The organism is Silanimonas sp. (assembly GCF_027530345.1).
In the GTDB taxonomy this organism is placed as follows: domain Bacteria; phylum Pseudomonadota; class Gammaproteobacteria; order Xanthomonadales; family Xanthomonadaceae; genus Silanimonas.
The window spans coordinates 1-52329 of sequence record NZ_JAPZQK010000029.1; the positions used below are offsets into that span (position 1 = coordinate 1).

The window sequence follows — 52329 nt, forward strand, 5'->3', positions numbered from 1 at the left end:
TTTTCAGGCCGCCAAGCGCAAGGCGCGTGGGTACGGCCGATTCGAAACCATGCGCACCGTGCTGTTCCTGATCGCCGGGAAGCTCGACTTCCGAGGCATCAATCCCCATGCCGCATAACCCACTCGGATTTCAAAAGAGCCAAAATCCGAGGGCGTGCTTGGGTCGCTTTCAACCGCGCGTTTGAAACCGGCCGAATTTTTGGGCACGGATTGGGCACGGGATGGGCACGGAGCTCAACACATCGATCCGCTCAGCCGACCTTCGGGCACAAAAAACCCCGCAGAATCGCGGGGTTAGGTGTGGTGGCTATGGGTGGACTCGAACCACCGACCCCAGCATTATGAGTGCTGTGCTCTAACCGGCTGAGCTACATAGCCACGGGGGCGGGCATTGTCCACGCCGACCGCCGTCGCGTCAACCGGACGACTGAACGGACACCGTCAGACCCGGTCGCGACGCGGGATCGCCGATAATCGTAGGCCTCGCCTGCGCTTCGAGCCGACGCCCGCCATGAACTCCGCCCACCGCAAGCCGCTGCCCGGCACCCGCCTCGACTATTTCGACGCCCGCGAGGCCGTCGATGCCATCCGTCCCGGGGCCTGGGCCACGCTGCCGTACACCGCGCGCGTGCACGCCGAAAACATTGTTCGCCGGGCGGACGCGGTGTGCGTTCCGGACTACCTGCGCCAATTCATCGAGCGCAAGCGCGACCTCGACTTCCCCTGGTTCCCGGCCCGCGTGGTCTGCCACGACATCCTCGGCCAGACGGCGCTCGTCGACCTCGCCGGCCTGCGCGATGCCATCGCCGATTTCGGCGGCGATCCGGCGCAGGTGAATCCGGTGGTGCCGGTGCAGCTGATCGTCGACCACTCACTGGCCGTCGAATGCGGCGGCTTCGATCCGAATGCCTTCGAGAAGAACCGCGCCATCGAGGACCGCCGCAACGAGGACCGCTTCCACTTCATCGACTGGACGAAGCGCGCGTTCAAGAACGTCGACGTGATACCGCCGGGCAACGGGATCATGCATCAGATCAACCTGGAGAAGATGTCGCCGGTGATCGGTGTCGAGCAGGGCGTCGCGTATCCCGACACCTGCGTCGGCACCGACTCGCACACGCCGCACGTCGATGCGCTCGGCGTCATCGCCATCGGTGTCGGCGGCCTCGAGGCCGAGAACGTGATGCTGGGCCGCGCCTCGTGGATGCGCCTGCCGGACATCGTCGCCGTCGAGCTGACCGGCAAGCCGCAGCCGGGCATCACCGCCACCGACATCGTGCTCTCGCTCACCGAGTTCCTGCGCAAGTCGAAGGTGGTCGGCGCCTACCTCGAGTTCCGCGGCGAAGGTGCGGCGGCGCTGACGCTGGGCGACCGCGCGACGATCTCGAACATGGCGCCGGAGTACGGCGCGACGGCGGCGATGTTCTTCATCGACGGCAACACACTCGATTACTTGCGCCTCACCGGCCGCTCGGACGAGCAGGTGGCGCTGGTCGAGACCTATGCGAAGACGCTCGGCCTGTGGGCGGATGATCTGAAGACCGCCGAATACGAGCGCACGCTGCACTTCGATCTCAGCACCGTCGTTCGCACCATGGCCGGCCCGTCGAACCCGCATGCGCGCGTCGCGACGAGTGAGCTGGCCGCCAAAGGCATCGCGGGGAATCTCGCTGCCGCACGCGAGCAGGAGGCGCAGGGCCTGATGCCGGACGGCGCGGTGATCATCGCCGCGATCACCTCCTGCACCAACACATCGAACCCGCGCAACGTCATCGCCGCCGGCCTGCTGGCGAAGAAGGCGAACGCGCTGGGCCTCGTGCGCAAGCCCTGGGTGAAGACCTCGCTGGCGCCGGGCTCGAAGGCCGTGCAGCTCTATCTCGAAGAGGCCGGCCTGAAGACCGAACTCGAGGCGCTGGGCTTCGGCATCGTCGCCTTCGCCTGCACCACCTGCAACGGCATGAGCGGCGCGCTCGATCCGGCCATCCAGAAGGAAGTCATCGGACGCGACCTGTATGCGACGGCGGTGCTCTCCGGCAACCGCAACTTCGACGGCCGCATCCATCCCTACGCGAAGCAGGCCTTCCTCGCTTCGCCGCCGCTGGTGGTGGCCTATGCCATCGCCGGCACCGTGCGCTTCGACATCGAGAAGGACGCGCTGGGCCATCGCGCTGACGGCACGCCGATCCTGCTCAAGGACCTCTGGCCGACGGATGCCGAGATCGACGCCGTGGTGAAGCAGTCGGTGAAGCCGGAGCAGTACCGCAAGGTGTACGACCCGATGTTCCGCGTGGTGGTCGAGCACGGCGAGGCGGTGAGGCCGCTGTACGACTGGCGCGAGATGAGCACCTATATCCGCCGCCCGCCGTATTGGGAAGGCGCATTGGCCAAGCCGCGCACGCTCTCGGGCCTGCGCCCGCTGGCGATCCTCGGTGACAACATCACCACCGACCATCTCTCGCCGTCGAACGCCATCCTGCTGAACAGCGCGGCCGGCGAGTACCTCGCGAAGATGGGCCTGCCGGAAGAGGACTTCAATTCCTACGCCACACACCGCGGCGATCATTTGACGGCTCAGCGCGCGACCTTCGCGAATCCGACCCTGCAGAACGAGATGGTCCGCGATGCCGAGGGCAAGGTGCGCAAGGGCTCGCTGGCCCGCGTCGAGCCGGAGGGCAAGACGCTGCGCATGTGGGAAGCCATCGAGACCTACATGGAGCGCGGCCAGCCGCTGATCATCATCGCCGGTGCCGACTACGGCCAGGGCAGCTCGCGCGACTGGGCGGCCAAGGGCGTGCGCCTCGCCGGCGTGGAGGCGATCGTGGCCGAAGGCTTCGAGCGGATTCACCGAACCAACCTGATCGGCATGGGCGTGCTGCCCTGCGAGTTCCTGCCCGGCACCACGCGCCTCACGCTGGGCCTCGACGGCACCGAGACGTATGACGTCACCGGCGCCCGCACGCCGGGCGCGACGCTCACGCTGGTCGTGCATCGCAAGGACGGCAGCCGCGTGGAATGCCCGGTGCGCTGCCGCCTCGACACTGCCGAGGAAGTGGCGATCTACGAGGCGGGCGGTGTGCTGCAGCGCTTCGCGCAGGACTTCCTCGAAGCGACGAAGGCGGCCTGAGCGGAGTGCGTCTCAGTCGGAGAGACGCCGGGCGGAATACTGGACGGACGCGGCAACGAATCGGAGCTGAGGAATGCCCACGCTGAACTGGATTGGCAAAGACGCCGTTGTCAAGCACCACAAGGACGTCCCGTTCCGCTTGCTGGAACCCGTGTCAGCGCTGTCGGTGGGCGATGTCGACAGCGGCAACCTGATCGTGCAGGGCGACAACCTGCTGGCGCTGAAGGCGCTGCTGCCGCGCTATGCGGGGCAGGTGAAGTGCATCTACATCGACCCGCCGTACAACACAGGCAACGAAGGCTGGGTCTACAACGACAACGTCAACAGCCCGGAGATCCGCCGCTGGCTGGGCGAGGTGGTGGGCAAGGAGGGCGAGACGCTGGATCGCCACGACCGCTGGTTGTGCATGATGTACCCGCGGCTGATGCTGCTGAAGCAGTTCCTGCGGGAGGATGGGGCCATCTTCGTGTCGATTGACGACAACGAGGCGCCCAATCTCCGACTGCTAATGGATGAGGTGTTTGGCGCACGAAACTTCGTGACGGCGTTGATTTGGCGGAAAGTCGATAGCCCGAACGACAACAAGGTCTCCTTGACGCCCGACCACGAGTACGTACTCGCTTATGCGGCGAACAAGCCGAAGCTGTCGCTCTCGCAGATGTCGGCACCCGGAATCGTCGAAGCCTATGGTCAAGTCGATGACGCCGGACGCCGATACCGCGATCGTTTGCTCAAAAAGAACGGGCGAAACAGTCTCCGTCGTGACCGGCCGACGATGTACTTTCCGTTGACCGCACCGGATGGTTCGACGGTCTATCCGACGCACGACAACGGCGAAGATGCCCGCTGGGCGATGGGGCAGGACGGCGTAGCGAGGCACATTGAGGCGAACACGTTGATATGGAAGCAGCGGCAGCGCCAGGGGTCGCCTGTGTGGGAGCCGTACACCCGCGAATTCGCGCCCGATGATCCGCGTCGACCGTATCCCAGCCTTTGGGCCGACCTCCCCACCATGCGTCAAGCGAAAGCTTTCTTGAGGGGGGTGTTCAACACGACGGATCTCTTCGACACGCCCAAGCCCGTTGAACTGATCGAGCGCATTTTGAGGATGATGAACGATCGCAATGCGATCGTTCTCGACAGCTTTGCTGGATCAGGCACTACCGGTCACGCCGTTCTCAAGCTCAACGCAGAAGACGGGGGCAGTCGGCGATTTCTCATGGTGGAAATGGATGATTCGATCGCTCGCGACGTAACGGCGGCACGAGTCAGCAAAGTCGCTTCAGGTTATTCGCCGAACGAAGGCGAGGCCGTGTCCGGCCTCGGTGGCGGCTTTCAGTTCTGCACGCTCGGCAAGCCCCTGTTCGACGCGCGCGGCCACATCAGCAACGAGGTCCGCTTTGCGGAGCTGGCCCGCTTCGTCTGGTTCATGGAAACCGGCATGGGTTTGCCCGCGACCCGTGCCAGCCGCAAGGGCGCCGACACCACCAGCCCGCTGCTGGGCGTGCACGAAGGCGGCGCGGTGTACCTGCTGTACAACGGCATCCTGAAAGACCGCAGCATCGACGGCGGCAATGTGCTGACCACGCCGCTGCTGGAGCATCTGCCGGCGCACGAGGGTCCGCGTGTGGTCTACGGTGCCCGCTGCGCCATCGGCGCGGAGCGCCTGCGGGCCTTGGGCATCGTGTTCAAGCAGTTGCCCTACCACCTCCGGGTGGCCCCATGAGCGACGACACCCCGCCCCCCTCCGAGCTCCTGCTTTATCGGGGCCAGGATGAGCGCACCCGGCTGGAGGTGCGCCTCAGCGGCGATTCCGTGTGGTTGTCGCAGCGGCAGATCGCGGCGCTGTACGACGTGTCTGTGCCCACGGTGAACGAGCACCTGGCCGCCGCGTTCGAGGATGGCGAGCTTGAACCTGAACGAACTATTCGGAAATTCCGAATCGTTCAAGTGGAGGGCGGCCGCGAAGTGCGTCGGCTGGTGGACCACTACGCGCTGCCGGCCATTCTGGCCGTGGGTTACCGCGTCCGTTCGGCACGCGGCACGCAGTTCCGTCAGTGGGCCACCGAGCGGCTGTCCGAGTATCTCGTCAAGGGCTTCGCCATGGACGACGAGCGGCTGAAGCGCGGTCCGGACGACGGCTATTTCGAAGAGTTGCTGGCGCGCATCCGCGACATCCGTTCGTCCGAGCGGATGTTCTGGCGGAAAGTGCTGGACATCTATGCCACCAGCATCGACTACGACCCGTCGGCGGAAGCCAGCCAGCGCTTCTTCCAGACGGTGCAGAACAAGATGCACTTCGCGGCCCACGGCCAGACCGCGGCCGAAGTGGTGAAGGCGCGCGCCGATGCGTCCCGCCCGCACATGGGCCTCACCGGCTGGAGCGGAGGCGCGCCACGCAAGCAGGACGTTGGTATTGCCAAGAACTATCTGGACGCCGACGAACTGGACACGCTGAACCGCATCGTGACCGCCTACCTCGAGTTCGCCGAGCTTCAGGCCCTGAACCGCCGAGCGATGACGATGGCGGACTGGATCGCCAAGTTGGACGATTTCCTCCGGCTGGGTGGGCGTGAAGTGCTGACGCACGCGGGGACGGTGAGCCACGACACCGCGCAGGCGCATGCCGAGCAGCAGTACGCCCTGCTTCTTCAGCAGCGTTCGGCGTTGCCGTCGCTAGCGGAGAAGGCGTTCGAGACCTTGGCGAAGGCGTTGCCCAACGCCAAGGGCCGATCATCCGCATCCGGCAAGCGCCGAACGAGTGCCAAGGACAAGGACGCATGAAACTCAAGACGTATCAGGGAGAGGTTCTCGATCGCTTCGAGGACTTTCTGCGCCGCTGGCGGCACGAGGCGGAAGCCCAGCCGGGCACTCGTGAGGCCAGTCGTCGCGCCTTCGAAGCCTGCACGCTGGAGACCTTCAAGGTCCGGGTGCCTTATCACGCGCCCGTACCGCTGGCCGAGGACGACGTGCCCGTCGTGTGTTTGCGCGTCCCCACCGGGGGCGGCAAGACGCTGATCGGTGGCCACGCCATCGAGCGGCTGAAACGCAGTTTCCTGGGGTCGGTCAACACCCTCACGGTCTGGCTGGTGCCGACCGACCCGATCCGTGCGCAGACGCTGAAGGCACTGCGTACGCCCGGCGAATTGCTTCATGACGAGTTGCGCATCCTGCTGGGTGAGGTCGCGGTGCTTGACCTCGACGAGGCCCTTTCCGTGTCGCCCGCCGTTCTCGACAGTCACGACACGATCATCGTGGCGACGATGCAGGCCTTCAAGCAAGCCGATACGGAGCGGCTTTCGGTCTACAAGCCGAACGGGGCGCTGATGGACCACTTCCGCGGCATCGAAGGCAGCGGCTGGTCGCTGGTCGAGGCGCTTGCGCTTCGACGCCCGTTCATCGTCGTGGACGAGGCGCACAACCAGGGCACCGCGCTGGCGTTCGATACCTTGGCGCGCCTCAAGCCCTGCGCCGTCCTCGAGATGACGGCCACGCCTGACCGCCTTCACCAGCCCTCGAACGTGTTGGTGTCGATCTCGGCCTCGACCCTGCAAGGCGAGGACATGATCAAGCTGCCCATCGAGATGGCCGTGCACGCGGACTGGCGCATTGCGCTGCGTGAAGCGATTGCCAAGCTCGATGCCCTTCAGGCTGATGCCGACCAAGAGCGCGCGACGACCGGTGAAGTGCTCCGCCCGATCATGCTGCTGCAGGCCGAACGCCAGCAGCAGGACAACCCGGACGCCATGACCGTTGATCGCGTTCGCTCGGCACTGATCGAGCAATTCGGTGTTCCCGAGGCGCAGATCGCGCGTTCGGCCAGCGGCATTGACGAATTGAGTACTGTGGATCCCGCGGTTCTTCGCTTCGTGATCACCGCCGACAAGCTGCGCGAAGGCTGGGACTGGCCTGCGGCTTATGTGCTTTTGAGCTTCCGCGGGAGCAGCACTCAGGTGGCGCTGGAGCAGATTCTGGGTCGCGTCCTTCGGATGCCGCAGGTCACGAAGAAGTCTCGCCCGGCATTGAACCAAGCCTATGCGTTCGCGGTATCGGACAACCTCGCGCATGTTGCGGCCACCCTGCGCGATGGCCTCGTCCAGTCCGGATTCGAGCGGCAGGATGTGAACGATCTTGTCCGTACGGGCGCCTTGATGGCGCCGGCCGAAGATCTGTTCCGCCAGAACGCCAGCGTCACCGTGCCGTTGCCCATCGACGAGGGTCGAGTGGTGCTGCCGGATTTCTCCACGCTGCCGGAGGCGACGCGGAAGCGGTTCGAGAGTCGGATCGAGCTGTCCCCTGAAACCGGCAGCTTCACGATCCGTGGCGAATGGAGCCCGCGTGACCAGCAGGCCCTCAAGAGCGTTGCCCCGAGCGACTCGGCTCGAGAGGCGATCGAGCATGCGTTCGCCAGGCTTGCCGCCCCCGTTGAGGTTCCGGCGCTGACGCCCGCGGAGCGTGGCGAAACGTTTGCCGTGCCGCTGTTGGCGTGGCAACAGGGCGATTGGCTGTGCGACCTCGGGAGCGCACCCCCACTGGAGGGAACCCTCGCGCTCGCGGAGGTTGACGCCAAGTTGGACGGCTCGGCATTTCCGCTTAAGGTCGAGACGCTGCAGCGGGCGCGGCTGGGCCTTGGCGAGGCGGGCAGGCTGCGCCTTGATCCCTTGGAGCGGCTGGATGTCCAGCTGGGGCTGTTCAACCTGAGGGAGTCCGCGAGCCTCGAGGACTTGCTGTGGACCTTGGAGCGACGGCTTTCCGCCCCCGACATTGATCCGGAAGAGTTGGCCGCGTGGTTGTCGACCGCGCTTCGATTCCTGACCGAAGACCGGAAGCTGTCCATCGAAGAGCTGGTTTATCGGAAGTCCCGGTTGTCGGACGCGCTTGCGGAGCGCATCGCTAGTTCACGCGCCGGCGGACACCGTCAGCGCTTCTTGTCGCTGCTGGAAGATGAGGCAAGGCTGTCGGCAACTGAGCGCCTCCAGTGTGTTTTCCAAGCGGGGCGCTATGCGTGGGATTGGCAGTACAACGGCTTCGTGACGTTGCCCAAGCACTTCTTCCCCCAGATTGGCAATCTGAAGTCGACCGGCGAGGAGTTCGACTGCGCCAACTTCATTGCCAACACCTTGGAGGGTGTGCAGGACTGGGTGCGCAACGTCGAGCGCAAACCCGGTGCCTTTTCTTTGCCGACGTCGAAGCATCGCTTCTACCCCGACTTCCTCGTGCGGATGACGGACGGTCGCATCCTTGTCATCGAGTACAAGGGTGCTGATCGCTATGACCAGCCAGAGCAGGCCGAAAAGCGCCGTATCGGCCAACTCTGGGCGAGGCGAGCCGGCGATCGCTACCGTTTTGTCATGCCCCAATCGCGCGACTGGGCCATGATCCGTGCCGCTCTTGATGGATAAACTGCAATGACCCTTCGACCCCAGCTTCGCATCCCCGCCACCTACATGCGTGGCGGCACGTCGAAGGGCGTGTTCTTCCGCTTGGCCGATCTTCCCGAGTCCGCGCGCGTGCCCGGCCCGTCGCGCGATGCGCTGTTGCTGCGCGTGATCGGTTCGCCGGATCCCTACGCCAAGCACACCGATGGCATGGGTGGTGCGACGTCGAGCACCAGCAAGTGCGTGATCATCGGCCCGGCCACGCAGGCTGGCCACGACGTCGACTACCTCTACGGCCAGGTCAGCATCGACAGCGCCTTCGTCGACTGGAGTGGCAACTGCGGCAACCTCAGCAGCGCCGTCGGGCCCTTCGCGATCGCGAATGGCTTCATCCCCGCCGACCGCATTCCGCGCGACGGCGTGTGCACGGTGCGCATCTGGCAGAAGAACATCGGCAAGACGATTGTTGCTCACGTCCCGATCCATCAGGGCGAGGTGCAGGAAGACGGTGATTTCGAGCTGGATGGCGTCACCTTCCCCAGCGCCGAGATCCCGCTGGAGTTCCTTGATCCGGTGGACGAAGGCGATGAGGGCGGCGCGATGTTCCCCACCGGGAATGTCGTCGACACGCTCGACGTGCCGGGCGTGGGCACGCTGCAGGCCACGATGATCACCGCGGGCATCCCGACGGTGTTCGTGCGCGCGGCCGACATCGGCCTCAACGGCACCGAGCTGCAGCCGGCGATCAACGAAAGCCGCGAGCGTCTTGCGATGTTCGAGGCCATTCGCACCGCCGGTGCCCTGCGCATGGGCCTGATCAAGAGCCCGGAAGAGGCCGCCAAGCGCCAGCACACGCCGAAGGTCGCCTTCGTCGCGGCGCCGGCCGACTACGTCGCGTCCAGTGGCAAGGCGGTGAAAGCGGGCGACATCGATCTCGTTGCCCGTGCGCTGTCGATGGGCAAGCTGCACCACGCGATGATGGGCACGGCCTCGGTGGCCATCGCCACGGCGGCGGCCATCCCGGGCACGCTGGTGAACGAGGCCGCCGGTGGCGGGGCCCGCGAGGCGGTCAACTTCGGCCACCCCAGCGGCACGATGCGCGTCGGCGCCGCGGCCGAGCAGGTCGACGGCCAGTGGGTCGTGCGCCGCGCGCTGATGAGCCGCAGCGCCCGCGTGCTGATGGAAGGCCACGTGCGCGTTCCCGCCGACGTCGTGGGCGACTGAGGATGCTGGAAGCCCTCGGCATCGGCGCGGCGCTGCTGTTCGGCCTGGTGGCCCGCGCCGTCGGCCTTCCGCCGCTGGTGGGCTTCCTCGCCGCGGGCTTCGCCCTCCATGCCGTCGATGCGCGTTGGGACGTCATCAGCGAGGCCGGCGTGGCCACGGTCGAGAACATCGCGCACCTCGGCGTACTGCTGCTGTTGTTCACCGTTGGCCTGAAACTGAAGCCTGGGCAGATCGCCCAGCCTGCGGTGCTCCTCGGCGGGCTGGCACACGGCGCGGTGGTGGTGGCGGTGTTCGCGCCGCTGCTCGTGCTGTGGGCGGGCGTAGGAGGCAAGGAGGCGCTGCTGGTCGCTATCGCGCTGTCGTTCTCCAGCACGGTGCTCGCGGCGAAGATGCTTGAGGGCAAGCGCGAACTCTCTGCGTTCTATGCACGGATCGCGATTGGCATCCTGATCGTCCAGGACCTCATCGCGCTCGCCGCGCTCGCCCTGTGGGGCGGAAAGACGCCGTCGGCCTGGGCCCTGCTGCTGCTTGGACTGCCGTTGCTTCGCCCGCTGCTGTACCGGTTGCTCGACCGCTGTGGCCACGACGAGCTGCTCGTGCTCGCTGGCCTCGGGCTCGCCGTGGTGTTCGGTGGCATGGGTTTCGCTGCGCTGGGCCTTTCGGGTGAGCTCGGTGCGCTGGTGGTGGGCGTGCTGGTCGGCGGCCACGCGCGGGCGCGCGAGCTCGGCCACGACCTGTGGGCGATGAAGGAGGTTTTCCTCGTTGCCTTCTTCCTGTGGATTGGTCTCGCGGGCTTGCCGACCGGCCGCGACTGGCTCATCGCCGCGCTGCTGTTGCTCGCGCTGCCGCTGAAATCCATGCTGTTCTTCGCCCTGCTGCTGGCCTTCCGCCTGCGCGCACGCAATGCCTTTCTCGCTGCGCTGTCGCTCTCGGCGTACAGCGAGTTCGGCCTCATCGTTGCGGCGGGCGTCGCCGGCCTGGAAGACTGGCTGACGCCATTGGCCCTCGCCGTGGCCCTGTCCTTCGCGGTCGCCGCGCCCTTGAATCGCCACGCGCAGCGCCTGTACGACCGTCTGGAACCCTGTTTGGTGCGCTTCCAGCGCCACACGCGCCATCCCGACGAGATCGCCCCGGGCCTCGGGCACGCCGAAGCCTTGGTGTTCGGCATGGGCCGCACTGGCACGGCGGCCTACGACCGTCTGCGCGATGCGATGGGCGGGGTGGTCGGGCTGGACGCCGACCCGTTCCGCATCCGCGAGCACCAGGAGGCCGGGCGCGACGTGGTGATGGTGGATGCCGAGGACGCCGACGTCTGGCGCATCGCCGACCTCGCCTCGCTGCGCGTCGCGGTGCTGGCGATGGATGCCATCGACGCCAAGCGCGCGGCCGCGCGGCACCTGCGCGCGCGCGGCTTCCGCGGCCCGATCGTCGCCCATGCGCTGTACGCCGACCACGTGGCCCTGCTGCGTGCCGATGGCGCGGACGAGGCGCACCTCACCCTGCACGAGGCCGGTCGCCATCTCGGCGAACAGGCCTTGCATCGCCTCGGTGGACACACCGAGGCTTGAGGCTTCTCTCGCCGCTGTGGCATGGTGAGCCCATTGAATTTGGAGCCCGTACGGTGATCGATCCGGACGGTTACCGCCCCAATGTCGGCATCATCCTGATGCGCGACGACGGCCGCCTGTTCTGGGCCCGTCGCGTGCATCGCGACGGCTGGCAGTTCCCGCAGGGCGGAATGAACAGCGACGAGACGCCGCTCGAGGCCATGTACCGCGAGCTGCAGGAAGAGACCGGCTTGCTCCCCGAGCACGTCGAGCTCCTGCATTCCACGCCCGGCTGGCTGCGCTACCGCCTGCCCTCGCGCTGCGTGCGTCAGGGCGAGAAGCCGCGCTGCATCGGCCAGAAGCAGGTGTGGTTCCTGCTGCGCCTCGTGGCCTGCGAATCCAACGTGCGCCTCGACGCCAACGAGAAGCCCGAGTTCGACCGCTTCCGTTGGGTCGACTACTGGTATCCGTTGGAGCACGTCGTGCACTTCAAGCGCGACGTCTATACGCGGGCGCTGTGCCATGTGGCCCCGGCCGCCCGCGTCTTGGCCGGCAATGAGGCGGTGCCCGAGCCGGCCTTCCCGGCGCCGTTGGGCGAGGCGCGGAGCCGTCGCCAAGCCTGAGCCTTCACGCCGTCGACCGGGCGCTGAATCCGGCAACTGCCGGGTGGCCCTGGCCCTTGACAGCCCGCCACTTGCGGCTTGTAATGCGAACTGTTCGTATTACTGGATGCAAGCCGTGTACGTCTGCGTCTGCAACGGAGTCACCGATCGCGATATCCAGCGGGCCGTCGACGAGGGCTGCGACAGCCTCGATGCGCTTGCCGCGCGCACGGGTTGCGGCAGCACCTGCGGCTGCTGCCGCGAGTACGCGGAAGAGGCCATCCTCCAGGCCAAGTCGATGAGCCTCGGCCTGCCCGTCGCCGCCTGAAGCGTCCTCGCGGCGCCACCCCGATCCGGTCTTCACTTCGCGTCCATATCGCGCAGCGATTCGCGTTTACGCGTGCGCTGAGGCGCGGCGCTAGGCTTCGCGCACCACGCGCCAAGGAGCAGCCGACATGAAGGGCGACCCGCAGGTCATCCAGCACCTCAACAAGGTGCTCTACAACGAACTCACCGCGATCAACCAGTATTTCCTGCATGCGCGCATGCTGAAGAACTGGGGCTTCAAGGAACTCGGCGAGCACGAGTACCACGAGTCGATCGACGAGATGAAGCACGCCGATTGGGTCATCGAGCGCGTCCTATTCCTCGAGGGCCTGCCGAACCTGCAGAACCTCGGCAAGATCATGATCGGCGAGACGCCGAAGGAAGTCTTCGAGTGCGACCTCAAGCTCGAGATGATCGCCATCCCGGACCTGAAGGCCGCCGTCGCGCATGCGGAATCGGTGGGTGACTACGTCAGCCGCGACCTGTTCGCGAAGATCCTCGCTTCCGAGGAGGAGCACGTCGACTGGCTGGAAACGCAGCTCGACTTGATCAAGCGCCTCGGCGAGGGCCCGTACCTGCAGACGACGATGTCGAAGGACTGATCGCCGCGATTCATCGCGACGCGACAGCAACGGCCGGGGAAACCCGGCCGTTCGCGTTTCAGGCCACCAGCCGGCGCAGCGCTTCGCTGGCGCGCTGGAATTCCGCTTCGAGCACGGCCACGGCCACGGCGGGGCGGGGCAGCACGCCTTCGCGGGCCCCCACCTCGATGCGCTTCGCGGCGTCCGAGACCGCCATCGCGCCGAGATTGGCGCTGGAGCACTTCAGCGTGTGCGCCGGAGCGATCATCTTCTCCAGGTCGCCGCCACCCGCGGCCTCTTCGAGCTGCTGGATGTACTTCGCCGCGTCGACGAGGAACATCTGCACGAGGTTGCCGAATTCGGAACCCATCACCTCGCGCAGTTCGGCGAGCACGTCGTCGTCCAGCACGTTCGGCGCTGGGGTCGCCGGCGCCGGGGAGGGCGGGGTGACGGCTGCGGGGGCGACGGCCGACGGCAGCGGCGCCTCGGGCCGCTGCATGCCGGGGATGGCGGGCAGGGTCGGTGCGGCCGGCGCAGGCGCCGGACGGGCGGCAGGCGCCGGTGCGGGAGCGGCCGGAGCAGCGCTGCGGCGCGCGAGTGCGCCGCGCTGCAGCCAGCGCTTCAGGGTGTCCTCGAGCTGCGAGCGATCGACCGGCTTCGACAGGTAGTCGTCCATTCCCGCGTCGAGGCAGCGCTGGCGGTCGCCGGCCATCGCGTTCGCGGTCATGGCGACGATCGGCAAGCGCGGCAGCCGTTGGGCGTTCTCGTACTCGCGCCATTCGCGGGTGGCGGTGTAGCCGTCCTTCACCGGCATCTGGCAGTCCATCAGCACGACATCGAGGTTGCCCGCGGCCATGCGCTCCAGTGCGCGCTCGCCGTCGCCGGCCGACTCGCAGATGAGGTCCATCTGGGCGATCAGCTTCTGCGCGACGAGCAGGTTGACGGGGTTGTCCTCGACCAGCAGCACGCGCGCGCGACGGCCGATGGCGGCTTCCGAGAACGCGCCGACGCTGCTGCCCTGCGGCAGGGCGGCGACGGCCGGCGAGGGCGCTGGTTCGGCGCCGAGGCCGAAGTCGTCCTCGGCGTCGGCCGCGCCGGGCAGGGGCACGGCCTGGTCGGGCACGAGCAGGTCGGCCAGCCCCGATTTCAGGTCGGCCGACGCGGCGTCGCGTCGCAGCACGGCGACGGTCGCTGCGGCGGTGGTCTCCGGCGGCAGAGGCTCGGCGCCGGTCAGGAGCAGCAGTTTCAGGCCCGCGACTTCCGGCGACCGCGAGAGCGCGCGCTGCAGCACCACGGCGGCAGAGGCGCCGTCGCGCAGGTCGGCCACCAGCGCCTCGAAGCCGCCACCCATGCCGCGGGACGCGGCCGAACGCAGCATCTGCAGGGCCTCGGGCGGCGTGCTCGAGTAGGACAGGCGCAGGCCCCAGTTCTGCATGGCCGTGGCGAGGCGTTCACGCTGCGCCGGGTCGGGCGTCATCAGCAGGACGCGGGCGCCGGAGAGGTCGGCGCGCGCCGCAGGCAGGTCGCCGACGGCCTTGGACAGCGGCACTTCGAACCAGAAGCGCGAGCCCTGGCCGGGGTCGCTGTCGACGCCGATGCGGCCGCCCATCAGGGTGATGATGCGCTTGCAGATCACCAGGCCGAGGCCGGTGCCGCCATACATGCGCGTGGTCGAGGCGTCGGCCTGCGAGAAGGCCACGAAGAGCTGCGAGAGCTTGTCCTTCGGGATGCCGATGCCGGTGTCGACCACTTCGAAGCGCAGCGGGTGGTGCAGGCGCTCCTCGCCATTCTTCTGGATGCGCAGGGTGACGCGGCCCCGGTCGGTGAACTTGATCGCGTTGCTGAGCAGGTTCGACAGCACCTGGCGCAGCCGGGTCGGATCGCCGCGCACCGGCAGGCGCACGCCGGGATCGATCTCGAGGTGCAGCAGCAGGCCCTTCGTCTCGGCTTGCTTGGTCATCAGCCGGACGACCGATTCGGCGAGCTCGCGCAGGTTGAAGCCGGTGGTTTCGAGGTCGACCTTGTTCGCTTCGAGCTTCGAGTAATCGAGGATGTCGTCGACGATCCGCAGCATCTGCTTGGCCGAACCATGCGCCGTCCGCAGCAGGCCGGCCTGGTCGGCGGTGAGGCGCGCGGCCAGCAGCATGTCGATCACTGGCAGGATGCCGTTGAGCGGCGTGCGGATCTCGTGGCTCATCGTAGCGAGGAACTCGCCCTTGGCCATCATCGCGGCTTCGGTCTGCTTCTTCGCGTCCTTCAGCTCGAGCTCGAGGCGGCGGTGGCGCTCCAGCTCCTGCTGCAGCGTTTCCACCATGCGCTGGTTCTCGCTAGTGAGGCGCTGGTGCTCGGCGAGCAGCTCGCGCGCCTGGCGCAGGCCGCCCGGCACGACCACGGTCGCGCCGATGGTGAAGGCCAACGCGGCGATGACGGTGGGCCAGAAGGCACCGAAGGGCAGCAGGGCGAAGACCACGGCCAGCAGCAGGCCGCCGGCCGCCGCCAGGAGCAGCCAGCCCGCGAGCAGTCGGTTCGGGAGGCGTGGCGGCAGCACGTCAGAGGATCGCCTGATTGAAGTCGAAGTCGAGGGCGTCGGCGGCCTGCTGGACGAGGTTGCCCTGCACGAAGTCGACGCCGCTCATCCACAGCGTGGCGGCGGCCTGCGGGTCTTCGACGCCGTGGCCGATCACCTCGAGGCTGCGCCGGTGCGCGCGGTCGATGATGACCTTCAACTCGTCGCGGACGGCCGACGACGGCGCGCCTGTGGAGTACTTGCCGGCGAGCTTGATCAGCGAGAGCGGCAGCTGCTCCATCGTCGATTCGACCTCCGGGCCCGGCTCGAACTGCGACAGGCAGAACTGCACGCCGTCCGCCACCATCGCCGAGCAGAACTCCCGCAGCGTGCCGGTGTGCACGCTGGCGTCGGAAAGCCGCATCTCGAGCACCAGCGAGCCGCCCGGCACGTCGAGCGCGCGCAATTCGTTGCGCAGCCATTCGGCGTGGCCGCCATGCGCGAGCGTGTAGGGCGACTGGGTGACGAACAGCGTCATCGCCGCGCCGCGCTCACGCGCCTTGGCGATCTTCGCGATCGATTCGCGCAGCACCCAGCGGTCGATCTCGACGATGAAGCCGGAACGCTCGGCGGCCGGGATCACCTCGGCGGCGGTCATGCGCTTGCCGCTGCTGGTGTCGAGGCGCAGCAGGGCCTGGTAGCGGCTGGCCTCGCCGCCAGCGACCGCGACGATCGGCTGGTAGAGCAGCGACAGACGGCCGTCGGACATGGCCTCGCGCATGTCGTCGATCAGGGCCTTCTGGCGCAGCGCCTCTTCGGCCGCCAGCGGTCGGTAGAGGTCGATGCGGTCGGGACGCTTGCGGGCGTTGTGCGCGGTCTTCTCGACGGCGTTGAGCAGGGCGCCCGCGTCGGTGAATTCTTCCGCCAGCGGTGCGACGCCGGCGACGGCCGGGGTGATGACGCTCTGGTCGCCGAGGCGGAACTCGTGCGCGACCAGCGCCTCGCGCAGCTGCACGCCGAGCATCAGCAGCTCGTCGGGGTCGAGGCTCGCGTCGAGCACCAGGAAGCCGCCGTCCGCGAAGCGGCACAGCATGCGTTCGCCGGCCAGCGGCTTGAGCAGGTCGAGGGCTTCGACGTGCAGGCGCTCGAACTGGCCGAGGCCCAGCCGCTCGCGCAGCTTGGCGATCGTCTCCATCTCGAGGAACACCACGCCGCCGCGCGCGCGGCCTTCGGTGATGAGCTGGTCGATGCGGGCCATCATGCGGCCGCGCTCGACGATGCCGCTGTCGACGCTGCTGGCCACCGCGGCGGCGCCATCGGATTCGCGGTCGCGGATCTGCTGCACGTCGCGGTAGCGGCGGATGCGGCCCTGGACGCTGGCGATCAGGTGCTTCGGGCGGATCGGCTTGGCCAGGAAGTCGTCGCCACCGGCATCGATCGCGTTGAAGCGCACCTCCTCGTCCTGCTCCCCGGTGAGGAAGACGATGGGCGTGTGCATGAAGGCTTCGCGCTCGCGGATCAGGGCGGTGAGCTCGATGCCGTTCGCCACCGGCATGTGGAAGTCCATCAGGATCAGGTCGGGCTCGAAGGTGTCGAGCGTCGGCAGCACGTCGAGCGCGTCGAGGACGATGCGCGTGTCCATGCCGGCGTTGCGCAGCACGCCTTCGGCGAACAGGGCCTGGGCGCGGTCGTCCTCGACGATCAGCACGCGGTAGACCGGCTCGCCCGTGCTGAACAGGTCGCGCAGGCGGTTGGCCACGTCGATGCCGCCGTGCGGGCGGACCAGCACCGCGTCCATGCCGGCGCGGCGGGCCGAGAGCCGTGCCATCACGTCGTCGGTGTCGGTGATCAGCGCCATGCGGATCGGCTGGTTGGCGCGCATGCGGATGGGCTTCATCGCGTTGCCGATGCGCTCGATCGAGGCCGCATGCATGCGGTCGACGAGCACCACGTCAGCGGGCAGCGCCCCCATGAGTTCGACGAGCTCGTCGATGTCCGACAGCACGTCGACCTCGAACTGGCGGGAGCGCAACTGCTCGGCCAGGGTCTCGGCCTCGCGGCTTTCGTCGGACAGGAGGTAAAGCCGCAGCGCGGTCATGGGCAGCGATCCATTGCCAAAACGAGGACTTTCGAGTGTAGACGCGTCAGCGGGGGGCGGGCGTGTACCAGAGGTGGGGATGGGGGGGCGATTCATGGGCATGGCCGGCACGCAACGAGGCGGCGCGGCATCGGCCACCCAGCGTCGCCAGAACCCCAGGGGAAGGGCTTCGCCGCGGGGCGGGTGCGGCAGCATCACCAGGGAGCGCTCGAGCTCGTCGTGGCCGCCGGCGGGCAGCTGGTCGATCAGGGTCTCGAGCAGGGCACTGAACCGGGCACCCAGGATCGGGTCCGGCAGGTCCTGTTTCTCCAGCGGGCGGGCCAGCGACTCGGCCAGCAGCAGCGCGGTGTCGACGGCGGGGCTGCGGCCGAGGGCGTGCAGGCCATGTACGAGTGGCCCCAGCTCTTCGCGGATCTGGGCGACGGCGTTGATGTCCCAGCCGGTGCGCCGCGCACGACGCACGCGGCGTTCCAGCAGCCGGCAGCGGTGGCGCAGCACGGGCGCGAGGTCTTCGGCCGCGATTTGGCCGGCTTCGAGGGCGGCGGCAACGGACACGGGCGGCGGGCTCCAAGGGGTCCCCGCATTGTTGGTCGCCCCCCGGAACGCGGCAATCCGCGTTCATCAAGATTCACACTTGTGACGCGGTTCGCGTTTTGTTTTCTTGTCTTTTGCTGAAGCCGCGGACCAGCCGCCAGCCCAGGTAGAGCCCGCCGGCCGTGAAAACGAGCAGCAGCGAGGCCGCCAGGACCGGCGCGAGCAGGGTCAGGGTCAGCCCGCCGACGGCCACGGCGTCCTCGGTGCCCGAGGCCACCCAGTTCGAGACCGGTTCGGGCGAGGCGTTGATGGCCACGCGGGTGCTGCTCTTCAGGGTGTGGGTGGACAGGGCGGCGGCACCGCCGAGGGCCGCGGCGGCAATGCTCCACTCGCCGTCTGGCGCGAACGCCGCCGAGGCCAGGAAGGCTCCGGCAGGGACGCGGGCGAGCGTGTTCACGAGGTCCCAAGCCGAATCGACGCCGGGGATCTTGTCGGCGAAGAACTCGACCACGGCGAGGGCGCCGGCGGTGCCGAGCACCCATGGGGAGGTGACGACCTCCATCCCGGCCGGCAGGGACACCCAGCCGAGCAGGGCGGCGATGCCGACGCCGAACACCGTGAGGTAGGCGCGGACACCCGCGAGGCAGGCGAGGGCGAGGCCAAGGGCGAACAGGGGAGCTTCGGGCACGGCGGCACTCCACGGGGCGGCGGGGGACGGCCGGAGTATGGAAGCGATGGCTTGACCCTGCCTGAAGGGGGCCGCTATACCGGTCGCCCCCGTGCCGGATCCGAGCCGTGAGCCACCAACGCGACGACGATTCCCGCTTCATCGTGGTGCCCCGCCGCACCTCCGACCGCGTGCGTCGCCTCGCCGTGTGGGTCGGCTGGCCCCTGTCGCTGGTGCTGCTCTGGGGCTGGATGGCATGGCGCGCCGAGCCGGCGCTCACGGACCTGCGGGCCGAGCACGGCGAGCTGCTGAAGCTGCACGCCGATGCGCGCGCCGAGCTGGAATCAGCCAAGCAGCAGGTCGCGACGCTGTCGCGCTCCGAGCAGATCAGCCGCGCCGCGAACCTCGAAGTGCAGGAGACCCTGGCCGAGCGCGACGAGGAGATCGCCGCCCTGCGCGCCGACGTGGCCTTCTATGAGCGACTGGTGGGCGCCACCGGGCAACGCCGCGGCCTTTCCGTGCATGCGGCCGAGTTCCAGCCCGAAGCCGGCGGCAGCTGGCGCTACACCCTGACCCTGACTCAGAACCTCAATCGCGGCGCGATCAGCGCCGGACGCCTGCGTTTCGCCGTGGAAGGCGTGGCCGACGGGGCCTTGAAGACCATCGACTGGGACACGTTGCGGCAGGCCGACAAGGCCCCGGGGCAGGCGTATTCTTTCCGCTACTTCCAGAAGCTCGAAGGCAGCATCGTGCTGCCGGCGGGCTTCACCCCGCAGCGCGTCCGCGTGACTTTGGACGGCGGCGGTGGCCCCATCGACGCCACCCTGCCCTGGCAGGGCGGCGCGGCCCCCTGATTCCCCCAAAGGATCGTCCCATGCTCGGTTTCGGTGATTCCAAGACCCGCGCGCCTCGCGCCGGCGGCAGTGTCGACACCCTCATCGGCCCGCAGGTGGTGCTGCGCGGCGACGTGCAGTTCGCCGGCGGCCTGTACCTCGAAGGCCAGCTGATCGGTCGCGCGCTGGCCGAGGCCGGCGCCGAAGCGACGATCACCGTGGCCGCTCGCGGACGCGTCGAGGGCGAGCTGCATGCGCCGGTGATCGTGATCAACGGGTTCGTGAAGGGCGACGTGCATGCCTTCGAGCGGCTCGAGCTGGGCCCGGAAGCCCGCGTCGAAGGCAACCTGCACTACGCCGTCATCGAGATGGCGGCCGGCGCCGCGGTGACGGGGCAGCTGGTGCATGTGCTGTCCTCGGCCGCACTGGCGTCCAGCAACGGTGCGGGCGGCAAGCCCGCCACGTCGCCCCGCACCACCGCCGAGCGCGAAGCGACGCCGGCCTGACGGGCGACGTGCTTGAATCCGATGTCGCCGAACGCCACCTCATGCCCATGACCACGCCCAGCTACCAGGATCTCGACGCCCCCTTGGGCTTCACGCCGGCCGCCGCGGCCAAGGTCGCCGCGCTGATCGCCGACGAGGGCAATGCCGAGCTGAAGCTGCGCGTGTACATCACCGGCGGCGGCTGCTCGGGCTTCCAGTACGGTTTCGAGTTCGATGAGGCCAGCAACGAGGATGACGTCGCGGTGCAGCGCGACGGCGTCACCCTCGTCGTCGATCCGCTCAGCCTGCAGTACCTGATGGGCGCCGAGGTCGACTACCGCGAGAGCCTCGCCGGCTCGCAGTTCGTCATCCGCAATCCGAACGCCAAGACCACCTGCGGCTGCGGCAGCAGCTTCTCGGTGTGAGCCTCTCGGGCTTCGCTTTCGTCGACGGCGGCTTCGACCGCGCCGCACACCTTCGCTCCTCCACCGAGGCCCTCGATGCCGCTTGGCCCGGGGCGCGCGTGCTGCGGCTCGATGCCGAATCGCGCAGCCTCGACGAGGGCGAGTTCGCCGATTGGCCCCACGGCGAAGCCTTGGCCAGCGAGCGCCCGGACGATGCGGCGTTCATCGGCCTCGTCGAGGGTGTGGCCTGTTTCGCCTGGGAGCGTCTGGCCGAAGGGGCCCCCACCGTCGACCTGCGCCGCGCCGGCCTGCAGTGGCCGGGCCGCGAGGCCGCGCTGTTCGCCGCCGCCGCAGGCCTGTTGAACTGGCAGCGCCGCGCGCGCTTCTGCGGCGTCTGCGGCACGGCCGTGGAACGTCGCCAGGCCGGCTGGGCTGCGCGCTGCCCGGGCTGCGGCCTCGAGGCCTACCCGCGCACCGACCCCGCCATCATCGTGGCCGTCAGCTCCGGCGATCGGCTGTTGCTCGGCCGCCAGCGCAGTTGGCCCCCGGGCCGCTGGTCGGTGGTGGCCGGCTTCGTCGAGCCCGGCGAATCGCTGGCCCAGGCCGTCCACCGCGAGGTGTTCGAGGAAACCCGCGTCGAGGTGGGCGCCGTGCGTTACGCCGGCGACCAGCCCTGGCCCTTTCCGATGGCGCTGATGCTCGGCTTCCATGCCGAAGCCGCGCCCGATGCCCCGGCGCCGGAAGTCGACGACGAGCTCGAAGCCGCACGCTGGTTCACCCGCGAGGAGGTGCTGGCCGGGTTGGCGGTCGGCGACACGCCGCGCGGTGCCGAGCCGCCGCCGCTGGCGTTCGCGCCTCGGCTCTCGATCGCCCGCGCCTTGATCGAAGCCTGGGCCGACGGCACCTCCTGAGGCCACCGCACGAGCCCTTCGCGCCCGCGCGCTAGACTCCCCTTCCGCACGCGCCGTCGCCTCCAGACCGGATGTCCATCACCCTCGTCGCCGTCATCGCCGCCCTGCTGCTCGGCCATTTCGCCAAGCCGTTGGCCGCGCTTCGCCACCACGATGGCTTCGTCGCGTGGCTGGGTGTGCTGGGCGCCGAGGGCGGCAGCCTGCGTCGCGCCGCGCTGTGGTTCGGCCTCGGCCTGCCGCTGGTTCTGCTCGCTGCACTGCAGTGGTGGCTCTCGGGCTGGGCCTACGGCCTCCCGAGCCTGCTGCTTGGCATCGCGGCAGTGTTCTACGCCTGGGGCCCGCGCGATCTCGACCTCGATGTCGAAGCGGTCATCGAAGCCGACGGCGCCGAGGCCCGGCGCGAGGCGGCCAAGCCGCTGTTTCCGCAGCGCGACGATGCCGTCATCGAGGGCGGCCCGCTGGTGGAAGCGGTGTTCCGCTGCGCGCTGTGGCGCTGGTTCGGGCCGCTGTTCTGGTTCCTCGTCCTCGGCCCGGTCGGCGCGGTCGGCTACCGGCTTGTCGCTCTCTCGGCGCAAGGCGCGGCGCAGCAGCGCCTGCCGGAAGCGCAGCGCAGCACCGCGACTGTTCTGCTCGGCGTGCTCGACTGGCCGGTGGCGCAGTTGATGACGCTGACGCTGGCCCTCGCCGCGGATTTCGACGCGGTGATCGGTGCCTGGCGTCGCTGGCATGCCGACGGGATCCGTCTCGGCCTCGGGCATCTCGAGGCTGCCGCGCGCGTGAGCGTGGCGGTCGAACTCGCCGAGGAAGAGGCCTACGCGGCCGATGGCCCGGCGCAGGCTCCCGCGCTGCTGGAACTGCGCGATGCGATGAGCCTGGTGTGGCGCATCCTGGTGATCTGGATGGGCGTGCTGGCGCTGTTCGTCGTCGCGGGGTTCGTCGGGTAGCGGCGGCGGGTAGACGCCGTGGCGAAGGCCGCCAACGAGGCTGGCCCGCCCCGTCACCTTGGTCGCGAAGTTCCCGGCGGTCGATCCGAAGGGGGCGTCCCTGCCCCTCGGATCGATGGCGCATCCTGCGCCACCCTTCGGGCTGCGCCTGGAGATCGCGCCGGGGCTCCTTAGTCGCCTCGCTGGCGGCCTTCGCCACGGCACGCGCCTCGCGCATCCTCCATCGGTGTCGGAAGATCGTGGAGCGCAGCTCCCGCGAGGCGGGCGTGACAGCGAGCTCTTCCGCTATGCCGCGTCACCCCGCAGCGCGCGCACTTTCTCCTCGAGCAGCGCCGCGGTGGCGGTCTCGCCCGGCACCGCCGTGGTGGCTTCGATGCCGATCGCCGCGCGGAAGCGGCGCGGGAGGCGCATGCGGCCCAGCGCCGAATCGCGGCGGCTGAACAGACTGCCCCAGAGGTTCTTCAGCGCCATCGGCACCACCGGCACCGCGCGGCGGCCGAGGATCTTCTCGACGCCGGGGCGGAACGTCGCGATCTCGCCGTCTTTCGTCAGTCCGCCCTCGGGGAAGATGCCGACGATCTCGCCGTTCGCCAGCGCCGCGTCGATGCGGTCGAAGGCGCGCTGCATCAGTTCGGGGTCCTCCTTGCTTCCTGCGATGGGGATCGCACCCGCCGCGCGGAACACCCAGTTCATGACCGGGATGCGGAAGATCTTGTAGTACATGACGAACTTCACCGGCCGCGGGATGGCGCCGGCCAGCAGCAGGGCGTCCATGTAGCCGACGTGGTTGCAGACTACGAGGGCCGCGCCTTCGTCCGGGATGTTCTCCTCGATGCCCTTGGTGTCGATGCGGTACATGGCGAGTGTCGCCAGCCACACCAGGAAGCGCATCAGGAACTCGGGAACGAGACTGAAGATGTAGATCGCCACGACGGCGTTCAGCGCCGCGGTGACGAGGAAGAGCTGCGGAATCGACAGGCCCGCAGGGCCAAGCAGCAGCACCGCGAGCCCCGCGGCGATCACGATGAAGAGGGCGTTGACGATGTTGTTGGCCGCGATGACGCGCGAGAGCTGCTCGCGCGGCGCGCGCTGCTGCACCAGCGCGAACAGCGGCACGATGAAGAAGCCGCCGAAGACGCCGATCAGCGCGAGGTCGATGGCGATGCGCACGCTGCCTTCGGCCGCCAGGAAGCCGCGCCAGTCGAGCGCATTGGCGCTGCCGGCGGCGACTTCCAGCGCGTGCACGCTGGCCTGCGGCTGCGCCAGCCACAGGTCGATGCCGAACACCGTCATTCCGATGGCGCCGAGCGGCACGAGGCCGATCTCGACGGTGCGGCGCGACAGCGTTTCGCACAGCAGCGACCCGAGCCCGATGCCGAGCGAGAACAGCGTCAGCAGCAGCGGGATCACCGTCGCATCGCCGCCGAGCACGTCGATGGCGTACTTCGGCAGCTGGGCGAGGAACAGCGCGCCGAAGAAGAAGAACCAGCTGATGCCGAGCACCGAGTTCAGCACCGCGCGCTGGCCCTTCAGCGTCGCCAGCGTCGACACCGTGGCGCGGAAGGGATTGCGGTCGACGACGAGGTCCGGCGCGGTGGCGGGCGCTTCGGGCACGAAGCGCGCGGCGATGTAGCCGACGACGGCGATGGCGATGACGGCGAGCGAGGCCAGCAGTGGGCCGTTCTCGTACTCGCTGATCAGCACGCCGCCGAAGATCGTGCCGACGAGGATGGCGAGGAAGGTGCCGGTCTCGACGAGGCCGTTGCCGCCGGTGAGCTCCTCGGGCTTCAGGGCTTGCGGCAGGATCGCGTACTTGATCGGGCCGAACAGCGTGCTCTGCGCGCCGAGCAGGAACAGCACGCCGAGCAGGAAGGGCAACGAGTCCAGCCAGAAGCCGACCGCCGCGAGCACGGCGATGACGATCTCCAGCAGCTTGATGCGGCGGATCGAGCGCGCCTTCTCGTACTTCTCCGCCCACTGGCCGGCGGTGGCGGAGAACAGGAAGAAGGGCAGGATGAACAGCGCGCTGGCGAGGTTGGCCCAGAGGCTGCGTTCGTCGCTGCTCAGCCCGACCGCCTTGACGGTGACGAGGATGACCAGCGCCTGCTTGAAGACGTTGTCGTTGAACGAACCCAGCGCCTGCGCGAGGAAGAACGGGGCGAAGCGGCGTTGGGAAAGCAGCGCGAACTGGCTGTGCGACATGGCGGGCTCCGAGGGCCCGCAGAACGTAGCAAACCTGCGAGGGCTCAGGGCTTGGGCAGCACCGGGGCGCTGGCGGCGAACGTGGGGCGCATCGAGAAACGCGCCAGCCAGGTCGCGAGAAGCGGGGCCTGCGCGCGCCACGGGCGGTGGGGCAGGCGGAAGTCGATCCACTCCAGCGCGCTGCCGACGGCGAGGTCGGCGAGGGTGACGCCGGCGCCTTCGAAGAACATCGGCGGCACGCCCTCCGTCGCGCGCGCCGCGAGGTGGCGTTCGAGTTCGCCAACGGCGCCGTCGATCTTCAGCCACTGCCAGTCCATCCACGCGGTGCTGCGCTGCTCGGGCGTGCGACCCGGCCACACGGATTCGAGCCGGACCAGCACGGCGGCATCGAGCAGGCCGTCGGCAAGCGCTTCGAGGCGCTTCACGCGCATGCGTGCCGCGAAGTCCTCGGGAAGCAACCGCGGGCCGGGCTGGGCATCCAGCCATTCAGCGATCACCGGCGAATCGAACCAGGCCTCGCCGTCGTCGGTGACGAGGCAGGGCACCTTGCGCAGCGGATTCAGCGCCGCGACCGGGCTGGCCGGGTCGAGCACGTCGACTTCGACGAGCTCAAGTTCCAGGCCTTTCTCGGCGGCGAGGGCGCGCGCCTTGCGGGCGAAGGGCGAGGGCAGGGAGCAGAAGAGCTTCATGGTCGCCTCCGATGCGCGGTGGAAATCAGCCCTGCTCGCGCGCCACCGCGCGCCAACCGATGTCGGTGCGGTGCAGTTCGTTCGCCCACGAGATTTTCGCGACCGCCTCGTAGGCCTTGCGCTGCGCCTCGCGGATGTCCGCACCCTTGGCGCACACGCAGAGAACGCGGCCGCCGCTGGTCTTCACCGCGCCGCCGTCGAGCGTGGCACCAGCATGGAAGACCTTGGCGAAGGCGGGCACGGCGTCGAGGCCATGGATCACGTCGCCGGTGATCGGCGTTTCGGGGTAGGGCTTGGCGGCCATCACCACGCCGAGCGCGGGTTCGGGCGACCAGCGGGCTTCGATCGCGTTGAGCTTGCCGTCGATGGCGGCTTCGACGAGATCGACCAGGTCGGAGTCGAGGCGCAGCATCACCGGCTGGGTTTCCGGGTCACCAAAGCGCACGTTGAACTCGATGACCTTGGGGTTGCCCGCGGTGTCGATCATCAGGCCGGCGTAGAGGAAGCCGGTGAACGGCACGCCGTCGGCGGCCATGCCGCGCACGGTGGGTTCGACCACCTCGCGCATCACCCGGGCATGCACCTCGGGCGTGACCACGGGCGCGGGCGAGTAGGCACCCATGCCGCCGGTGTTCGGGCCGGTGTCGCCATCGCCGACACGTTTGTGGTCTTGGCTGGTGGCCATCGGCAGCGCATGCACGCCGTCGACCATCGAGATGAAGCTGGCCTCCTCGCCGTCGAGGAAATCCTCGATGACGACGCGCGATCCGGCGCTGCCGAAGGCGTTGCCGGCCAGCATGTCGCGCACCGCGGCTTCGGCTTCGGCCACGCTCATCGCCACGATCACGCCCTTGCCGGCAGCGAGTCCGTCGGCCTTCACCACGATGCGGGTGTCGTTGAGTTCAGCGGTGCGCGCGCGGATGTAGGTGCAGGCCGCGTCGACGTCGGTGAACACCTCGTAGCCCGCGGTGGGAATGCCGTGGCGCTTCAGGAAATCCTTGGCGAAGGCCTTGCTGCCTTCGAGCTGCGCGGCCTTTGCCGTGGGCCCGAAGATGCGCAGGCCGGCGGCGCGGAAGCGATCCACCACGCCCGCCACCAGCGGCGCCTCGGGGCCCACGACGGTGAGCGCAACGCCTTCGCGTTGCACCAGCGCGAGCAGGCCGTCGAGGTCGGTCGCCTTCACGTTGACGTTGCGGCACTTGGTCTCGGTCGCGGTGCCGGAGTTGCCGGGCGCGACAAGTACTTCGCTGACGCGCGCGCTCTGCGCGAGCTTCCAGGCCAGCGCGTGCTCGCGACCGCCGTTGCCGATGACGAGGATTTTCATGAGGGGCTGCCTTCGCGAAGATTCAAAAGTTGCATGGACACGAGTTTTTGGCCACCCGCAACGCGTTGCTGCCCGATCTCGCGGAAGCCGAGTCGATCGTGGAAGGCCTTCGAGCCGGGGTTCGGCGGATCGAGGTTGTATTCGCAGACGAGGGCGTTGATGCCTTGCTGGCGCGCGTGATCAGACAGGTGCTGGTAGAGCTGTTTTCCGATGCCTTGGCCCGCGGCGCGGGCATCGACCACGATGCGATCGATGTAGACGAAGCGCGGCAGGCGTGCGGCGAACCAGCGGAAGTTGTCGTTGTCGTAGGCCGCCGTCTCATCCATCGCCAGCAGGAAGGCCACGGGGTCACCTTCCTCATCGACCACCCAGTGCGCGCAAGCGATGGCATCGAGTTCGACGAGACGCGCCGCGTCCATAGCGCTGGTCTGTGCCACCTCCGCCGCGTTCAGCGCGACGATGCGCGCGTGGTCGGCGGCGGTGGCGGCGCGGATCGGCATCGGCTCTTCAGTGCTTGAAGTGGCGCGTGCCGGTGAACACCATCGCCATGTCGTGCTCGTCGGCGGCGGCGATCACCTCGGCGTCGCGCATCGAGCCGCCCGGCTGGATCACGGCACGAATACCGGCCTTGCCGGCGGCATCGATGCCGTCACGGAAGGGGAAGAAGGCATCCGAGGCCATCACCGCACCCGGCACCACGAGGCCGGCTTCTTCGGCCTTCAGCGCAGCGATCTTCGCGCTCACCACGCGGCTCATCTGGCCCGCGCCGATGCCCACCGTCTGCGCGTCTTTCGCGTAGACGATGGCGTTGGACTTCACGTACATCGCCACCTGCCACGCGAACACGAGGTCGGCCATCTCCTCGGCGCTCGGCTGGCGCTTCGTGACGATGCGGCCATCGCCGGCAGCCCAAGGCGTCACGTCGGCGTCCTGCACGAGCAAGCCGCCAGCGATGCGCTTGTAGTCAAGCGCCTTGGCCGGCACATCGAGCGCGCCGCAGGACAGCACGCGCACGTTAGGCTTCTTCGCGAACACGGCCACGGCCTCGTCGCTGACGACCGGCGCGATCACGACTTCGACGAACTGGCGCTTGAGGATCTCTTCCGCCGTGCCGGCGTCGAGCGGACGGTTGAAGGCGATGATGCCGCCGAAGGCCGAGGTCGGGTCGGTGGCGTAGGCGCGGTCGTAGGCGGCGAACACGTCCTGCGCCACGGCCACGCCGCAGGGGTTGGCGTGCTTCACGATCACGCAGGCCGGCTGGTGGAACTGCTTCACGCACTCGAGCGCGGCATCCGCATCGGCGAGGTTGTTGTAGCTGAGCTCCTTGCCCTGCAGGAACTGCGCGGTGGCGACGATGCCCATCGGCGCGCCGCGCTCGACGTACAGCGCGCCGCGCTGGTGCGGGTTCTCGCCGTAGCGGAGCTTGCTGCCGAGGTCGAGCTGCAGATTCAGCGTGCTCGGCCACTCGGCGGCCTGGGCTTCGTCCTCGACGCGCGCCGAGAGCCACATGCTCACCTTGCCGTCGTAGCGCGCGGTGTGAGCGTAGCCCTTGGCGGCGTAGCCGCGGCGCTGCGCGGCGGTCGTGCCGCCGGCGGCGAACGCTTCGAGGAAGCCGTCGTAATCGGCCGGGTCGGTCAGCACCGCGACGCGGGCGTGGTTCTTCGCTGCCGCGCGCAGCATGGCCGGGCCGCCGATGTCGATGTTCTCGACCGCGTCCTCGTACGTGCAGTCGGGCTTGGCGACCGTCGCTTCGAAGGGGTAGAGGTTCACCACCAGCAGATCAATCGCTTCGATGCCGTGCTGGGCCATCACCGCGTCGTCGGTGCCGGCGCGGCCCAGCAGGCCGCCGTGCACCTTCGGGTGCAGGGTCTTGACGCGGCCGTCCATGATTTCCGGGAAGCCAGTGACCGACGAGACATCGGTGACGTTCAAGCCCGCATCGCGCAGGGCCTTGGCCGTGCCGCCGGTGGAGAGCAGCACCACGCCCTTCGCCGCGAGGGCTTGCGCCAGCGGCAGCAGGCCGGTCTTGTCGGAAACGGACAGCAGGGCCCGGCGGACGGGCTGGCGGTGGTCGGTCATGCGGCTCCCTCGGCCCGTCACGGGCGGAAAGACGCGAATTATACGGGGCGGCGAGCGGCCCCGGCCCGTGCGGTCAGCCCAGCAGGCCGACGGCTTCGAGCTTCTTGCGCAGCGTCGCGCGATTGATGCCCAGCACGGCCGCGGCGCGGCTCTGGTTGCCCTCGCAGTGCTTCATTACTTCGGTCAGCAGGCCGGTTTCCATCTCGGACAGCATCAGCGCGTAGAGCGAATCGGCCTCGCACTCGCCGCGGTCATGCAGGTAGCGGCGCGTGGCGCGGCCCACGGCCTCGCGCAATGCGGGCACGGCCGGAGCGGCTTCGGCACGGGAATGAAGAGCGTTCACGGAGACCCCAGGATCGAACCCGTCGGCCGTCCAGTGGACGACGGGGAGGGGGAGTCTGCCCCAATTCCGGACGCCGCGCGACCTCGACTTTGGTGTCAGTGGAAATCGAACTCGAAGGCCACGGCGCGGTTGCCCGGATCGAGGATTTCCAGGGCCACCGTGGCCGATTGGCCGGGGGCCAGGCCCTCCCGGGACGGGCTGCCGCCGAGGTATTCCACCGGCTGGAAGCGCCGCAGGCCGATCCGTTGGCCGTCGAGGTCGGTGAGGGCCAGTTCCAGCTGGGGCCAGCCCTGCGTCCAGGCCGCGTCGTTGCGGAAGCTGGCCGTCACCAGCAGGGCCTGGCGATTGGTCGGGTGGGGCTGGATCTCGCGGCTGAGCACGACGAAGGCCCCCGGCTCGTGCCAGGCCGGCAGGGCGCAGCCCAGCGAGGCGCAGACGCGTTCCATCCACGGGCGCCAGGTCGGGCTGGCGGCGAAGCGCTCACGGTCGGCCAGCACGATCTGCACGAGCAGCACCAAGCCGGCGGCGACCAGCAAGGCGCCGACGCGCCACCGGCCCGCCCGCGAGAGCGGGGCGATTTTCGGGGGCGGACGGACGAAGCTGGGCAGCGGGCGCGGCATGGCGGCGGAGTGTACGGGTCTCAGTGCGCCCGGCGACGGCCGGTGATGCGCACCCAGTCCTCGCGCTGGGTGACGACCAGCTCGTCGAACCACGCCGAATAGCGCTCGACCAGCGCCTCGTCCTGGCCCTTGAGGATGCCGGAGAGCGCGATCACGCCGCCCGGCGCCACGCGCGAGGCGAGCACGTCGGCCAAGGCCTCCAGCGCGATCGCGAGGATGTTGGCGACGACGACCGGATACGTCGCCTTCGGTTCCTCGGGCGGCAGAAGCACGTTCATCCGCTCCGCCACGCCGTTGCGCAGCGCGTTGTCGGTGGTGGCGAGGATGGCCTGCGGGTCGTTGTCCACACCCATCGCACGCGCCGCGCCGAGCTTCAGCGCCGCGAGCGCGAGGATGCCGCTGCCGCAGCCGAAATCGAGCACCGTCTTGCCGGTGAGATCGAGGCCATCGAGCCAGTCGAGGCAGAGCGCCGTCGTGGCGTGCGTGCCCGAGCCGAAAGCGAGGCCCGGGTCGAGGCGCACCACGGCGGCGTTCGCGGCCTGCGCGGCCTCGGGCAGCGCGTGGTCCCACGGCACGATCCAGGTGCGCGTACCGAAGGCCATCGGCTGGAACTGGTCCATCCACGCGCGCACCCAGTCCTGGTCATCGACGACGCGGAACGAGGCCGAAGCGAGGTCCGCACGCGGATCGATCGATTCCAGCGCGGCCAGCAGCGGCTCGCGCGGCACGGCTTCATCGAACAGCGCCACCACGAGGCAGTCGGCCCACAGCGGCGTCTCGCCCACGCCGGGCTCGAGGATGGCCTGCTCGTTCGTGGTGTCGGCCTGCGGGTCGAGCAGGGTGACGCTCATCGCGCCGAGGTCGGTGAGCGCGCGCTCGAGCCAGGGCTCGTCTTTGGCGCGGCAGCGCAGGGAGAGTTCGAGGTGGGGCATGGGGGCATTGTAGGATGCCCGCATGTCCCAGCACTCCCAGGCCAAGCGCGCGGCCCGCAAGAAGCGCGAAAAGAAGGCGGCGAACGCGGCCGCCTCTCGCCGCACCGGCACGCCCTTCGTCGCGCATGCGCAGCTCGTCGATGACGCCGGCGCCTTCGTGGCTGCCGGTGGGCTCTACGGCGACGAGTGGGTGATGGTGGTGGCCGGGCGCGCGCTGGACGGCATCGACAGCCCGGGCCTGCTGATCGCCATGCTCAAGCACACCGCGTCGCGCTGTGAATCGGAAGGCCGCAGCACCACGCTGCGGATGTCCCCGGTGCTGGAGAAGGCCGCGGCCGAGGAAGCCGCCGAGGGCGGGCACACGCTCGAGGAATGGCTGGCGATGCTGGAGGCCGAACGCGCCGAGCACGCCGAGAAGAAGCGCGCCGCGGCGGCAGCCGCCGGGCCGGACCCGAACTTGCACTGAGTGTTGCCGCCGGCGCGCGAGGCGCCGGCTCAGCCTTCCACGCGATTGCGGCCGTTGGCCTTGGCGCGGTACAGCGCTTCGTCGGCTTGCAGCAGCAGGCGGTGATGGGTGTCGGCGCCGGCCGCTTCGGCCACCCCGAAGCTGGCGGTGATGCCCAGCGTCGGGTCGATGTCGCTGAAGTCGATGGCCATCACGCCCTGGCGCAGGCGCTCGCCGGTGGCCAGCGCGGCCTCGAGGGTCGTCTCCGGCAGAAGCAGGGCGAATTCCTCGCCGCCCCAGCGCGCCACCACGTCGAACCCGCGCGAATCGGCCTTCAAGCGGGCGGCCACGCGCTTGAGCACCTCGTCGCCCACGGCGTGGCTCCAACGGTCGTTGACCTGCTTGAAGTGGTCGAGGTCGACGATGGCGATGCTCAGCGGGGCGTCGTTGCGCTTGGCGCGGGCGAACTCGCGGGCCAGCGCTTCGTCGAAGGCGCGGCGGTTGCTGATGCCGGTGAGCGCATCCTCGCGCGCCTGGCGCGCGAACTCCTCGGCCTGGTGGCGCAGGCGAGCCTTCTGCTGCTCGATCTCCAGCGTGCGTTCGTCCACCAGCTGCGCGAGGTGGCGCTCGTTGGCGGCGAGCCGGTGCAGGCGCCAGCGCAGCAGCAGGCCGGCCCCCAGCAGGGCGGCGATGGCGAAGCCCCAGACCACCAGCGTGCGCTGCCACCACAGGGGCGGCACGTCGATGACGATCTGGGCGCGGCTCTGCCCCCAGGCGCCGCGAGGGTGGGCGGCTTCCACCCGGAACTCGTAGCGGCCGGGCGGAAGGCGCGAGTACTCGACGAAGGTCTCGCTGCCGCGCTCCACCCAGTCGCTGTCGAACCCGTCGAGGCGATGGCGGTAGCGCAGGCGCTCGGGCAGCACGAATCCGAGGCCGGCGTAGCGCAGTTCCAGCCGGCGCGCGCCGGCAGGCAGGACCAACTCGGCCTTCGCATTGAGTGGCAGCGCACGGCCGTCGGCGATCACCGATTCGATCACCACCGGGGGCGCATGGCGGGTGTGGCGCTGCAGGTCGGCGGGATCGACGTGGGTGGCGCCGACCGAGGTCGCGAACCATCGGCGGCCGTCGCGGTCGAGCGCCACCACCGGTTGCGAGCCGCCATTGCACTGCGCGCTGGCCATGCCGTCGGCTTCGGTGAAGCGTTCGACGTCGAGTGGAAGGGCCTTTCCGTCGGCGACCGAATTGACGCGCGCCATGTCGATGCGAAGGATGCCGCGATTGCCGCTGGCCCAGAGCTGGCCCTCCGGATCGAGCAGCAGGCCGAACACCTTCTCGTAGGGCAGGCCTGCGGCGAGGCCGACCGCGCCAGTGGGCCGGCCGTCGGCGTCGAAGCGCAGCAGGCCGCGGTCGGAGGCGATCCACATCGCGCCGCGCTGGCGGTCTTCGAGGAAGCCGAAGGCGTATTCCGCGTCCTCATGCGCCTTGAGGTCGAGCGGCCGCAGGGTGGCGTTCTCGATGATCACGGCGCCGAGGCCCGTGCCCACCCAGAGCCGACCACGGGCATCGCGGTGCAAGGCAATGACGAAGTTCGCGGGCAGGCCCTGCGCTTCGGTCCACTGCTGCATGGCGCCGTCGGCCCAGCGCGCGAGGCCGCGGGAGGTGCCCAGCCACAGGGTGTCGCCGTCGGCGACCAAGGCGCGCACTTCGTTCGCGGGCAGGCCGTTGCTCGTGTCCAGGCGGGTGATGACGCGTTCGCCATCCCACAGCATCGCGCCGTCATCGTAGGTGCCCACCCACACGCGGCCTCCGCCGGCATCGGCGAAGCTCAGTACCGAGGCGTCGGCGAGCGGCGTGCCGGCACCCAGCCGCGTCACCGTGCCATCGGCGCTGCTGCTCGCCAGTCCTTGCGCGGTGCCGATCAGCACGCTGCCGTCGTCGCGCGCGAGCACGCTGCGCACGTAGTCGTCGGGCAGGCCGTGCTGGCGCACGATGCTGGAGAACGGCGCATCGGTGAAGCGGAACAGGCCGCTGTTGGTGCCGACCCAGAGGTTGTCTTCGCGGTCGATGAACAGCGAGAGGATGCGCGAGGTCGGACGATCCGGCCCCACGCCCAGGCGCTCGAGGCCCTTCGCGCTCCAGCGCATCAGGCCGTCGTTGAGCGTGCCGATCCACAGCCCGCCGGCACCGTCCGGCAGCAGGCGCGAGATGCTCACGGTGTCGAGCGCGGGGTCGAGGGCCTTGAACACCAGCGCTTCCGCGGCGCCGTCGGCAACGTAGACGCCGCGCGCGCTGCCGGCGACGAGGCGATCGCCGTCCCTGGCCAGCGCGGTGATCGGTCCGTCGGGCAGGCCGCTCACGTCCGCGCGCCGCAAGCCATCGGCGTCGAGGCGGCGGAGGCCGCCCGCATGGGCCGACCAGTGCCGCCCCCGTGCATCGACGGCGATATCGAGATTGCTGCCGACGGGGTCGTCGGCCGGTGGCTCGAGCACCTGCACGGTGCCGTCGGCCGGCACATGCACCACGCCCGCGGTCTCGGTGCCCACCCACAGACCGCCGTCGGGCCCGCCGTGGATCATGGTGACCATGACGGGCACGGAAGGCAGGGGCTCCCAACCGCCCTCGCCGTCCTGCCGGATCAAGCTGCCCCGGGCGCCGCCGGCCACCAGGCGTCCGCGGGCATCGACGTGCAGGGCGCGCAGCGCGCCATCCTGCAGCACCGGGATCTGGCGGCGATCGAACTGGGTGAACGACTGCCCGTTGTAGCGGACCAGGCCTTCCCACGTGGCGAACCACAGGTAGCCTTCGGGCGTCTGTGCGATGGCGTTGATCGAGTTGTGGGGCAGGCCGTCGCGCGTGGTCCAGTGGTCGCGGTAGAGGTCCTGCAGCGCCCGATCCATCGCGCAAGCCGGCAAGGCGGCCAACAGGGCGACGACGAGCAGCAGCCCGCGCTGCCACGGGCTTTTCGCGGTTCGCTTCGAGTGCGCCCTCATCGCCGTCCCTGCGTGCTGTCCTCAATGGACGAGCCTAGCACCGCCCTCGGGGCTCAGCGCGTCCAGTCGCCTGGTATCGGCGCGCCTTCACCATCGCCGTCCTCTGCGTCAGGCAGGCCTTCGCGCTTCAGCAATTGCGCGAGGTCGGCGCGGGCGCGTTCGGCCAGGCTGATAAGGGTCTGGTCGTCGTCCCGGACCTTGGCGGCTTCATGCAGCATTTGCAGGTCGTGGCGCACGAAGGCCTGCTGCGCCCGGTGCGCGTCGTGCGGGTGCTCGCCCAGCGCCACGAGGGCGCGTTCGCCGACGGCCGCAGCGGCGCGGAAGGTCTCGCGCTCGAACGCCACGCCCAGCTCGGCCAGCTCGAAGGCTTCGGTGCGGCCGCGCGCCCGGGCGATCAGCTTCACGTGCGGGAAGCGTTCGCGAACCAGCGACGCCGTCTCATGCACGCGCTCGGGGTCGTCGAAGGCCAGCACCAGCAGTTTTGCTTCCTCGATCCCTGCGGCCTCGAGCACGTCGCGGCGGGCGGCGTCGCCGTAGTAGGTGCGGAAGCCGAAGCGGCGCATCAGTTCGACCTGTTCGGGATCGTGGTCGATCAGGGTGACGCCGTAGCCGCGCCCGAGCAGCAGGCGCGAGACGACCTGGCCGAAGCGGCCCACGCCGGCGACGATCACCTCGTTGCGCTCGTCGATCGCGTCGGCCTCGCGCGCCTCCGAGCGGTTCATCCGCGGCATCACGAAGCGCGACACCAGGAGGAACAGCAGCGGCGTGGTGAGGATGCTGGCGGCGACGATGGCGTTCATCGCGTCGGCGATGCCCGCCGGGAGGCTGCCGTTGGCACGTGCCGCGGTGGGGATGACGAATGCGAACTCACCCACCTGCGAGAGCACGGTGGCGAACAGTACGCCGTCCTGCCCGCACAGGCGGAACAGCCGCGCGATGCCGAGTAGCAGCGTGAACTTCAGCGCCACGAGGGCCAGCGTCGCGCCGAGGATCAGCACCGGCTGCTCCACGAACAGCGAGAGCTGTACGCTCATGCCGACGGCGATGAAGAACAGGCCGAGCAGCAGGCCCTTGAAGGGCTCGATGACGATGTTGAGCTCGTGGCGGTACTCGCTTTCGGCGAGCAGCACGCCGGCAAGGAAGGTGCCCAAGGCCGGGGAGAAGCCCACGTGCTCGGCGGCGAGGGCGGCGCCCAGCACGAGCAGCAGGGCGAAGGCGACGAACACCTCGCGCAGGCCGGTGTTGGCGATGAAGCGCAGCAGCGGGCGCATGGCGAACCGCGCCAGCACCACCATGCCGACGATGAGCCCGGCGGCGGCGAGCGGCGAGAACGCCGCGCCCTCGGACGCGCCGGCCGGCGCGACCCAGGCCACAAGCAGCAGGATCGGGATGACCATGATGTCCTGGAACAGCGACACCGACAGCGCGCTGCGCCCGCCCGCGGTGGGCAGCAGGCCGCGCTCGCCCATGATCGCCAGCGCGACGCTGGTGGAACTCTGCACCGCGGCGATGCCGACGATCAGTGCGATCACCCACGGTTGGCCGAAGGCGAGCACCGCACCAAAGACCAGCGCGGCGGTCAGCAGCACTTGCAGGCCGCCCATGCCGAAGATCGGGACGCGCAGGGTCCAGAGCTTGTTCGGGTTCAACTCGAGGCCCACGAGGAACAGCAGCAGCACAACGCCGAATTCGGCAAAACCCAGCACGGTCTCGGGGTCGTCGATCCACTGCAGCACCGAGGGGCCGATCAGCACGCCGGCGATCAGGTAGCCGAGCACCGCGCCGAGGCCGAGGCGCTTGAACAGCGGTACCGCGATGACCGCGGCGGCGAGGTAGATCAGGGCGTCATGCAACATGCGGTGGCCCTCAACGGCTGTCGTGTTCGGGGTGGGCGTCGCCGCGGGCCAGTGCCGCGATCCGCGACCTGTAGTCGATGGCGAACTCAGGCAGCCGCGCGTTGATGCGCTCGTTGGCACCGTAGGCCACATGGCCCAGCCAACGCATGCCGCAGTAGCGGGCGCTGGCTTCGATCGGCCGGAACAGCTCGGTGAGCGTGAACTGCGCCGCGTGGCGACCGTAGCCGGCCGGGTCGCCGCCGCTGGTCGCCGCGACGAACAGGCCTTTGCCTGCCAGCGCGTTGCCGTCGCGGCCATAGGCCCAGCCCGACTGCAGCACTTCGTCGAACCAGTGTTTCAGCAGCGCCGGCATCGCGTACCACTGGATTGGAAACTGCAGCACCACGGTGTCGTGTGCCAGCAGGCGCTGCTGCTCGGCGGCGACGTCGATATCGCCGTCCGGATACGCGTGGTACAGGTCGTGGATGGTGACGCCGCTGATGTCGCGCGCAGCGTCCAGCAAGGCCGCGTTGATGCGGCTGGCGGAGAGGCGCGGATGGGCGAGAAGGACGAGGGTTCGCGAGGGCGTCGGGCTCATGCGCCCAGTCTAGCCATCGCCGGCATCAGCCGATGGCCTTCACCCGCAGCTTGCGCCCCTTGATGCCCTGCTCGCGCAGTTTGGCCAGCGCTTTTTCGGCCTGCGCGCGCGCTACCGCAACGTAGCAGCGCGTGGGATAGAGGCTGATCTTGCCCACGGCTTCGGCGGGCAGGCCGGCGGCGCCGGTCAGTGCGCCCATCACGTCGCCGGGGCGCAGCTTGTCCTGACGACCGGCGTCGATCTGCAGGGTGCGGAACGCGGCGGGCAGCGGCTTCGGGCGCTGGGCGCTGAGCCGCAGCGATCGCTCCTGGAAGGGCGCGCCGCGGGCGGCTTCGATGCTGCGGCGCCAGTGCGCTTCCGAGGGCGTGACAATGCTGACGGCGAGGCCGGTCTCGCCGGCGCGGCCGGTGCGGCCGATGCGATGCACGTGCTGGTCGGCGTCCGAGGCGATCTCGGCGCTGAGCACCATCGGCAGGCCGGCGATGTCGATGCCGCGCGCGGCCACGTCGGTGGCGACGAGCACGCGCAGGCTGCCGTTGGCGAAGCGTGCGAGCACTTCCTCGCGCTCGCGCTGTTCGAGGTCGCCGTGCAGGGCATCGGCGGCGAAGCCTTCGCGCTGCAGCGCTTCGGTGAGCGCGGCGGTTTCCTTGCGCGTGTTGCAGAAGACCAGCGTGGCCCCGGGCGCCTTGTCGGCCAACACCTGCATCACCGCCCAGTGGCGTTGACCGCCTTCGACCACGTGCACCCACTCGTCGATCTTCGGCGCATCGTCGAGCGCGGCGGCGATCTCCAGCGGATCGCGCAGCAGGGTGGCGGCGATGGCGCGGATGTCCTCGCTGAAGGTGGCCGAGAACAGCAGGGTCTGCGACGTCTTGGGCAGGCGCTTGGCGAGCGTGCGGATGTCCTCGACGAAGCCCATGTCGAGCATGCGGTCGGCTTCGTCGAGCACGAAGGTGCTGACGTGTTCGAGCGACAACGCTGCTCTTGACGACTCGCTATCGGCAATCAGTTCGAGGATGCGGCCCGGCGTACCCACGACAACGTCCGGCGCGACCTCGAGCGAAGCCAGCTGCGGGCGCAGCGGAATGCCGCCGCAGAGCGTCACGATCTTCAGGTTGGGCAGGAAGCGCGCGGCGGCGCGCAGATCCTTGGCCACCTGGTCGGCGAGCTCGCGCGTGGGGCAGAGCACCAGCGCCTGCGCGCGCAGCGCGGCCGGCTCGATCTTCGCCAGCAGGGGCAGGCCAAAGGCCAGCGTCTTGCCGCTGCCGGTGCGGGCCTGTGCGAGCAGGTCGCGGCCCTGCAGTGCAGGGCCGATGGCCTGCTGCTGGATCGGCGTGGGCTCGGTGAAGCCAAGCGACTCGCAGGCGCGGGCAAGGGGCTCGGGCAGGCCGAGCGAGGCGAAGGGGGTCGTCATGCCGGCATTGTGGCACCCCGGCCCTGAACCCGTGGCGGCGGGCCCGGAGTGGGGGCCTCAGCTGCCCGACTTGATCTCGGCCAAGCGCTTCGCGTTCTCGGCGCGCAGGGCGCGGCGCTGCTCGCCCTTGCGGAAGCGCCGCTGCTCGTCTTCCGTCTGCGGTTCGAGCGGCGGCACCGGCGTGGGACGGCCGTCGTCGCCCATCGCCACCATGGTGAAGAAGCAGCTGTTCACATGCCGCACCGAGCGCTCGCGGATGTTCTCCGCCACGACCTTGACGCCGACCTCCATCGAGCTGGTGCCGGTGTAGTTCACCCGTGCCATGAAGTGCACGAGTTCGCCGACGTGGATGGCTTCGCGGAAAGTCACCTGGTCGACCGACAGCGTCACGCAATAGCGCCCCGCATAGCGCGAGGCGCAGGCGTAGGCCACTTCGTCGAGCAGCTTGAGTAGCGCGCCGCCGTGCACCTTGCCGCTGAAGTTCGCCTTGTCGGGCGTCATCAGCACGGTCATCGTGAAATCGGCGGCGGCGGGCTCGATCATGGTCATGGCGACAAGCTTCAGCCTAGGCCGAAGCTCTTTTCCTTGCGCTCCGCCAGCCGCTTCTCGAGGTAGTGGATGTTGGTGCCGCCCTGCTGGAAGCCGATGTCGGCCATGATCCGCTGCTGCAGCGGGATGTTCGTCTTGATGCCGTCGACGATCATCTCGGCCAGCGCCACGCGCATGCGGGCGATGGCTTGCGCGCGGGTCGCGCCGTGCACGATCAGCTTGCCGATCATCGAATCGTAGTTCGGCGGGACCTTGTAGCCTTCGTAGATGTGCGAATCGACGCGCACGCCCGGGCCGCCGGCGGCGTGGAAATGCTTGATCAAGCCGGGGCAGGGTGCGAAGGTTTCCGGATCTTCCGCGTTGATGCGGCACTCGATGGCGTGGCCGCGCAGCACGACGTCTTCCTGCTTGATCGAGAGCTTCTCGCCGCCGGCGATCAGCAGCTGCTCGCGCACCAGGTCGATGCCGGTGACGAGCTCGGTCACCGGATGCTCCACCTGGATGCGGGTGTTCATCTCGATGAAGTAGAAGCGGCCGTTCTCGTACAGGAACTCGAAGGTTCCGGCGCCGCGGTAGCCGATGCGGATGCAGGCGTCGGTGCACACCTTGCCGATCTCGGCGCGCTGCTGCTCGGTGATGCCGGGCGCGGGCGCTTCCTCGACCACCTTCTGGTGGCGGCGCTGCATCGAGCAGTCGCGCTCACCGAGGTGGATGGCATTGCCCTGGCCGTCGGCCAGCACCTGGATTTCGACGTGGCGCGGGTTCTCGAGGAACTTCTCCATGTACACCATGCCGTTGCCAAAGGCCGCCTTGGCCTCGGCCTGCGTGGTGGCGATGGAGGCGATGAGCGCGCCTTCCTCGCGGACGACGCGCATGCCGCGTCCGCCGCCGCCGCCCGCAGCCTTGATGATCACCGGATAGCCGATTTCGCGGCCGATGCGCAGGCACTCCTCCTCATCCTCGGGCAGCGGACCGCCGGAGCCGGGCACGCAGGGCACGCCGGCATCCTTCATCGCGCGGATGGCTTCGACCTTGTCGCCCATCATGCGGATGACGTCGGCGGTGGGGCCGATGAAGACGAAGCCGGAGCCCTCGACGCGCTCGGCGAAGGTGGCGTTCTCGGAGAGGAAGCCGTAGCCCGGGTGGATGCCGTCGGCGTCGGTCACTTCGGCCGCCGCGATGATCGCCGGGATGTTGAGGTAGCTCTCGGCCGAGGGTGCGGGGCCGATACAGACGGACTCGTCGGCCATGGCCACGTGCTTGAGGTTGCGGTCGACGGTGCTGTGCACGGCCACGGTCTGGATGCCCAGCGCGTGGCAGGCACGCATCACGCGGAGCGCGATTTCGCCGCGGTTGGCGATGACGACTTTCTTGAGCATGGCGCCGGCCTCAGCCGATCACGAACATGGGTTCGTCGAACTCGATCGGCTGGCCGCTCTTCACCAGGATCGCGCGCACCGTGCCGCTGACGTCGGCTTCGATCGGGTTGAACATCTTCATGGCCTCGATGATGCCGAGCGTGTCGCCGGCCTTCACCGTCTGCCCCACCTTCACGAAGGACGGCGCGTCCGGGTTCGGGCTGGCGTAGAAGGTGCCGACCATCGGCGAGCGGATGGTGTGGCCGTCCGGCACGTCCTTGCCCGGCTTGCCGTGCGATTCGCTGGCGTGCTCGGCGGCCGGCGCCTTGCCCGCGGCCGGCGCGGCGTGCGCGACCGGAGCCGGGGCCGGGGCGTGCTCGGCGGGCGCGGCCTGCACGTAGGTGGGCATCGGCGCGGCGCGGCTTGCGCGCGACAGGCGGACGGACTCCTCGCCTTCCTTGATCTCGATTTCGGTGAGGTTGGACTTCTCGAGCAGGTCGATCAGTGCCTTGATTTTGCGGAGGTCCATGGACGGTCTCGCGTGCGGTGAAAGTGGAAAGGGAAAGGACGCTCAGCGGCCGCTGGCTTCGTGCCGGGGCGCATCGAGCCGGGCGATCGCCGCCTCGAGGGCCAGCAGGTAGCTCTGCGCCCCGAAGCCGCAGACCACGCCGACGGCGAGGTCGGACAGGTAGCTGTGGTGGCGGAAGGGCTCGCGGGCGTGGGGGTTGCTGAGGTGTACCTCGATGAAGGGCGTGCGCACCGCCGCGAAGGCGTCGCGCAGGGCCACGGAGGTATGGGTGTAGGCCGCCGGATTGATGAGCACGATGGCGGTACCGTCGGCCCGGGTGGCTTGCACCCGATCGACGAGCGCATGCTCGGCATTGCTTTGGAAGCTGGCGAGGGCGTGGCCGGCATCGGCAGCGCGGGCGGCGAGCCGGACATCAATATCGTCCAGCGTGTCGCGGCCATAGACCTCCGGCTCGCGGGTGCCGAGCAGGTTGAGGTTGGGGCCGTGCAGGACGAGGATCGAGGCCATGACGCGGGAGCGGGCCGGGAGGGCAAGGCGCACAGCCTGCCCGCCCTAGAGCTCCCTGTCTAGGGTTTCGGCTCCAGATCTCCGGAGATCGCAGCCGTTTGAATTTTGTTAGGGATGCTTCGAGGCGCGATGCTCATCCACCCAGCCGCCGATCGCCTTGGCGTCCGGGAACGGGCTCAAGTGCTGCGCCACCAGCCGGCCCTGCGGGTCGATCAGCACGGTGTAGGGCAGAAGTCCGCGCGCGTTGCCGAGGCGCACCGAGCTGTCGCGGATCGAGTTCGGCTCCGCGAAGATCGGAAAGCCCACCGGCACGCGCTCGAGGAAAGCGCGCGCGTCGGCGGCGTCCTCCAAGGCGATGCCGATCACCTGCACGCCGTCCACGCCTTGCGCGCGGTGGTAGGCGTCGAGCAGCGGCATCTCCTTGACGCAGGGCGGGCACCAGCTGGCCCAGAAGTTGATCAGCCGCCAGCGGCCCTCGCCGGGCAGAGGCTGGTTCACGCCGTCGAGCGTGGTGCCCAACAGCGGTTCCGCCGACTCGCCGAGCGCGACGACCTTCAGGCCTTCCGGCGCGGGCGGCGTGCGCGCGGCGTCGAACTCGCCACGCAGCCAGATGCCGAGCGCGGCGCTGGCGACGGCGAACGCGCCGATCAGCGTCCATTGCAGCCAGGGCTTCATGCGTGGTGCTTCACTTCGCGGCGGCCTTCGTCAGCGCGGACTCGACGATGCCGGTCGTCAGCAGGTTGGGCAGGATCTCGGGTTCCCCGCCGCCGGCCGGGTACACCGCGTAGAAGGGCACGCCCACCGCGCCGTACTGCTGCAGGTAGGCGGTGATGGCGGCATCGACGTCGGTCCAATCGCCCTTCATGTACACGGCGTTGGCGCCCTCGCGCGCCGCGGCAAAGGCGTCGGTCGAGAGCACGGCGCGCTCGTTGGCCTTGCAGCTCACGCACCAGTCCGCGGTCATGTTGACGAAGACCACGCGCCCCTCGGCGCGCAGCGCGGCGAGGCCCTCGGCCGAATAGGGCACGCTGCCGTCCGCGGCGGGCTGCGCAGGCTCGCCCGCGCTGGCATCGGCACCGGCGGCCGCTGCGGCCTCGCGTGCAGAAGGCAACTGCTGCACCGGCCACAGCGCGGCCACGCCGAGCGCCGCGATGCCGATCGCCAAGGCACGCATCGTGGCGCTCTTGAAGCGCGCCTGCTCCCAGGCCCACAGGCCAAGGGCGAGCAGCACCGCGCCACCCAGCACCCAGCCCACGGCATCGGCGCCGCGCTGCTTGGCCAGCACCCACACCAGCCACACGGCCGTCAGGTACATCGGGAAGGCGAGCACCTGCTTCAGCGTGTCCATCCACGCGCCCGGCTTCGGCAGGCGCTGCGCAAGCCCAGGAATGAAGCCGATGGCGAGGAAGGGCAGGGCGAGGCCGAGGCCCAGCGCCACGAACACGCCGATGGCGACGATGGGCGAGGCCGCAAAGGCGTACGCCAGCGCGGCGCCCATGAAGGGCGCAGTGCAGGGCGCGGCCACCACGACGGCCAGCACGCCAGTGAAGAAATCGCCGGCCGGGCCGGACTTCTGCGTGAGCGCGCCGCCGACATTGGCCAGCCCGCCGCCGAGGTTGAACACGCCGGAGAGCGACAGACCGACCGCGAACATCAGCAAGGCAAGGCCGCCCACCACCGCCGGCTGCTGCAGCTGGAAGCCCCAGCCCAGTGCCAGGCCGGCTTCGCGCAGCGCGAGTGCGATCCCTCCCAGCGCCGCGAAGCTGAGCACCACGCCGGCCGTGTACCAGAGCGCATGCGAGCGGGCCTTCTCCGCACTCTCGCCGCTGCCGGCAAGCCCGAGCGCTTTCAGCGACAGGATCGGCAGCACGCAGGGCATCAGGTTGAGGATCAGTCCGCCGAGCAGGGCGAGGCCGAGGGCCGCGAACAGGCCGATACCCCCGCTCGCGCGGTTCGCGCCGCTGCTGGCCGTGTCGGACGACGCGCCTTCGGCGGAGGGCGAGTCGGCGTTGGCCGGCGCATCGGCGAGTTCAATCGCCAGCTCGCGCTTCAGCGGCGGGTAGCAGACGCCGTTCTCCTGGCAGCCCATGAAGCCGACGGTCAGGCGCAGGGTGTCAGCCCCGCTTTGGGTGCGGACGACCTCGATCGGCACCAGCACTTCGTCGTAGTAGACGGCCTGCTCGCCGAAGTACTCGTCGCTGTGCGTGCGCGCCGCCGGCCACTCGCCGGGGCGCACCACGGCCCCGCGCTCGCTCTGCGCGGCGAAGGTGGTCTTGTCGCGGTAGAGGTAGTAGCCCGGCGCGATGGTGAAGCGCACCACGATGCGATCCGGGCCATCGGTGACGGCCTCGAGCCGGTAGGCCTCGGTATCGGGCAAGGGCAGGCCGGCGCTACCGGTTGCCGTCAGCCCGGCATCCCCACCCGCCGTGCTGGTCGAGAGCAGGCCGCTGCTGCGACCGCCGGAGAGCAGGCCAGCGACGGGTGGCAGGGCGGCGGATGCGTCGCCTGCGGGCGCCGGCGGCAGCGCGACCGTGACCTCGCGGGCCTGTGGCGGGTAGCAGATGCCGAGGTCCGCGCAGCCCTGGTACTTCACCCGCAGGCGCAGCGTCGTGGTGTCGTCGGCGGCCGCCCCGGTGAGCGTGGCCACGAGCGAATCCCGATAGGTCTCCACCTCGCCGAAGAACTCGTCCGTGTGCTTCTGGCCGTCCGGCAGTTGGAGTGGATTCGCCTTGAAGCCGCCCTCCAGCACCTCGACCGCCGTGCGGTGGCGGTACAGGTAGTAGTCCTCGGCGATGGCGAAGCGCACCTCGACGGCATCGCGCGTCGTCGCCTCGGCCGACAGGGCGAAGGCCTCGTCGACGGGCAGCAGGTCGTCCTGGTCGATGGCTTGGGCAGCGGTGCCGCCGAGCAACAAAGAGGCCAGCGCGGCGTTGCGCAGCAGGCGGATCGTCGGGGCAAAAAAGCGTGACATCGGGCAGGGGTCGGTTCCGGGCGCGGTCGGGCATTATCGCCGCGCCGCGTCGGCCGGGCGTGGACAGGGGGGCGTCCGCTCACCGGTTCGTAACCCGGCGGTCACCCGTTTCAGGCCATCGTTGCTCCCCCATCCCCTCGTTCAGGAGACCTCCCCATGTTCAAGAAACTCGCCGCCGAAGCCCTCGGCATCAGCGACATCGGCGTCATCGTCCCCGCCTCGGAGTTCGACAAGGTCGACGCCGACGACTACCTCTTCCACGAGGACGGCGAGCGCATCTTCTTCCTGATCAAGTCGAAGAAGGACGAGTACTGCTTCACCAACCAGGCGCTGATTCACGTCGACGGCGAATCGGCCGTGTCGACCAAGCGCACGGTGAAGCGCTACGAGTACGCCAGCAACCGCATCGGCTACTGCGCCATCGAGACGGCCGGCAACATGGACATGGACGTCGAGTTGAAGTTCTCGATCGGCGAGGCGCACTTCAGCATCGACGTCAAGAAGAGCTTCATCGAGCAGGTGAAGGACATCTACAAGGCGCTGATCGCCATCGGCCGCCAGCAGTCGCGCGACGCCATCTCGCGCGACAACGCCGTGCGCACCCTCGATGCGATGGGCGGCATGCTGAAGCTCGGCAACCTGCAGGGCGAAGCGGCGGTGGTCTCGCATTTCAACGCCGTGCTCGACAACCTCAACGCCGCGATGCTCGACCGCCATACGACGCGCGACTACTCGCGCATCTTCGAGAAGTTCATCCATAACAACGCCACGCCGCCCGCGCTGCCCTGAGGCCGGTCACGGCCGGGGCGTCGTCCGACGCCCCGGCCCTTGGCGACCGTCAGTCCGCGCGCTTCGGTGCTTCGATCGTGTCGCGGACGAAGCGGTCGAAGAGGCGCACGCCATAGGCTGAGGCACCGAGCGGCACGGTGGGCAGCGGCGCGTCGTCGCGCCACGCCATCGAGGCCATGTCGATATGGGCCCAGCGCACGGCGGGGTCCACCCAGGCGCCGATGAAGTGTGCACCGAGGCCCGCGCCGGCGCGGCCACCGCTGCCGACGTTGCGCAGGTCGGCGATCGGCGATTCGAGATCCTTCGCGTAGCTGGGGTGCAGCGGCAGGCGCCACAGCTCTTCGCCGCTGGCCGCGCCTGCGGCCACCAGGTCGGCCACCAGGGCGTCGTCGCGCGAGAACAGGCCGCCGTACTCGTCGCCCACCGCCGTCACCTGCGAACCCGTCAGCGTGGCGATGTCGATCAGCATCGACGGCTTGTCCTGCCGCTGCACGTAGGCGATCGCGTCCACAAGCACGATGCGGCCTTCGGCGTCGGTGTTGAGGTTTTCGAAAGTCAGGCCGCCCAGCGTGCGCACGACGTCGCCGGGGCGGGCGGCTTCGCCGTCAGGCATGTTTTCGGCGAGCGCCGCGACGGCGATGGCGTTCACCCGGGCACCGCGCTTCGCCAGCGCCAGAACCGCGCCGGTGGCCGCGGCCGCGCCGGCCATGTCGTGCTTCATCCGCCGCATGTTGTCGGCCGGCTTGATGGAGATGCCGCCGCTGTCGAAGGTGATGCCCTTGCCGACGAAGGCCACCGGCGCGGCATCGCCTGCGCCGCGGTAGCGCACCAGCAGAAGCTTCGGCGGCTGCGCGCTGCCGACGCCCACCGAGAGCATCGCGCCCATGCCAAGCTCGCGCATCCGCGCTTCGTCGACGACCTCGATGCTGACGCCGCGAACGCCCTCGAAGGCCTCGCGCGTGCGCTCGACGAAGGTTTCCGGGTAGATGACGTTGCCGGGCTCGGTCTTGAGGTCGCGGGCGAAGCGCACGCCCTCGGCCACGTGGGCCCAGTCGCTGCGCCAGGCCGCGCTCGCGGCGCCGGCATCGACGACGCGCACGGTGAGCGTGCCTTGGCCGAGCACCGGCGCGCCCGGCTTCGGCGTCTTGTACTGGCGGAAGGTGTATTGGCCCAGCGAGGCGCCGAGGGCGAGATGGGCGCCCGCGGTGGGCACCCCGGCTTCCGGCCAGAGCAGCGTGATCTCGGGCGCGGCACTGAGCACGCCGGCCTGCCCCACGAGTCCGCCCACGTCCTCGAGCAGGCGCGGCGTGACCGGATCGCTGCCAGTGCCGACGAGCAGCACCTGGTCGTAGGGCCCGACGCCGGGCAGGTTCAGCACCGTGCCGCGGTCGCCGAGGAAACCGGCCGTGCGCACGGCGCGACGCAGGGCGCCGCCGCTGCGCTGGTCCAGCGCGGCGAAAGCGCCTTCATCGGGCACACCTTGGCGGACGGCGACCGCGACGGCACCGGTTTCCGGCAAGGCGTAGTCGGCGATGGCCAACGCGCGCTGGGCGTCGGCGGGCGACACGAAGAAGGCGGATAGGGCCAGGAACGGGACCACGCGATGTCGCATCGATGCACCTCGGTAAGGAAGAAGACGGTCGAAACCGTTCCGCATCCTGCCTTTGCCTCCGAGGCGCGAGGTCGTGGCGGGGTGAATCGGCGGGTCAGCGCGAATCGATGCCGACGAGCGCGACCAGGGCTTTCAGCGTCGCCTTCGCGAGCCGCTCGCGGTCGAGGTCGGGCTGCATGGCGAGGCGGACGGTGAGGCCTTCGAACAGCGCGTTCAGGAGCTCGACCAGAGCCGGCGCAGGGACGGGTGGTTTGGCAAGGCCGCGTTGGCGTAGCGCCTCGATGCTGGCCAGCAGGGCATCGCGGGCGAGGGCGTCCTCGCGGCGCAGGGAGGCCATGAGCGCGTCGTTGCGGCAGGCCTCGGCCATCACTTCCATCTGCAGGCGCAGCAGGGCCGGATCGAGCACTTCGCCGAGGATCGCATCGACCACGCCGGCGAGGTCGCGCTTCGGATGGTCGCTGGTGGCGAGGGCTTCGAACAGGGCCACCGAATTCGCCCGGCTCAGCTCGGCGAAGGCCATGACCAGCGCGTCCTTGTTGGCGAAGTAGCGGTAGAGCAGGCCCATGCTCAGGCCGGCGGCCTTGGCGATCTCGGCCATGCTGGCCTGGTGGAAGCCTTTGTCCGCGAAGCACCGCCCGGCGGCGCGAAGGATCTGCCGGCGGCGCTGTTCTTGAAGTTCGGGGTTGGCGGTGCGCATGGCGACGATTCGATGAACGGCCGCTCAAGTTTAGCTTGACGGCCGACGGGATCATTCATAAGGTGAGCGCTCACTCATTGAATGGAGCCCCGCCGTGGACGCCCTTCCCACCTTCCCCCCCAGCGGCATCGCCCAGTGGCTCGGCCTCGTGGCCGTTCTGCTGGCGGGCCTGCTCGTGGTCTTCCTCCCCATCGAGATCTGGCGCCGTCACCGGGCCGGCACGCTGGATCGCAAGGTCGTGATGGAAATGCTGGCCTCGGCCAGCGTCTCGCTGCCGCCACTGCTGGTCGGCGGCGTGGTGCTCGCCTTCGTGACCGCGCTGTGGGGCGGTGCGGCAGCGCTGGTGCCGTGGTCCATCCCGACCACCGGATGGACGGCACTGGCCTGCCTGCTGCTGGTGGATTTCCTCTACTACTGGGACCACCGCTGCGCGCACCACTTCCGGCCGTATTGGGCGATGTCGCACTCGGTGCACCACAGCTCGCCGCAGTTCGACCAGACCACGGCGCTGCGCGTGTCCTTCATGGACGGCGCGTTTTCGCCGTGGTTCTACGTGCCGGCCGTGCTGGTCGGTTTCGACCCGCTGCTGGTGGCGGCCTGCTTCGGCGTGATCCTCGCCTGGCAGCAGTGGCTGCACACGGAGACGGTGGGCCGCCTGCCGGGGTTCGACGGCTGGCTCAACACGCCGTCCAACCACCGCGTCCACCATGGCATGCAGCCGCAATACATCGACCGCAACTACGGCGCGATCCTGATGGTCTGGGACCGGGTGTTCGGCACCTATGCGCGCGAGGACGAGCCGGTGCGCTACGGGCTCACCGAGCCGATCCACTCCAGCAACCCGTGGACGGTGCACACGCTGGAGATCGGGCGCTGGTGGCGCGAACTGCGTGCCGCGCCGACCTGGCGGGCCTTCGTGCGTTCGCTGTGGGCGATGCCCGGAAAGCCCGCGCCCGGATGACCGGGACGCGGGCTTGGGAGGCGCCTCAGTTCAGCTGGCAGCTCGCCGGCTTGGCCGAGGTGAACAGCGCCGACGTCGCCCACTCGGGGTGGTCGATGAACGGGTTGCGGTTGCCCTGGAATTCCTGGATCGCTTCGTTGCGGATGCGCTCGGCGGCATTCGGCGGGTCCTGCTGGTGCCACTGCAGCAGGGTGCTGAGCAGGCCCATGTAGGCCGGCGAGGCCGAGGTGATGACGATCTTCGAACGGTCGTCGGTGAGCTCGAGGTCGGGTTCGCCCTGACCGTTCACCGGATGCACGCCGCCTTCGTAGCGGATCGCCATGTAGAGGATGGCGCGGGCGATGTCGCCCTTGCGGGCGTTGAACACCTCGAAGCTGCCGGCGTTGCCGTCGGGGCCCTTCACCCAGTTCGAATTGCCGGGGTACACGCCCGTGCCGCCGCCGGTGCCGTTGTTCACTTCGGTGGCGCGCTCGCTGCAGCCTTCGCTGGGCGGGCAGTTGGCGTAGGGCTTGTTGCCGCGGTCGGCGTTGTACGCGGTGTCCGACAGGTAAAGCATGTGCGTGTCGGTGTAGGGCGCGTAGGGCAGGCCGAGGTTGCCGGTCTGCGAGCTGAAGCCGAGCGAGTTCGGCCAGGTGTGCTCGCGGTTGTAGGTGATGCCCGTGCCGGTGCCGGCGCGCTCGGTCACCTTGGCGAAGCTGCGGTTCTTGTAGACGTCGAGGATGCGCGCCGTGTTGGCCGGGTCTTCGTCGGCGATCTCGAGGATGTCCCAGCTGTCGGTGGTGCTGGCCGAGTACGGATAGGCCGTGTGGCCCTTGATCGTTTCGTGCAGCGAGCAGCGCAGCTGGCTCGCCGAGCTTGTGTTCACGCGGCTGTAGTAGCCCGTCGGCGCGGCGGCCGCCAGCGTGTAGCCGATCGTGGTGTTGCTGGTGGGCGTCGCGTTGTTGGCGTCACGCAAACCAGCGGCGCTGATCGACAGCGTGCAGGTCTCGCCGGCGGTGAAGGCGCCCGACGGCGTCAGCGTGAAGCGGCTGCCGGTGGTGGGATAGCTCAGCGGATGGATGCCGCTGCTGGCGCAGCTGAGCGCGAAGGCCGTCGTGCCGGCGGTGACCGGTTCGCTGAAGTCCACGCTCAGCGCGGCGGTCGGCGAGACGTTGGTCGCGCCGTTGGCGGGCGTGGTCGCGGTGACGCGCGGTGCGGCGTTGGCCAGCGTGTAGGCCACGTTGGTGCTGGCCGCCGGCGAGGCGTTGCCGCTGTCCTTCACCGCACTGGCGGTGACACTGAGCGTGCAGCTCTCGCCATCGGCGAAGGCGCCCGACGGGGTGATGGTGAAGCTGCTGCCCGTGGTGGCATGGCTGAGCGGGTGGCTGCCGCTGCTGGCGCAGCTGAGCGCGAAGGCGCCGGTGGAGAGCGTGACGCTCTCGCTGAAGGAGACGCTCAACGTCGCCGTCGGGCTGATGCCCGTCGCGCCATTGGCCGGCGAGGTGGCGGTGATGCTGGGCGGCGTGTTGGCGCTGCCGAAGCTCTGGTTGCGGTTGCAGGCACCGAAGGTCGCGGCCTGTGCGGCCTGCCACGTGAAGCCTGCGGAGCCGCTCGCGGTTCCGCCGAGCTGCAGCGAGTGGCCGACGGCAGTGGCTTCGCTTTCGCTGACCGGCAGGTTGACGCTGGTGCGGCCCGACGCCACGCCGCTGCTGGCGCGGATCTGGCCTTCGTAGCTGATGAACTGCACGACCGTACCGCTGGGGTTCACGAGGGCGATGCCGTCATGCGTGCCGTTCTGCATCCCGTTGGCGGCATAGCTCAACGTGGCGAAGCGCACCGTGGCGCCGCCGCAGGTGGCGAGCGCGCCGGTCGGCACGGGATCGTTGTCGTAGGCGGTGGCGGCGGTCGTGCTGCCGGTGCCGTTGTAGAGATGGATGCGCCAGCCGCTCAGCGATTCACCCGCGGTGGCGACGATCTCGATGCGCTCGCCGGAGTCCGTCCCGGCATTGTCGTAGTGGATCTCGTTGATGAAGACCTCGGCCTGCGCGGCGGGCACGCACGCGACAAGGCCCAGCGCCGCGAGGGCGCGGAACGGACGGAAGGACACGGATTTTCCCCTGGTGTGCCGGCGTCGGGGGGCCGGCAGTGGCGGGCAGTCTAGGGTCGCTTTGTGACAGACGCCCGTCGCGGTGCGGCAACGGGGCGACTACTGAAAGCGCTGCGCCTTGGTTGCCCAGAAGCTCAGGGGTCGCTGCATGGACCTAGATCGCCCAGCCGGCAGTCATCTCGGCCACCAACTCGTGAACTCCACTTCGTTGCCGTTACGACGCGCCTGCGCAGCAAGATTGTTGAGTTGCTGCTCGGTCTCCTGCCGTCCAAAAAAACGCAGGCACTGCGCGGAGGCCCCGCCACGACTCGAGTAACGTGCGCTGACGAAGCTTTGAAACTGGGGCTGATAGCCGAGGGTCGGGCCGTCGGAGGACATCGCCCAGACCCGCGAGAAGTAGTAAACGCGCTTGGCTGAGCCTTCGACCTCGCGCGTCGCCCAGCAATAGGCGTAAGGCGCCGACGAAGAGGAATCTCCGAAGGCATTTGGGGCGGCCATTGCTCCTGCGGGCCCAAGGGCGAGGGCGCACACCAGAAAAACCGACGGCGGCAGTGAAACAAAGGCGGGTCGCAAACCAAGCTTATTCATGACGCTACTCTGAGTGTGAAGACAAGACAGCTCGCCGATTCCACGAACGGCTGGTTTCGTTGGGGCTCGGGTGCCACCCGCTCTTGAACACTTCGTCAAAATGCTCGAGGCGGGCGTGGGTCGGCGACATCAAGCGGCAGTGGGCCATTAAGTTGGAGCGCTAGAATTTCGCGGGCGGGCGAGGATCTGCAACGCGACTACAAGTACCCTTGGAATCTTCAGCCGCACGTGTCGACCCGCCGTTGCGTACCTCTGTCCGCCCTGATTCAAACGTCCCGTCTCTACGATTTGCTGACAGCCAAAAATCAAAATCCACAATGGGAGACTCATCGAGCCAAACTTCTTCAGCCTTGTCTCGAAATGTCGAATAAGTGTATCTGAAGTAAATCGTATTCTCGTTCACAGTACAAACAAAGGTTTCCATCGTTCTGTGATCGAACTCCTGACCAACGCATCTCGAGTCCTCGCGCCAAGCGCCATTGTCATTCCACATTCTTACTACGGTAGCGCCATTGACTCGGTAATAAAATGAGATTGGATCTAGCACAAAACTACTGTCATCTGAATCAGAGTGAGGCGTGCTTTCAGTACGTTCGCACTTAATCCAGGATGGTTCTGCTTCTTGGGCTGAGATTTGCCCGGCAAATACGCATGTTGTAAGCGCAACAAAAAAACCGGCTCGATTGATTCTGTACTTCATAGAGAATTCCTTGTCTTTGGAGCGGATCGCTCTTTTCAAAGCGGCTGGACAGTTGAGAACGGTGGTCAATCAGCAATGACTTGGTCGCGTGCGGGCGAAGGAGGAGCGCCCGTTCCGGGTAATCAAGCGGCCGTTCGGCTACGCGAAGATTCGCTCCGGTGGCATCGCGAAGAACGCCGCACAGTTGATGACGCTTCCTCTGGGGCTTCGCATTGCCTCAGCATTAGTTGCACCCCGCCTAGAACGCTGCAGGCGGGCGCGGGTCCGTGGTGCGACTGCACTGACCCCAGAAGCTCTCTGCCACGTCGTCAGTAAACTTGTTTAGAAAAAGCAGGCCTGTTCTTCGGTTTACCGAAAAAACATATTCTCCCGAAGGAACCGAAAATCTTGCAAATATCTCGTCCTCGTTGATTCGACAGGTCGGTGATTCCTGTTCACACAAATCGCCCCAGCGGTCTAGGTCGCCATTGGCCTGGCGCTTGTAAGAGACGATGCTATTCGCTCTGACGGCAAAGACGTCGTTTGCAAAACCTGCGGAATGCGTGTCCTCATCTCTGGAAGTTTCTCGGCACTCAAGCCAGAGCGTGTCGTCACCCGATTGAGCCAAGGTGGCTGAGGTGGACAGCACCGCAGCAGCGGCGATCGCGACCGCCAGAGCGCTTGTTGTTGTGGTGTTACGTCTCATTCAATCCACCTTTTCGAGTGTTTCGCGAGGGGTTTGTTCGTAGAGCCTTGGCACGACGGGTCCGTTCAGACCCGTCGCCCAAAAAACCACGTGACCCGGCCGCGAGCGTCCTGTCGATCTCACCAATCTCGCCGCAGGACGACGTAGTAAATCATCTGCGGATTCAGCGTCTCGCACCTGACTTCGCTCTCGTAGGCCGGGATGCGAATTGAGGCATGGGTGTCATTGACATCGCGGTCCGTCAGTCGGTATCCGCCTTTCCACTCGCTTCCGCCCGGATTCTCGAAAGTGGCGCAGATCTCGCTCCGTTCGTTGCCCGCAATGCTCAATCCCGCGCGCCGAATCTCAAGCGTGACCAGCAAGTCCCCCGTGGGCACCAACACCGTTCTTCCTTCGCTATGGTCCGCGAACAGGAACGTGTGTTGCTGTTGCGCTGAGGCGCTGCCCGAGGTGGCTCCAAAAGCAACAATGCCGACGACGAACAGCATTGCAAAGCGCATGGCTGAGTTGATCATTTTCAGCCTCTTTTGAATTTCGAGTGGGTGGCAGCCAGAATCGACCCGAGTCTGGGACCGTTATCTGAGGCAACGTGAGCGAGAAGCAGCTTTTTGAGGCCGCCCTTGGCGTGGCCGCGCCGTGGTACGTGAGCGGGACGGGTTTC

The 52329-nt window shown here is 68.7% G+C and carries 44 protein-coding genes, 1 tRNA gene and 1 pseudogene; 18 read left to right on the forward strand and 28 right to left on the reverse strand.

Annotated elements, in window-relative coordinates:
* Window positions 1-301 precede the first annotated feature (301 nt).
* Window positions 302-378: transfer RNA gene (locus O9255_RS13130), tRNA-Met, on the reverse strand.
* A gap of 133 nt (window positions 379-511) precedes the next feature.
* Here O9255_RS13130 and acnD point away from each other — a divergent pair.
* The 9 genes from acnD to bfr all read left to right on the forward strand — a co-directional run bounded on the left by acnD (window position 512) and on the right by bfr (window position 12804).
* The gene (acnD, locus tag O9255_RS13135) at window positions 512-3124 is read left to right on the forward strand and encodes a Fe/S-dependent 2-methylisocitrate dehydratase AcnD (RefSeq protein ID WP_297867320.1); all 2613 of its coding nucleotides are present in this window, start codon (window positions 512-514) and stop codon (window positions 3122-3124) included.
* A 73-nt stretch (window positions 3125-3197) separates the two neighbouring features.
* Window positions 3198-4850: a site-specific DNA-methyltransferase gene (locus O9255_RS13140; RefSeq protein ID WP_297867321.1), complete on the forward strand. Its 1653-nt coding sequence runs from the start codon at window positions 3198-3200 to the stop codon at window positions 4848-4850.
* A complete protein-coding gene (locus O9255_RS13145) occupies window positions 4847-5908 on the forward strand; it encodes a virulence RhuM family protein (RefSeq protein WP_297867322.1) in 1062 nt (353 codons plus the stop codon). The genes O9255_RS13140 and O9255_RS13145 overlap by 4 nt, the downstream gene beginning before the upstream one ends.
* The gene (locus tag O9255_RS13150) at window positions 5905-8526 is read left to right on the forward strand and encodes a DEAD/DEAH box helicase family protein (RefSeq protein WP_297867323.1); all 2622 of its coding nucleotides are present in this window, start codon (window positions 5905-5907) and stop codon (window positions 8524-8526) included. The genes O9255_RS13145 and O9255_RS13150 overlap by 4 nt, the downstream gene beginning before the upstream one ends.
* Before the next feature lie 6 nt (window positions 8527-8532).
* Window positions 8533-9726 carry a 2-methylaconitate cis-trans isomerase PrpF gene (prpF, locus tag O9255_RS13155; RefSeq protein ID WP_297867324.1) on the forward strand — a complete coding sequence of 398 codons (1194 nt, stop codon included), beginning with the start codon at window positions 8533-8535 and terminating at the stop codon, window positions 9724-9726.
* 2 nt (window positions 9727-9728) lie between these two features.
* The gene (locus O9255_RS13160; protein ID WP_297867325.1) at window positions 9729-11294 is read left to right on the forward strand and encodes a cation:proton antiporter; all 1566 of its coding nucleotides are present in this window, start codon (window positions 9729-9731) and stop codon (window positions 11292-11294) included.
* A 53-nt stretch (window positions 11295-11347) separates the two neighbouring features.
* Window positions 11348-11896, forward strand: coding sequence for an RNA pyrophosphohydrolase (locus tag O9255_RS13165; protein WP_345781381.1), 549 nt, complete (start codon window positions 11348-11350; stop codon window positions 11894-11896).
* Between the two features lie 115 nt (window positions 11897-12011).
* The gene (locus O9255_RS13170; RefSeq protein WP_345781382.1) at window positions 12012-12203 is read left to right on the forward strand and encodes a (2Fe-2S)-binding protein; all 192 of its coding nucleotides are present in this window, start codon (window positions 12012-12014) and stop codon (window positions 12201-12203) included.
* A 127-nt stretch (window positions 12204-12330) separates the two neighbouring features.
* Window positions 12331-12804, forward strand: a complete 474-nt coding sequence (gene bfr, locus O9255_RS13175) for a bacterioferritin (protein ID WP_297867327.1) — start codon at window positions 12331-12333, stop codon at window positions 12802-12804.
* Window positions 12805-12862: 58 nt separating this feature from the next.
* Here bfr and O9255_RS13180 read toward each other — a convergent pair whose 3' ends face one another.
* From O9255_RS13180 to O9255_RS13190, 3 genes are all read right to left on the reverse strand, one after another.
* Window positions 12863-15331, reverse strand: a complete 2469-nt coding sequence (locus O9255_RS13180) for a hybrid sensor histidine kinase/response regulator (protein WP_297867328.1) — start codon at window positions 15329-15331, stop codon at window positions 12863-12865.
* A gap of 1 nt (window position 15332) precedes the next feature.
* On the reverse strand, window positions 15333-17942 hold the full coding sequence (locus O9255_RS13185; protein ID WP_297867329.1) for an EAL domain-containing protein: 2610 nt from the start codon (window positions 17940-17942) through the stop codon (window positions 15333-15335).
* A 73-nt stretch (window positions 17943-18015) separates the two neighbouring features.
* Window positions 18016-18609, reverse strand: a complete 594-nt coding sequence (locus O9255_RS13190) for a DUF4126 domain-containing protein (RefSeq protein ID WP_297867330.1) — start codon at window positions 18607-18609, stop codon at window positions 18016-18018.
* 140 nt (window positions 18610-18749) lie between these two features.
* Here O9255_RS13190 and O9255_RS13195 point away from each other — a divergent pair, with 140 nt between their 5' ends.
* The 5 genes from O9255_RS13195 (at window position 18750) to O9255_RS13215 (ending at window position 22165) form a co-directional block, all read left to right on the forward strand.
* On the forward strand, window positions 18750-19442 hold the full coding sequence (locus tag O9255_RS13195; RefSeq protein ID WP_297867358.1) for a DUF6776 family protein: 693 nt from the start codon (window positions 18750-18752) through the stop codon (window positions 19440-19442).
* 20 nt (window positions 19443-19462) lie between these two features.
* Window positions 19463-19927 (forward strand): polymer-forming cytoskeletal protein, encoded by a 465-nt coding sequence (locus tag O9255_RS13200; protein ID WP_297867331.1) that lies wholly within the window; start codon window positions 19463-19465, stop codon window positions 19925-19927.
* Between the two features lie 41 nt (window positions 19928-19968).
* On the forward strand, window positions 19969-20331 hold the full coding sequence (gene erpA, locus O9255_RS13205; protein ID WP_297867359.1) for an iron-sulfur cluster insertion protein ErpA: 363 nt from the start codon (window positions 19969-19971) through the stop codon (window positions 20329-20331).
* Window positions 20328-21221 carry an NAD(+) diphosphatase gene (nudC, locus tag O9255_RS13210; protein WP_297867332.1) on the forward strand — a complete coding sequence of 298 codons (894 nt, stop codon included), beginning with the start codon at window positions 20328-20330 and terminating at the stop codon, window positions 21219-21221. The genes erpA and nudC overlap by 4 nt, the downstream gene beginning before the upstream one ends.
* 71 nt (window positions 21222-21292) lie before the next feature.
* Entirely contained in the window at window positions 21293-22165 is an 873-nt protein-coding gene (locus O9255_RS13215) for a hypothetical protein (protein ID WP_297867333.1), read from the forward strand.
* A 285-nt stretch (window positions 22166-22450) separates the two neighbouring features.
* Here O9255_RS13215 and O9255_RS13220 read toward each other — a convergent pair whose 3' ends face one another.
* From O9255_RS13220 to prmA, 8 genes are all read right to left on the reverse strand, one after another.
* A complete protein-coding gene (locus tag O9255_RS13220; RefSeq protein WP_297867334.1) occupies window positions 22451-24367 on the reverse strand; it encodes an MFS transporter in 1917 nt (638 codons plus the stop codon).
* Window positions 24368-24411: 44 nt separating this feature from the next.
* Window positions 24412-25056: a glutathione S-transferase N-terminal domain-containing protein gene (locus O9255_RS13225; RefSeq protein ID WP_297867335.1), complete on the reverse strand. Its 645-nt coding sequence runs from the start codon at window positions 25054-25056 to the stop codon at window positions 24412-24414.
* 25 nt (window positions 25057-25081) lie between these two features.
* Window positions 25082-26380: a phosphoribosylamine--glycine ligase gene (gene purD / locus O9255_RS13230; RefSeq protein WP_297867336.1), complete on the reverse strand. Its 1299-nt coding sequence runs from the start codon at window positions 26378-26380 to the stop codon at window positions 25082-25084.
* Window positions 26377-26880, reverse strand: a complete 504-nt coding sequence (locus O9255_RS13235; RefSeq protein ID WP_297867337.1) for a GNAT family N-acetyltransferase — start codon at window positions 26878-26880, stop codon at window positions 26377-26379. The genes purD and O9255_RS13235 overlap by 4 nt, the downstream gene beginning before the upstream one ends.
* Window positions 26881-26887: 7 nt before the next feature.
* Window positions 26888-28459, reverse strand: coding sequence for a bifunctional phosphoribosylaminoimidazolecarboxamide formyltransferase/IMP cyclohydrolase (gene purH / locus O9255_RS13240; protein WP_297867338.1), 1572 nt, complete (start codon window positions 28457-28459; stop codon window positions 26888-26890).
* 73 nt (window positions 28460-28532) lie between these two features.
* Window positions 28533-28802: a helix-turn-helix domain-containing protein gene (locus O9255_RS13245; RefSeq protein WP_297867339.1), complete on the reverse strand. Its 270-nt coding sequence runs from the start codon at window positions 28800-28802 to the stop codon at window positions 28533-28535.
* A 95-nt stretch (window positions 28803-28897) separates the two neighbouring features.
* The gene (locus tag O9255_RS13250) at window positions 28898-29422 is read right to left on the reverse strand and encodes a DUF3426 domain-containing protein (protein ID WP_297867340.1); all 525 of its coding nucleotides are present in this window, start codon (window positions 29420-29422) and stop codon (window positions 28898-28900) included.
* Window positions 29423-29442: 20 nt separating this feature from the next.
* A complete protein-coding gene (prmA, locus tag O9255_RS13255; RefSeq protein WP_297867341.1) occupies window positions 29443-30354 on the reverse strand; it encodes a 50S ribosomal protein L11 methyltransferase in 912 nt (303 codons plus the stop codon).
* Window positions 30355-30376: 22 nt separating this feature from the next.
* Here prmA and O9255_RS13260 point away from each other — a divergent pair, with 22 nt between their 5' ends.
* The gene (locus O9255_RS13260) at window positions 30377-30820 is read left to right on the forward strand and encodes a hypothetical protein (protein WP_297867342.1); all 444 of its coding nucleotides are present in this window, start codon (window positions 30377-30379) and stop codon (window positions 30818-30820) included.
* 29 nt (window positions 30821-30849) lie between these two features.
* On the opposite strand, the gene O9255_RS13265 is transcribed toward O9255_RS13260, so the two are convergent.
* The 10 genes from O9255_RS13265 to O9255_RS13310 form a co-directional block, all read right to left on the reverse strand.
* Window positions 30850-33789, reverse strand: a complete 2940-nt coding sequence (locus O9255_RS13265; RefSeq protein ID WP_297867343.1) for a ligand-binding sensor domain-containing diguanylate cyclase — start codon at window positions 33787-33789, stop codon at window positions 30850-30852.
* 53 nt (window positions 33790-33842) lie between these two features.
* Complete coding sequence (locus O9255_RS13270) at window positions 33843-35645, reverse strand: monovalent cation:proton antiporter-2 (CPA2) family protein (RefSeq protein WP_297867344.1); 1803 nt, start codon at window positions 35643-35645, stop codon at window positions 33843-33845.
* Between the two features lie 10 nt (window positions 35646-35655).
* On the reverse strand, window positions 35656-36222 hold the full coding sequence (locus O9255_RS13275) for an NAD(P)H-dependent oxidoreductase (RefSeq protein ID WP_297867345.1): 567 nt from the start codon (window positions 36220-36222) through the stop codon (window positions 35656-35658).
* Window positions 36223-36247: 25 nt separating this feature from the next.
* Window positions 36248-37636 (reverse strand): ATP-dependent RNA helicase DbpA, encoded by a 1389-nt coding sequence (dbpA, locus tag O9255_RS13280; RefSeq protein ID WP_297867346.1) that lies wholly within the window; start codon window positions 37634-37636, stop codon window positions 36248-36250.
* A 57-nt stretch (window positions 37637-37693) separates the two neighbouring features.
* The gene (locus tag O9255_RS13285) at window positions 37694-38176 is read right to left on the reverse strand and encodes an acyl-CoA thioesterase (RefSeq protein ID WP_297867360.1); all 483 of its coding nucleotides are present in this window, start codon (window positions 38174-38176) and stop codon (window positions 37694-37696) included.
* Window positions 38177-38196: 20 nt separating this feature from the next.
* Window positions 38197-39564, reverse strand: coding sequence for an acetyl-CoA carboxylase biotin carboxylase subunit (gene accC, locus O9255_RS13290; protein ID WP_297867347.1), 1368 nt, complete (start codon window positions 39562-39564; stop codon window positions 38197-38199).
* Window positions 39565-39574: 10 nt separating this feature from the next.
* The gene (gene accB, locus O9255_RS13295) at window positions 39575-40072 is read right to left on the reverse strand and encodes an acetyl-CoA carboxylase biotin carboxyl carrier protein (RefSeq protein ID WP_297867348.1); all 498 of its coding nucleotides are present in this window, start codon (window positions 40070-40072) and stop codon (window positions 39575-39577) included.
* Between the two features lie 42 nt (window positions 40073-40114).
* Complete coding sequence (gene aroQ / locus O9255_RS13300; protein ID WP_297867361.1) at window positions 40115-40579, reverse strand: type II 3-dehydroquinate dehydratase; 465 nt, start codon at window positions 40577-40579, stop codon at window positions 40115-40117.
* A gap of 108 nt (window positions 40580-40687) precedes the next feature.
* Window positions 40688-41254: a TlpA disulfide reductase family protein gene (locus tag O9255_RS13305; protein WP_297867349.1), complete on the reverse strand. Its 567-nt coding sequence runs from the start codon at window positions 41252-41254 to the stop codon at window positions 40688-40690.
* A 10-nt stretch (window positions 41255-41264) separates the two neighbouring features.
* Window positions 41265-43550 carry a protein-disulfide reductase DsbD gene (locus tag O9255_RS13310; RefSeq protein ID WP_297867350.1) on the reverse strand — a complete coding sequence of 762 codons (2286 nt, stop codon included), beginning with the start codon at window positions 43548-43550 and terminating at the stop codon, window positions 41265-41267.
* 156 nt (window positions 43551-43706) lie between these two features.
* On the opposite strand from O9255_RS13310, the gene O9255_RS13315 reads away from it, so the two are divergent.
* Entirely contained in the window at window positions 43707-44339 is a 633-nt protein-coding gene (locus O9255_RS13315; protein ID WP_297867351.1) for a PH domain-containing protein, read from the forward strand.
* 49 nt (window positions 44340-44388) lie between these two features.
* On the opposite strand, the gene O9255_RS13320 is transcribed toward O9255_RS13315, so the two are convergent.
* Window positions 44389-45951: a leucyl aminopeptidase gene (locus O9255_RS13320; RefSeq protein ID WP_297867352.1), complete on the reverse strand. Its 1563-nt coding sequence runs from the start codon at window positions 45949-45951 to the stop codon at window positions 44389-44391.
* A gap of 94 nt (window positions 45952-46045) precedes the next feature.
* Window positions 46046-46648 (reverse strand): TetR/AcrR family transcriptional regulator, encoded by a 603-nt coding sequence (locus O9255_RS13325; RefSeq protein ID WP_297867353.1) that lies wholly within the window; start codon window positions 46646-46648, stop codon window positions 46046-46048.
* Between the two features lie 94 nt (window positions 46649-46742).
* On the opposite strand from O9255_RS13325, the gene O9255_RS13330 reads away from it, so the two are divergent.
* The gene (locus tag O9255_RS13330) at window positions 46743-47609 is read left to right on the forward strand and encodes a sterol desaturase family protein (protein WP_297867354.1); all 867 of its coding nucleotides are present in this window, start codon (window positions 46743-46745) and stop codon (window positions 47607-47609) included.
* A 25-nt stretch (window positions 47610-47634) separates the two neighbouring features.
* Here the strand turns inward: O9255_RS13330 and O9255_RS13335 are convergent, their stop codons facing one another.
* Together O9255_RS13335 and O9255_RS13340 are read right to left on the reverse strand one after the other, a co-directional pair.
* On the reverse strand, window positions 47635-49695 hold the full coding sequence (locus tag O9255_RS13335; protein WP_297867355.1) for an endonuclease: 2061 nt from the start codon (window positions 49693-49695) through the stop codon (window positions 47635-47637).
* A gap of 174 nt (window positions 49696-49869) precedes the next feature.
* Complete coding sequence (locus tag O9255_RS13340) at window positions 49870-50283, reverse strand: hypothetical protein (RefSeq protein ID WP_297867356.1); 414 nt, start codon at window positions 50281-50283, stop codon at window positions 49870-49872.
* Between the two features lie 788 nt (window positions 50284-51071).
* On the opposite strand from O9255_RS13340, the pseudogene O9255_RS13345 reads away from it, so the two are divergent.
* Window positions 51072-51179, forward strand: a pseudogene (locus O9255_RS13345) (IS5/IS1182 family transposase); the annotation flags it as partial.
* Between the two features lie 42 nt (window positions 51180-51221).
* On the opposite strand, the gene O9255_RS13350 reads toward O9255_RS13345, so the two are convergent.
* Window positions 51222-51668 carry a hypothetical protein gene (locus O9255_RS13350; RefSeq protein WP_297867362.1) on the reverse strand — a complete coding sequence of 149 codons (447 nt, stop codon included), beginning with the start codon at window positions 51666-51668 and terminating at the stop codon, window positions 51222-51224.
* Between the two features lie 119 nt (window positions 51669-51787).
* The gene (locus O9255_RS13355) at window positions 51788-52183 is read right to left on the reverse strand and encodes a hypothetical protein (protein ID WP_297867357.1); all 396 of its coding nucleotides are present in this window, start codon (window positions 52181-52183) and stop codon (window positions 51788-51790) included.
* Between the last annotated feature and the right edge of the window lie 146 nt (window positions 52184-52329).

What these genes read in the sequence shown, in the direction of transcription:
- O9255_RS13215 (WP_297867333.1), top strand. Translation starts at nt 21,293, where the DNA reads ATGTCCATCACCCTCGTCGCCGTCATCGCCGCCCTGCTGCTCGGCCAT.
- O9255_RS13250 (WP_297867340.1), bottom strand. Translation starts at nt 29,422, where the DNA reads ATGCCGCGCCCGCTGCCCAGCTTCGTCCGTCCGCCCCCGAAAATCGCC.
- purD (WP_297867336.1), bottom strand. Translation starts at nt 26,380, where the DNA reads ATGAAAATCCTCGTCATCGGCAACGGCGGTCGCGAGCACGCGCTGGCC.
- O9255_RS13350 (WP_297867362.1), bottom strand. Translation starts at nt 51,668, where the DNA reads ATGAGACGTAACACCACAACAACAAGCGCTCTGGCGGTCGCGATCGCC.
- O9255_RS13220 (WP_297867334.1), bottom strand. Translation starts at nt 24,367, where the DNA reads ATGTCGCACAGCCAGTTCGCGCTGCTTTCCCAACGCCGCTTCGCCCCG.
- O9255_RS13305 (WP_297867349.1), bottom strand. Translation starts at nt 41,254, where the DNA reads ATGAAGCCCTGGCTGCAATGGACGCTGATCGGCGCGTTCGCCGTCGCC.
- O9255_RS13270 (WP_297867344.1), bottom strand. Translation starts at nt 35,645, where the DNA reads ATGTTGCATGACGCCCTGATCTACCTCGCCGCCGCGGTCATCGCGGTA.
- prpF (WP_297867324.1), top strand. Translation starts at nt 8,533, where the DNA reads ATGACCCTTCGACCCCAGCTTCGCATCCCCGCCACCTACATGCGTGGC.
- purH (WP_297867338.1), bottom strand. Translation starts at nt 28,459, where the DNA reads ATGACCGACCACCGCCAGCCCGTCCGCCGGGCCCTGCTGTCCGTTTCC.
- O9255_RS13260 (WP_297867342.1), top strand. Translation starts at nt 30,377, where the DNA reads ATGTCCCAGCACTCCCAGGCCAAGCGCGCGGCCCGCAAGAAGCGCGAA.
- O9255_RS13160 (WP_297867325.1), top strand. Translation starts at nt 9,729, where the DNA reads ATGCTGGAAGCCCTCGGCATCGGCGCGGCGCTGCTGTTCGGCCTGGTG.
- prmA (WP_297867341.1), bottom strand. Translation starts at nt 30,354, where the DNA reads ATGCCCCACCTCGAACTCTCCCTGCGCTGCCGCGCCAAAGACGAGCCC.
- O9255_RS13310 (WP_297867350.1), bottom strand. Translation starts at nt 43,550, where the DNA reads ATGTCACGCTTTTTTGCCCCGACGATCCGCCTGCTGCGCAACGCCGCG.
- O9255_RS13320 (WP_297867352.1), bottom strand. Translation starts at nt 45,951, where the DNA reads ATGCGACATCGCGTGGTCCCGTTCCTGGCCCTATCCGCCTTCTTCGTG.
- accB (WP_297867348.1), bottom strand. Translation starts at nt 40,072, where the DNA reads ATGGACCTCCGCAAAATCAAGGCACTGATCGACCTGCTCGAGAAGTCC.
- dbpA (WP_297867346.1), bottom strand. Translation starts at nt 37,636, where the DNA reads ATGACGACCCCCTTCGCCTCGCTCGGCCTGCCCGAGCCCCTTGCCCGC.
- O9255_RS13265 (WP_297867343.1), bottom strand. Translation starts at nt 33,789, where the DNA reads ATGAGGGCGCACTCGAAGCGAACCGCGAAAAGCCCGTGGCAGCGCGGG.
- acnD (WP_297867320.1), top strand. Translation starts at nt 512, where the DNA reads ATGAACTCCGCCCACCGCAAGCCGCTGCCCGGCACCCGCCTCGACTAT.
- O9255_RS13140 (WP_297867321.1), top strand. Translation starts at nt 3,198, where the DNA reads ATGCCCACGCTGAACTGGATTGGCAAAGACGCCGTTGTCAAGCACCAC.
- O9255_RS13235 (WP_297867337.1), bottom strand. Translation starts at nt 26,880, where the DNA reads ATGCCGATCCGCGCCGCCACCGCCGCCGACCACGCGCGCATCGTCGCG.
- O9255_RS13145 (WP_297867322.1), top strand. Translation starts at nt 4,847, where the DNA reads ATGAGCGACGACACCCCGCCCCCCTCCGAGCTCCTGCTTTATCGGGGC.
- O9255_RS13150 (WP_297867323.1), top strand. Translation starts at nt 5,905, where the DNA reads ATGAAACTCAAGACGTATCAGGGAGAGGTTCTCGATCGCTTCGAGGAC.
- accC (WP_297867347.1), bottom strand. Translation starts at nt 39,564, where the DNA reads ATGCTCAAGAAAGTCGTCATCGCCAACCGCGGCGAAATCGCGCTCCGC.
- O9255_RS13355 (WP_297867357.1), bottom strand. Translation starts at nt 52,183, where the DNA reads ATGATCAACTCAGCCATGCGCTTTGCAATGCTGTTCGTCGTCGGCATT.
- erpA (WP_297867359.1), top strand. Translation starts at nt 19,969, where the DNA reads ATGCCCATGACCACGCCCAGCTACCAGGATCTCGACGCCCCCTTGGGC.
- O9255_RS13225 (WP_297867335.1), bottom strand. Translation starts at nt 25,056, where the DNA reads ATGAAGCTCTTCTGCTCCCTGCCCTCGCCCTTCGCCCGCAAGGCGCGC.
- O9255_RS13325 (WP_297867353.1), bottom strand. Translation starts at nt 46,648, where the DNA reads ATGCGCACCGCCAACCCCGAACTTCAAGAACAGCGCCGCCGGCAGATC.
- bfr (WP_297867327.1), top strand. Translation starts at nt 12,331, where the DNA reads ATGAAGGGCGACCCGCAGGTCATCCAGCACCTCAACAAGGTGCTCTAC.
- O9255_RS13200 (WP_297867331.1), top strand. Translation starts at nt 19,463, where the DNA reads ATGCTCGGTTTCGGTGATTCCAAGACCCGCGCGCCTCGCGCCGGCGGC.
- aroQ (WP_297867361.1), bottom strand. Translation starts at nt 40,579, where the DNA reads ATGGCCTCGATCCTCGTCCTGCACGGCCCCAACCTCAACCTGCTCGGC.
- O9255_RS13315 (WP_297867351.1), top strand. Translation starts at nt 43,707, where the DNA reads ATGTTCAAGAAACTCGCCGCCGAAGCCCTCGGCATCAGCGACATCGGC.
- O9255_RS13275 (WP_297867345.1), bottom strand. Translation starts at nt 36,222, where the DNA reads ATGAGCCCGACGCCCTCGCGAACCCTCGTCCTTCTCGCCCATCCGCGC.
- O9255_RS13340 (WP_297867356.1), bottom strand. Translation starts at nt 50,283, where the DNA reads ATGAATAAGCTTGGTTTGCGACCCGCCTTTGTTTCACTGCCGCCGTCG.